This window comes from Mesorhizobium sp. (assembly GCF_004962245.1).
In the GTDB taxonomy this organism is placed as follows: Bacteria; Pseudomonadota; Alphaproteobacteria; order Rhizobiales; family Rhizobiaceae; genus Mesorhizobium.
Map to the genome: position 1 here is coordinate 7,501 of NZ_SUHQ01000023.1, position 56,025 is coordinate 63,525.

A 56,025-nucleotide genomic window follows, 5' to 3' on the forward strand; every position below is an offset into this window, starting at 1 on the left:
TGCGACGGCGCTCAAGGCGGGAACCGTGCTGCGCGTCGGGCTCGAGGTCCGTGGCGACGCTGCCAAGGTCGTCCGCACCGGCATCTACGACAGGACCCAGCATATCGTGACCATCGCGCTCGATGATCGCGGCCAATATGTGCCGGCACAGGAGCCGGAACCCAATCCCGAATTGCTGACCGCATTCGATGATTCGCCGCCAGTGGTGGTGCGCGGCAATCTGCCGAACGTCTATGACGGCATCTACCGCGCCGCCTATTCCTACGGCATGTCCAAGGCGATGACCAAACGGCTGATCAAGCTCCTGGCGTCCGGTGTCGATTTCCAGTCGCGGCTCAATCCGTCCGACCGTATCGAGGTGCTGTTCTCGCAGCCGGACGGCGACGACCAGGCATCCGACGACTCCGAGCTTCTCTACGTCTCGGCGATCTTCGGCGGCACGACCCGAAACTTCTACCGGTTCCAAATGCAGGACGGCAGCACCGACTATTTCGACGAGAACGGCCGCAGCGCTAAGCAATTCCTGCTGCGCAATCCGCTGCCCAATGGCAGGTTTACCTCTGGTTTCGGTGCCAGGCGTCACCCCATTTTGGGATATGTGAAGATGCATACCGGAACCGACTGGGCAGCTCCGGTCGGATCGCCGATCATTGCCGTCGGCAACGGCGTCGTCGAAAAGGCCGGCTGGGCCGGCGGCTATGGCAAGCAGATCATCATCCGCCATGCCAATGGCTACGAGACGTCCTACAATCACCAGAGCGCCTTTGCCAAGGGCATCGCGCCGGGCGTTCGCATTCGCCAGGGCCAGGTTATCGGCTATCTCGGCTCAACCGGCCTCTCCACCGGTCCGCATCTTCATTACGAACTGATCGTCAACGGCACCAAGGTCGACTCGATGCGCGTCCGCCTGCCGGTCGGCAAGGTGCTGAAAGGCGACGACCTCGTTGCCTTCAAGCGCGAGCGCGAGCGCATCGATGACCTGCTCAAGCAGGAAGACAGTGATTCGCTGAAGGTCGCGAGCGCCAAGATCGAAGGCTGAGCCGGCTTCGGAGCCTTCTGGCCTCAGCTCTGCGGATTCTCGGATCCACGCGACCATGGCAGTCGCTCGCCGGAAACAGTCGTCCACGCCACGATCGCCGAGAGCAGGCAAAGCAGCGCGGTGACCAAGGCGACGGCGGCGAACGCTGCATCGCTGGCGGCAAGCCTTGCTGCATCGAGATCCGGTGCCAGGCCTGCCGGCGCCGGTTCGCCGAAACCCGGAATGCCGGCGCCGCCGTTCAGCACTCCGGCATAGACCCCGGCCGCCAGCGAACCCATGGCCGCCACCGCGATCAGGCCGCCAATGCGCGAGACGGCATTGTTGATTCCCGAAGCAGCACCCGTATCTCTGTCCTCGACCGCCGTCATGATCGCCGTCGACAGCGGCGACACCACCAGCGCCATGCCGAGTCCCATCAGCGCCATCATCGGAAATACCCCCATCCAGAAATTGTGGATGCCGGCATAGGCGAGCAAGGCAAGCCCGGCGAAGGCGGCGGCGACGACGAGACTGCCGCTGGCGATCGGAAAACGCGGACCGATTCGGTCGGACCACTGCCCGACCGGCCCAGACAACAGCGCGATCAGCGCGGACAGCGGCAGGAAGATGAAGCCAACCTCTGCCGCGCTCAGTCCCCATCCGGCAATCAGCAACATTGGCAGGTAGAACAGATTGGCCGACAGCGCGAAGTATAGGAAAAAAGTCGCCACATTGGCGCCGGCGAAGGCGCCGATCCGAAACAGCGACAGATCGATCATCGGTTCGCGCTGCCGGCGCTCGAAGACGATGAAAGCGACGAGCAACACCCCGCCCGCGGCAATGCTCGGCCCCGGCATAAGCCCCTCACCCTTGTCACTCATCGAGGTCAAGCCGTAGGCGAGCGCTCCAAACGCGAGCGTCGCCAGTCCGGCGCCGCCAAGGTCGAGGCTGCGCTTCTCCGTCGGCGCATCGGCAGGGACCTTGGCAAGCAGAAGATAGATCGAGACAAGACCAAGCGGCAGGTTGATGGCGAAGATCGCCCGCCAGATGCCGTCGCCGAAGGCCGACAGCACAAGGCCGCCCAGCACCGGGCCAAGTGCCGTCGTCAGCGCCGAGGCCGCCGCCCAGATGCCGATCGCCCTGCCACGCTCCTTCTTCGGATAGGCCTTGGCGATGATGGCGAGGCTGCCGGGCACCATGATGGCAGCGCCAATGCCCTGGAGTGCACGGAACGCAATAAGCACCCCCGGGTTCGGTGCCACCGCGCAGGCCAGCGAGGCGGCAATGAACAGGACTATGCCCGCCACGAAAGCGCGCCGCAGACCGAATCGGTCACCAGCGGCACCGCCGGCGAGGATGAGCGCCGAAAGCGTCAGCGCATAGGCATTGGAAATCCATTGCGCCTCGGCGAGGCTGGCGCCGAGATCGACACGGATCGCCGGCGTGGCTATGGCCAGGACCGAACCGTCGATGAAGCCGAGCGAGGAAGCCAGAATCGCCGCGATCAGCACGAACCTGCGCCGCGACTGCGGGCAGAACGTATCGGCTGGAAGAGAGCTGGCCAGAGGGATGGCGGCGGCTTCGCTTGGAGACTTCATGGAGCCTGCTTAGACCTCCTATGTGCCGGCAACAACCGGCCAGAGGATTGCGGTCGCTGGCACCAGAACAGGATCAGGACCTCTATGCCACCGGACCCCGGCTCCTTCTCTTGCGAAAAATTATGGGCTGACCCAAGCGATGGCGTCAGTCGATGAATTCCACCGTGACGCCCGGCGACACGACCTTGGCCAGTTCGCGCGCGTCCCAGTTGGTCAGCCGCACGCAGCCATGACTCTCGCTCCTGCCGATCTTGGAGGGATCTGGCGTGCCGTGAATGCCGTAGGTCGGCTTGTCCAGCGCGATCCAGACCGAGCCGACCGGGCCGTTCGGACCCGGCGGAATGGTCAGGACCTTGTCATTTTCGCCCTGCTTGAAATTGATCTTCGGGTTGTAGGTGTAGTTCGGGTCCAAGGCGACCCGCGACACCTCATGCAGGCCTGACGGCGATGGCGTGTCAGACGAGCCGATGGTGGCCGGATAGGCCGCGACCAGCTTGCCCGACGCGTCATAGGCACGGACCTGCTTGTTGCCCTTGTCGGCGATGATGCGCGCCACCGGCTTCGCCACCAGCTTGCCGAAATTGGCGACCTTGATGATCGTGCCGGGACGGTTGAAATTGGCCTCCGGATTGAGCGCCTTCAGGTATTTCTCGTCCATGTGGAAGCGTTCGGCCAGCGCTTCGGTGACGGAGGTGTAGCTCAGCCGGTCGAGTTGCGCCTTCTGGCCGTAGTCTTCCGGCACCGAGGCCACATAGGGGCCGGCCGCATCCTCGGGCGTGATCTCGTAGGAGGCGAAGGCATCGCCGCCGGTTTGCTCAAGGGCCGCCTGGATGCCGATCGCATCGGTCGATCGTAGATTGCTGCCGGTGATCTCGTTGTAGGCGGCGAGCGCCTTGTCGACATTCGAGCCGAAGCGCCCGTCGACGACGCCGGGCGAAGCGCCGGCGCGATCGAGCAGCACTTGCAACGCTGCAACATCCTCGCGTGCACCGAGCGAGAGCGACGGATCGGCGACAGTCTTGCCGCCGATCTTTGGCGGCAGCGCCGCCTGGTCGCCCGGCACCGTCGGCTCGACCGGTTCGATCGAAGCTTCGTTGAGCGGCTGGCGCTTGACGGTGCGCGGATTTACCGGCTGTGGCGCTTCCGGATAGTCATTGCCATAGCTGCCGTCATTCCGCGGTGCTTCGGGAAAAGCTTCCACCGAATTGTCGTTATAGGAATCGTATTCGTCGACCGGCGGTACGACAACCAGGCCTTCCTCTTCCAACTGCCTGCGGCGCAAGCGCGCCGCATCTTCCGGGTCGTCGAGATAATAGCGGTCGTCCTTGACCGGTCCGAGATTACGCACGCTGTCGCGGCGGAGCGTACGGCGGTCGAACCTGGTCTGCGGCGGCTGGATGGCGAGGACCTTGCCGGTTTCCGCATCGACGATGACGCGGTTTCCCCTGGCGTCGTAGTAGACGTCTAAATCGCCGTTCTGGGCGACCAGCACACCACCGTCATCGCCTGCACGAGCTGATCGCGGCGTGATATCTTCCGTCGGCGCGGCCATTGCGCTCGAAGAAAGCAGCCCGGCGGCGAACGCCGAAAGGGTGAAGATCGTGCGGAACATGTTGGCCAAATTCTCCGGTCCGTAATTGCCGCTGCCCGGCATTGCCTCTTTGGAGCGCCGCGCGTCGTTTCGGACGCGCAAAGGACGCTCTAACGCCTTGAATCTCCGCATCGTGCCTTCCGGAAATCGACTTCGATTTTCGGACCGACGCGGTAGGCGAACCCCTTCGCCAGCAAATCAGTTACCGAGCATAAGGTTCCAACATGAACCGGGCATGAAGATGGCGGATTTCTGGCGGTCTGGAGCAAGAGCTAGAGCATTTTACAGCCTAGTGGAATCACTTGGCGCCGCAGAAATGCGGCTAGACCAAAAATAGCTAGGGCGGGATGCCGGTCCAATTCGAACGCATCCTGCTCTAGCTGGCGGAGAGTCCCAGTTCCTTGCGCGCCTGCGTCGTCAGTTTCAGCACGACAAGGCGATGGCTTTCGCGCAGATAGTCCTTCAGCGCGTCATCGTCCATGCTCTGGCTTGTCTGGCGCTGGATCCATTTCATGCCGCGTGACGCAAGATAGGGCGCGGGCCGAAGACCCGGCTGTTCCTTCAGGACGTCATAGGCGATGTCGGAGCATTTGAAGGTGACGAACGGCTCCCTGCCGTTATCCCAGCCGCCGATCGCAAAGACCTTGGCTCCGACCTTCCAGACATGGGCGCCGCCCCACTGGACGACATGGGTCGTCGAAGGCAGCGAGGCGCAGAAGCTGTTGTAATCGTCCAACGTCATCCGCGCCCCGCCGTTTGATACACAAGGCGGCCTCGAATCAGGCGGCCGCCTCGGCCGCCTCGGTCGCCACGACCGTCGGCTTCGACCGGAAGTTCAACCGGTCGGAACCGGCGGTAACCTTGACGGTCGAGCCATCAAGGATGTCGCCGAGCAGGATTTTTTCCGCCAGCGGGTCCTGCAGATCCTTCTGCATCACCCGCTTCAGCGGCCGCGCGCCATAGGCCGGATCGTAGCCCTTGGCAGCCAGCCAGTCGATCGCCTCCTGATCCAGCGAAAGCGTGATCTTGCGATCGACGAGCAGGTTTTCCAGCCGCTTGAGCTGGATCTCGACGATGCGGCCCATATCCTGCCGGCGCAGCCGATGGAACAGGATCACCTCGTCAACGCGGTTGAGGAACTCCGGCCGGAACGACGCCCTGACGACGCCCATCACCTCGTCGCGGACGACATCGACGTCCTGGCCCTCGCCCAGATTGACCAGATATTCGGCGCCAAGGTTCGACGTCATGATGATCAGCGTGTTGCGGAAGTCGACCGTGCGGCCCTGCCCATCGGTCAGGCGGCCGTCGTCGAGCACCTGCAGCAGCACGTTGAACACGTCCGGATGCGCCTTCTCGATCTCGTCGAACAGCACCACCTGATAGGGCCGGCGCCGCACCGCTTCGGTCAGCGCGCCGCCTTCCTCATAGCCGACATAGCCGGGAGGCGCGCCGATCAGCCGGGCGACCGAGTGCTTCTCCATGAACTCCGACATGTCGATGCGCACCATGGCGCTCTCGTCGTCGAACAGGAAGCTGGCCAACGCCTTGGTCAGCTCAGTCTTGCCGACGCCCGTCGGCCCGAGGAACATGAACGAGCCGATCGGCCGGTTCGGATCCTGCAGGCCCGCACGGGCACGACGGACGGCTTTCGATACCGCCTGCACCGCCTCGCCCTGGCCGACGACGCGCTTGCCGATCTCGTCTTCCATGCGCAGCAGCTTGTCACGCTCGCCCTGCAGCATCTTGTCGACCGGAATGCCGGTCCAGCGCGACACGATATGGGCGACGTGATCGGGGGTGACCACCTCTTCGACCATGCCGACCTTGCCGTCCTGGGCTTCGGCCTCCTTCAGCTTCTTTTCCAGTTCCGGAATTTTGCCATAGGCGAGTTCGCCGGCGCGCTGGAATTCACCCTGGCGCTGGGCAATGGCCAGTTCGTTGCGCGCCTCGTCGAGCTGCTTCTTCAGATCGGCGGCGAGCCCGAGCTTCTGCTTCTCGGCCTGCCACTTCGAGGTGAGTTCGGTCGATTCTTCTTCCAGACCGGAAAGATCCTTTTCGAGGCGGGCGAGCCGGTCCTTTGACGCATCGTCCTTCTCGACCTTCAGCGCCTCACGCTCGATCTTGAGCTGCATGATGCGGCGATCGATCTCGTCCAGCGCTTCGGGTTTCGAATCGACCTGCATCCGCAGCCGCGACGCGGCCTCGTCGACAAGGTCGATCGCCTTGTCCGGCAGGAACCGGTCGGCGATATAGCGGTTGGACAGCGACGCCGCAGCAACCAGCGCCGAATCCGAGATGCGCACCTTGTGGTGCTGCTCGTACTTCTCCTTCAGGCCACGCAGAATGGAGATGGTGTCCTCGACGGTCGGCTCATTGACGAAGACCGGCTGGAAGCGGCGGGCAAGGGCCGCGTCCTTCTCGACATGCTTCCGGTATTCATCGAGCGTCGTCGCGCCGACGCAGTGCAGTTCGCCGCGTGCCAGCGCCGGCTTCAACAGGTTCGATGCATCCATGGCGCCATCCGCCTTGCCGGCGCCGACCAGCGTATGCATCTCATCGATGAACAGGATGATGCCGCCAGCGGCGGCGGTAACTTCCGAAAGCACCGCCTTCAGCCGCTCCTCGAATTCGCCGCGATATTTGGCGCCGGCGATCAGCGACCCCATGTCGAGCGCCATCAACTGCTTGTCCTTGAGCGATTCCGGCACGTCGCCATTGACGATGCGCAACGCCAGCCCTTCGGCGATCGCCGTCTTGCCGACGCCGGGTTCACCGATCAGCACAGGATTGTTCTTGGTGCGGCGCGACAGCACCTGAATGGTGCGGCGGATCTCGTCGTCGCGGCCGATGACGGGGTCGAGCTTGCCGGCACGGCCGTCGGCGGTGAGATCGCGCGCGTACTTCTTCAGCGCGTCATAGCCCTGCTCGGCGCTCGCCGAATCGGCGGTGCGGCCCTTGCGAACATCGTTGATCACCTGGTTCAGCGCCTGCGCGGTCACGCCGGCCTTGGCCAGGATGTCGGCGGTCTTGGCGGATTTCTCGACCGCCAGCGCCGTCAGCAGCCGTTCGACCGTGACAAAGCTGTCCCCGGCCTTCTTGGCCAGTTCCTCGGCGGTCGAGAACACCTTGGCCAGCGGTTGCGCCAGATAAAGCTGCCCGTTGCCGCCTTCCACTTTGGGCATTGCCTCCAGGGCCGATTCGACGCCAAGCTTGACGTCGCGAAGGTTGCCGCCGGCGCGCTCGATCAACGATGCGGCCAAGCCCTCGTCGTCGTCGACGAGCACTTTCAATATATGTTCGGGGGTGAATTGCTGGTGGTTGCGCGAGAGCGCCATGGTCTGCGCGGACTGGATGAAACCGCGCACGCGCTCGGAGTATTTTTCAAGGTTCATATCTGTCTCCTTCCGTCACCAGCCCGCTTTGCGGCACCGGATCAGATTGCGGTGACGGACCCGCCCGTTCGAGCCAGGTCCTGTTCACGCGAGATATGGTGCATAGCCCACGGTCTCTCAAGACGCCTTGATGTCGGTCAACTCATTATATTCCACGGGCGCGCCAAACAAAAACGGCGGAGGTTTCTCTCCGCCGTCCAGGAATGTCTGAAGCCTTGCTCGATCAGTTGTTGACGTCGACTATGGCGGGCTCGCCACCGGCGTCTTCCGCCGGCGCTGCATCCACTTTATCGGCGCCAGCATTACCGCCATCCACCTGATCAGCACTGACACGCGGACGGCGCGGACGCCTGGGGCGGCGGGCAGCGCCGCTTTCGGCGGCTGCTTCCTTCATCTCGGCCTGGGCGGCGAGACCCGCCGGCGAAAAGTCTTCGAACTGCGGCGCGGGGTCGGCCGCAGAAACAGGCTCGACCGGAGGCACAGCTTCCACCTGCACGAGCGCCTCGTTCTGTACCGGTGTCTCGTTCTGTACCGGTGTCTCGTTGCGCTGGTTCTGACCACCGCGCTGTCCGCCCTGCTCGCCACGCGAACCATACTCGCTGCGCTGGCCGTTCTGGCCGTAGCCGCCATTGGGACGACGGTCGCGATGGCGGCCGCCATTGTTGTCGCGGCCGTTGCCGTCGCGCCCACCGTTATCACGATTGTCGCGGCTGTTGTTTTCCTGGTTGAACGCCAACTCGGCCGGCGTGCCGTCGATGACCGGCTGCGGACCGGCACCGTGGTTGACCACCGGAGTTGCAGCCTCTCCGACATTGCTGTTGCCGACATTGTCGAACTGATCGCGATCGTCGTCGCCGTCGTCGTCGAAATCGTCGCGGTTCTGCTGAGCGTTCTGGATCGGTAACTGCGCCTGCGCGGCAGCGATGATGCGATTGTAGTGCTCGGCGTGCTGAAGATAGTTTTCCGCCATCACCCGATCGCCGGAGCTTTGCGCGTCACGGGCAAGGGTTGCGTATTTTTCGGCGATCTGCTGAGCCGATCCGCGGATCTTCACATCCGGACCGTTGCTCTCGTAATTGCGCGTCAGGGGATTTGGACCCTTGCGGTTGTTGTTATTGCCACCGCCGCCATTGTTGTTGCGACCGCGCATGCGCCTGTTCTGCTGTTGTGGCCTCATTCGACTCTCTTCATTTTGAAATTTTCGAAAACTTTTCACGCACGGAGGCGCTCATGCAGCCAGCCGTTTCGTTTCTTCACCGGCGTTCGCCCGCATCGATTGCGTTGGCGCCACGTGTCATCCTGTTCCGGTTACATCACTTGTCGGACGATTCCCGCACGAAGCTTGGGCGTCGTTTGCGCAAGAAGGCAGCTATTTCCAAGGAAACCGAATCGCTAAGAGCACTGCCTGCTTCGTCTCATCCGGTTGAGGCGACCCTAGCCGCATTCCCCGGCATTGCCAAGCGTTTTTTCGCACTGCATCACGGCTTTGTCAGTTCGAAGATCAGAACCCTGTCGTTTCCGCCAAGATCACGGAACATCCCCGCCGGTATGTAGCCGGCTGCGGAGAATATGTCCGTGACTTCTTTGCGTTGCGTGTGGCCGATCTCGACCGCAATCCTGCCCTCGGCTTCCAAAAAACCTGCCGCCTCGGCGGCGATGATCCTGTAGGGACCCAGACCGTCCACGCCGCCTTCAAGGGCTTGGCGTGGATCGAAATCGCGGACTTCGTCCTGCAGATTTCCAATGTCTATGGATGCTATATAGGGAGGGTTTGCGACAATTACATGGTATCGGCCAGAAACTTTTTCGAACCAGTCGGATTTGAGCACCTGGAACCGGCCGGCTAGCCCCAATTCCCCGGCATTGCGCATGGCGGTCGCCAGCGCGCCTTGTGAAATATCGACACCGGTTGCGATCGCTGCCGGAACGGCGCTTAGCAGCGCCAGCGCGATGGCGCCGGTGCCGGTGCCGAGGTCGAGGATGCGGCATTCGCCTTGCCGCGCCGCTGTCGCCTTGGCGAAGGGCAACACCGCTTCGACCAGTGTTTCGGTATCCGGTCGCGGTTCCAGCGTTTCCGGTGAGAGCGAAAGGCGCAAGCCATAGAATTCGCGATGGCCGAGGATGCGATGCACCGGCTCGCCGGCGATGCGGCGCGTCAGGGCTGCATCGATCGCGGCAATCGCGCCGGCATCGACGTTGCGTTCGGGATCGGCGATGGCTTGCGTGCGGGTCGTGCCGGAAAGATGTTCGACGATCAGCCTTGCATCCAGCGCCGGATCGGCGACTGCGGCCGCGGCAAGGCGTGCCCGCGCCGCTTTCAGCAACTGCCCTAGCGTACCGGGCAGACTGTCAGCCATCGAGGCCGATATCGGCGAGCAGCTTCGACTGGTGATCGGCGATCAGCGCGTCGATGATCTCGTCGAGTTCGCCCATCATCACCCTGTCGAGCTTGTAGAGCGTCAGATTGATGCGATGGTCGGTGACGCGGCCCTGCGGGAAATTATAGGTGCGGATGCGCTCCGAGCGATCGCCCGACCCGACCTGCGATTTGCGCGATTCGGAGCGTTCCTCGTCGGCCTTGCCGCGCTCGAGGTCGTAAAGCCTGGCCCGCAGGATCTGCATGGCTTTCGCCCGGTTCTGGTGCTGCGACTTTTCCGCCTGCACCACCATGATGCCGGTCGGCAGATGGGTGATGCGCACCGCCGAATCGGTGGTGTTGACGTGCTGGCCGCCGGAGCCCGAGGCGCGCATCGTATCGATGCGGATGTCTTCGGCCCTGATGTCGATGTCGACCTCTTCCGCCTCGGGCAGCACGGCAACCGTCGCCGCCGAGGTGTGGATGCGCCCGCCGGCCTCGGTCGCCGGCACGCGCTGCACGCGATGCACGCCGGACTCGAATTTCAGATGGGCAAAGACCCCCTTGCCCGAAATGGTGGCGATGATTTCCTTGTAGCCGCCGACCTCGCCCTCGCTGGCCGACGCGATCTCGAAACGCCACCCGCGTGCCGCGGCGTAGCGTTCGTACATGCGAAACAGATCGCCGGCGAAGAGAGCCGCCTCGTCGCCGCCGGTGCCGGCGCGGATTTCGAGGATGGCATTCTTGTCGTCGGCGGCATCCTTGGGCAGAAGCAGGATCTGGATGTCCTTCTGCAGCGCTTCGATGCGCTCCTTGACCTCCGGCAGATCGGCCTCGGCCAACGCCCGCATTTCGGCGTCGGTGCTTCTGTCGGCGAGCATCGCTTCCAGATCGGCCTGTTCATGCTCGGCGGTGCGCAGCGCCCTGATCTTTGCTACCATCTCCTGTATGTCGGCATATTCCGACGCCATCCTGACATAGGCGTCCGGTGCCGGTCCGGCCGACATCTGCGCTTCGAGCATGTCGAAACGCTTGACGACTTGATCCATACGGTCGCGGGGCAGGTTGATCATGGCGAAAGTCTATAGCGGAATTGAGCGGTCGTCGGCAAAGGCCTGCAGCAGCGCCCGCATCGGCGACTTCTGGGACGGCGCCATGAGATTGTCGTCGAAGAACGCTTGCAGCTCGGCCAGCGGCAGTTCCGTCAGCATTGCCTTGACCGGACCGATCGAGGCCGGTGACATCGAGATCGACCGGTAGCCAAGGCCGATCAGCGCCATCGCCGAGATCGGCTTGCCGGCCAGTTCACCGCACAGGGTCACCGGGGTCTGATTGCGCACCCCGGCGTCGGCAATCTGCTTCAGAACGCGCAGGAACGGCGTCGACAGCGGATCGAAGCGGTCGGAGAGCTGCGTGTTGCCGCGATCGACCGCCATGACGAACTGGAACAGATCGTTCGAGCCGACCGAGACGAAATCGACGGCCTTCATCAGCTCGTCGAGCTGGAACAGCAGCGAAGGCACTTCCAGCATGGCCCCGAGCTTCAGGCTGGTCGGCAAATGATGGGCAAAACGCGACAGATGCCGCACCTCGCGATCGATGATTTCGCGCGCCTGTGCGATTTCGCCGAGCTCCGTGACCATCGGCAGCATCAGCTTCAGTTCACGCCCACCGCAGGCCTTCAGAAGCGCGCGGATCTGGGTGCGTAACAGGCCCGGCCGGTCGAGCGTCAGGCGGATGGCGCGCCAGCCGAGCGCCGGGTTCTCTTCCTGGGCCGCGTCCTTGAAATAGGGCAGCACCTTGTCGCCGCCGATATCGATGGTGCGGAAGGTCACCGGCTTGCCGCGCGCCGCGTCGAGCACGTCACGGTAGAGCCGTTCCTGGGCCTCCGCACGCGGAAAGGTCGAGGCGACCATGAACTGCAGCTCGGTGCGGAACAGGCCGATGCCGGCGGCGCCCGCCTCGGCAAGCTGCGGCAGATCGACGGCCAGGCCCGCATTCATCAGAAGATCGACCTGGACGCCGTCCTTGGTCACCGACGGCTTCTTGCGCAGTTCGCGATAGACCTCCTGCCGCCGAGCCCGGAAGCGGACCTTTTCGGCATAGGCGGCTTCGAGGTCGGGCTGAGGGCGCAGATGGATCGTGCCTTCTTCGCCGTCGACGATGATGGCGTCGCCGTTTTCCGCCATGGAGACGGCGCCCTTCATCTGGCCCGCGACCGGTATGCCCATGGCCCGCGCCACGATGACGACATGGCTGGTCGCCGCGCCGTCCTCCAGCACCAGCCCGCGCAGCTTGTCTCTGGGATAATCGAGCAGTTCGGCGGCCCCCATCGAGCGGGCGACGATGATGGCATCTTTCGGCAGCGAGGCTGCGACATCGTCCGGCCCGCGCCCCATCAACTGGCGCAGCAGCCGGTTGGCGAGATCGTCGAAATCGCTCATCCGCTCGCGCAGATACGGATCGGTCATGTGCAGCATGCGGGCACGCATGTCGCTCTGCACCTTTTCCACCGCCGCTTCCGCCGTCAGGCCATTGCGGATCGCCTCTTCCAGCCGGCGCACCCAGCCGCTGTCATTTGCGAACATGCGATAGGCTTCGAGCACCTGGCGATGCTCGCCCTCGAAGGCGACTTCGCGGCGTTCCAGCATGTCGTCGATGGAGAGCCTGAGCGAACCGAGGGAGGTATCGAGGCGCCTGATCTCCTCCTCGCTGTCCTCGTTGAACAGATTGGTGACGACGATGCGCGGCTCGTGCAGCACGACATGGCCGAGCCCGACGCCCTCGTTGAAGGACAGGCCGGTAAAGCTCACCGGGCGGCGCAGGTCGAGTTCGAGCCCGGGCCGGGTCAGCCGGGCGAGGTCGCCGGTGGCGATCATCTCGGCGATCACCATCGCCGTTGTTTCCAGCGCCTCGACCTCGTCGTCGCGGTAGTGGCGCATGGTCTTGTTCTGGACGACCAGCACGCCGAGCGTGCGCCCCGCCCTGAGCACCGGCACGCCGAGGAAGGAATTGTAGATCTCTTCCCCCGTCTCGGGCAGGTAGGCGAAGGCGGGATGTTCCTGCGCGTTGGAGAGATTGAGCGGCCGTGCCGAGGCCGCGATCGTGCCGACGAGGCCTTCCCCCAGCCGGAGCTGCGCCAAATGGACGGCGTTCGGGTTCAGGCCCTCGGTGGCATAGAGTTCGAGCACCGAATCAGCGCGCAGCACGTAGAGCGAGCACACTTCGGCGACCATGTTGGAGGCGATGTCGCGCACGATGCGGTCGAGCCGCTCCTGCGGCTCCAGCGGCTCCTGCATGAGCTCGCGGAGCCGTTTCAGCAAAACGCGCGGGCCGCTGGCCGTATCACGCATCGCGGCTTGTTCTCCAATGGACATTTTGCCCGCCGCAGTTTCTCCCGCGGCCGGCGCTCACGCAACAACTCAATTAGGGCGCCGTGCGTCCAATTGGACGCACAAAGGACGCTCTAAGACTTTCGATCTGCTGCATCGTACTTTCCGAACCGAAGGTCAGCGCAGCAAAAATCGACTTCGATTCTCGGGCCGATGCAGTCTGCTACTGCTTATCCAGACCGTAGACGGAATGCAAAGTACGAACTGCAAGTTCGGTGTAGGGACCGTCGATCAGGATCGAAATCTTGATCTCGGAGGTCGTGATCGCACGGATGTTGATCGCCTTGTCGGCCAGCGCCTTGAAGGCGGTGGCGGCAACGCCCGCATGGCTGCGCATGCCGATGCCGATCACCGAGACCTTCGACATGCCGGCTTCCGATTGCACCACGTCGTAACCGATCGTGGCCTTTAGCCGCTCAAGCACGGCAAGCGCCTTGTCGACATCGCCGGACGGCACGGTGAAGGTCATGTCGGTGAACTTGCCGTCCTCGGAAATGTTCTGGACGATCATGTCGACATTGATGTTGGCCTCGGCCAGCGGCCCGAAAATGCCGGCGGCAACGCCCGGCCGGTCGCCGACACGGCGCAACGAAATCTGCGCTTCGTCCTTGGCGTAGGCAATTCCAGTGACGACCTGCTGTTCCACGATCTCTTCCTCGTCGCAAATAAGCGTTCCGGGCGGATTGAGCAAATCCCCCATTCCGGGCGCGTCGGGATCGTCGAAGGACGACCGCACGAAAGTACGCACCCTGTGCACCATGGCAAGCTCGACCGAGCGCACCTGCAGGACCTTGGCGCCGAGTGAGGCCATTTCAAGCATTTCCTCGAAGGAAATCTTGGCCAGCCGCCGCGCCTTCGGTTCGATGCGCGGATCGGTGGTGTAGACCCCGTCGACATCGGTGTAGATGTCGCATCGGTCGGCCTTGACCGCCGCCGCGATGGCGACAGCGCTGGTGTCGGAGCCGCCGCGGCCGAGCGTCGCGATGCGGTTGTCCGGTCCGATGCCCTGGAAGCCGGCGACCACCGCCACCTGGCCCTCACCGAAGCGCTTGATCAGGAAAGCGCCGTCGATGTCGAGAATGCGCGCCGCGCCATGCGCATTGTCGGTCTTGATCGGGATTTGCCAGCCTTGCCAGGAGCGGGCATGGACACCCATGTTCTGCAGCGCGATCGCCAGCAGGCCGGCAGTGACTTGCTCGCCGGAGGCGACGACGGCGTCATATTCGCGCGCATCGTGCATCGGTGAGGCTTCGCGCGTCCATTGCACGAGTTCGTTGGTCTTGCCGGCCATCGCCGAGACGACCACCGCGACCTCATGGCCGGCATCGACCTCGCGTTTGACATGGCGCGCCACATTGCGGATGCGGGCGATGTCGGCGACGGAGGTTCCGCCGAATTTCATCACGATGCGCGCCATGGAAGCGAAATGCCTTTGACTGGGTGCCGTGCCGACGGCCGAAAAAACGGAAAAGAGAGCGTCCGGCTGGGCCGGCCGCTGAATGCGCGGCCTCCTTAGCCAAATGCTCCGGGTTTCGCAAGGCATGCCGCCGGTTGCGGCTGGCGAAGAAGGCAGCACTCGAGCGGAGCAGCGCGCGCCCGCACCGCCTGTCGGGGAAATGGTGGTGGCTTCAGCCCAGGCGCGCCGCGCCTCTCCACAGGCCCGGATAGTCGACAACGAAGCCGGCCGGCGAGACTTCAAGGATCTCGTCGTAGCCGAACATGGGCGCAGCATAGGCGTAACGGGTCCCGTCGAGACGCCGGTAGGTCTGTTCGAGGCGCACCAGCCTTAGTTCGGGAAATGTCAGATACGCGGCCGGAGCGGGTGTCGCCATGCCGACCTCCAGGTCGAAACGGCGGATCGCCAGCAGATTGGTGGCGGGCGTGAAGCCGAGATCGATATCGATGAGGCCAGCGACGTCTCCTTGGCGTTCGCCGTTCAGCGTCCATCCATCGTCGGCACGTCGTTCAATCGCATAATGCAGGTCTTGCGTGCCGAGAAAGCCGTCGACGCGCGCCGATCGCGCGCGCCAGCCGGCATCGCAGGTCACCTCGTAGGCAAGGTTGCACGGCTTGCCGTCCTGGACGAAAAGGGCCTGCCCCTTGAGGCTGTGCCCGCCATCCGATTGCGAAAGCCGGCCAGATTCGGACAACAGGCACGCGTCATGGCCCTCCAGGTCAAGCCGACGCCAAAGGATCGAAGCTACGATTCGCATTTTGGTCCACTCCCTTTGAAGCGATGCCTTTCCTTCGTTCGCCCGGGTAATTTGTTTCCTTATGGGGCTTAACAAAGCTGACATGTGCTGACGGAACGCAAGCGGCAACACCCGACATTCGCGGACATCGTGAGCATCGCCCTGTCAGCAGCCGAAAATGCTGTCTTGACATTCGCTGCCTCGCGCCCGACTTCCTAAACGCACCAGAGCGCGATCAGCAAAAGTGGTATCCGGTTTTGCGTCCGATCGCGCTCTGAACTTTTGAGCCTTCGGGAGACCAATCGATGCCAGAGCCCCGACGTTCGACGATCGATGCCGGAGAAGTGGAGCGCTTTTCTGCACTTGCCGCCGAATGGTGGAATCCGAACGGCAAGTTCCGCCCGCTGCACAAGTTCAATCCGATCCGGCTCGCCTATATACGCGATCAGGTGGCGGCGCGCTTCGGCCGCGACCCGCGTGCGGCGCGGCCGTTCGAGGGCCTGCGGTTCCTCGACATCGGCTGCGGCGGCGGGCTGTTGTGCGAGCCGATGGCGCGGCTTGGTGCCGAAGTGGTCGGCGCCGACGCATCCACCACCAACATCGAAGTGGCCAAGCTGCATGCGGCGGAGGTCGGCGTGACGGTGGATTACCGCGCGACGACGGCGGAGGACCTGGCCGACACCGGCGAGAAATTCGACGTCATCCTCAACATGGAAGTGGTCGAGCATGTCGCCGACATCGACCTGTTCGTGGCCAAATGCGGCGAGATGCTCAAGCCGGACGGCATCATGTTCGTCGCCACCATCAACCGCACGCTGAAGGCGCTGGGTCTGGCCATCATCGGCGCCGAATATGTGCTGCGCTGGTTGCCGCGCGGCACCCACCAGTTCGGCAAGCTGGTGCGGCCGGACGAGCTGGAAAAGGCGCTTGCCGGCGCTGGCCTGGTCATCATCGACCGCACCGGCGTCACCTACAACCCGCTCGCCGACCGCTGGCAGCGGTCGAAGGACATGGACGTCAACTATATGGTGCTGGCGGAGAAGGCACCCGTCTGAAACAGCCACAGCGCACGCTCAGAGAGCGTTTCGAAACTCGCTCTGGCGAGTCATATGGTGGTGGTTTCGAGAACCGGAGCGCAGCGGACATTTGGGTCCGTGAGCACCGGAAGCGCAGAAAACGCCATCAGATGGCCGCCAGAGTAGAGTTTCCAAACGGTCTCTCAGGCGTCGAGCGGCCGATAGCCGCCGCGCCAGTAGACGAGCGCCTGACCGGCATCGCAAGTCCGGACCGCCTCGACCGAACCGATGATGATCGAATGGGCGCCGCGATCGATCATCTCGTCGAGGCTGCAGTCGAAGGCGGCCACCGCATCCGAAAGCAGCGCGGCTCCGGTCTTCAGCGTCGTCCATTCGGCGCCTTCGTAACGATCCTTTCCCTTGATGCCGCCGAAACCCGAAAACCGCTCCGCCACGCGCTGGTGCCGGGGGCCAAGCGAATTGACGCCGAAATGCCTGAAACGCTCGATCAGCGGCCAGGTCGACGAGGATCGGTTGACGCTGGCAATCACTTTCGGCGGTTCGGCCGACAGCAAAACGACCGAAATGACGACAAGACCGGAGCGATCCTCGCCAATGCCGGCCGTGATGACGCTGACATTGCCGACGATCAGCCGCATCGCTGCCCGAAAATCAGCTATGCTGACCGGAAGCTCCTCCGGAGACCTGGATTCAGTCATGCTGGCCTCCTCCTAGGCGGCCGACTGCATCGCCGCCGGCGCTATGCGGATCCCTCTCTGCTCGAGAATGGGCAGGACGGTGTCACGGAAATACGGGAACTCCTCGGCATAATCGACGAAGGACAGCGTCGATCCTCGAAACCCGGCCTCATGCAGTGCCGTGATCCCATCGGCGACCTGTTCCGGCGTGCCGGTGAGCGGGAAGCCGCCATGGCCGGCCGCCATGCGGTCGCGAATGAGCGCCAGCAGATCGTGCGGAAACGACTGCGCATGAGCAAATTGCAGCCGCACCAGATTGTCGACGGCCGCCCAGTCGGCATTGGTGCGGCCGAAATGCTCGAGATAGTCCTTCGCTTCCTTTTCCGTCGGCCGGCAGACGACATGCGCAAAGGTCAGCACGTCGACACTGCTGCCGGCCGCCACGGCCTGTTCCTTCAATGCCGCGATCTCGTCCCTCGAGCGCGCGAGGTCGATTGCCGGCGTGAACAGGAAATCGGCGTTGCGGACGGCGAATTTGCGGCCTCTTCGGAACCCGCCGCGTTGAGGATCGGCAGCGGTGACGACGGGCGCGGATCGCCGAGAACATTCTTCAGCTTGAACCAGGTTCCGTCCCAGTCGAACGCTTCGGTTCGGCTCCACAACGCCCTCACGATGTCGAACCATTCCTGCGCATAGCCGTAGCGCGTGACATGATCGTCGGGCAGCGTCAGCCCAAGCGCTTCGTATTCGGGCTTGTTCCAACCGGCAACGATGTTGAGGCCGATACGGCCACGGCTGATCTGGTCGATGGTCGCCAGTTGCTTGGCAACGACGACCGGATGGTTTGCCGCCGTGTGGGTGGTGGCGAAAACCGTGATATTGCGGGTAAGCGCCAGCAGCCCGGCCGCCCAGGTGATCGTCTCCAGCACGTTGCCGTGGAAGTTGGTTTCCCCGCCATAGCCGATCCAGCGGGCGATCGGCAGCATGAAGTCGATGCCGGCCTCGTCGAGGAGGCGGGCGAGGCGCAGATTGTTGTCCCAGGAACTGACCCAGCGCTCGGGAACCTTGGTGACGGTCATGCCGCCGGAGCAGTTGGACGCGAATGTGCCGAGAAAGAAGGGCTGCGCATTGGGCGCGGTCTTGTCGAGCATGCTCACGGTGGTTCCCCCTCCATCTTTGATTATAATTTATGATAGAAAGTCTATCATAAACTTTTGTAGACGCAATCGTTTGGATCGGCGCATGCTGCGCGGCGAGGAACAGAGTGATGAACGACCGGCGCAAACTTTCGGAGACGCAAGCGAAATTGCTGGATCGCGGCTGGCATCTCGCGCGCACGCCGCTCGAAATCGACGTGGCGGAAGTCGAGTACGCGCTGATGCGCTGCTACGAGGCGTTCGGCCACTGGCAGGCCGAGTGCCTTGCCACGGTGATCGAGTTTTCCGCCAGCGGGCCTGAGAACGCACTGCTCCACATCATCAGGATGAATGACCGGCCAAAGAGCGTCCGCGATCTGGCCCAGATGACCAATCGTGATGACATTCCCAACATCCAGTACAGTTTGCGCAAGCTGCTGAAGGGCGGCCTCGTCAAGCGCATGGGCAGCGGCAGGGCCGGTGTCACCTACGAAGTCACGCCGCTCGGTTATCGCGTCACCGAACGCTATGCCGATATCCGTTCTGTCCTGCTCATCGAAACCGTGATGCGCGTTCCGGACATGGCAAGCAAGCTCGAAGAAGCGGCGCGCACGCTCGAACTGATGACGGGCATTTACGAGCAGGCGGCCCGCGCCGCCGCCACCCACCGCCGTCGACACCCGCAGCCGGAACCTGGGGGCGATCAGAACGACAGCGATATAGACTAAAGGGCCTCTTGGGTCACGCCGCCTGGCTTTGCGCCTTTGTGGCGATCTGGCTTTGCGCTTTCGTGGTGATGAAGACGCCGGCGGTGATGATGACGGCACCCGCCCAGGTCAGCAATTGATAGTGCTCGCCGAGAAAGACCGTTCCGGCAAACAGCCCGACCGCAGCCGCGACATAGCCGATCTGGCTGAGATAGACCGGGCCGCCGACTGCCTGCAGCCGGAAGAAGAAGGCGAACATCGCCGCGGCTGACGCGACCTGCCCGACGACCACCAGCGGCACGCCGCCGAGCAGGGCGAACGAACCGCCGCCCTGCAGCGTGAGGATGCCGCAAAGAAGCAGCGCGGCCGATGCCAGGTGGCTGCCGACGGCAAGCTCGATCGGTCCGGTCCCTTCGGGCCAGTCGACCGTACGGTAGATGTTGCCGGCGGCAAGGCTGACCGGGATGAGCAGCCCTACCGCCACCCAGAAGAATTCGGCCGGCTGGCCGGCCTCACCGCGCGTCACCGCCACCATCACCGCGCCAGCGAAGCCAACGGCAATGCCGACGACGCCAAGCAGATTGGGGCGCCGGACGCCGAGCAGGATCGAAAATACCAGCGTGACCACCGGCGACAGCGTGAACATGATGCCGGTGTAGCCGGCGCCAAGATGCGGAATGGCCGAGAACATCAGGAGATTGGGGAAGGCGTAGGACACCGCCGCGGTGACGAAGAAATAGCGCAGCCTGTGCGGAGTGAGCCGGATGCGCTGCCCGCGCAGCAGCAAGGCGCAGAAAAGCACGCCGCCGGCGCCGAGCGAGATGACGAGCGCCCAGACCATGGCGGAAACGCCGGCCACTGTCGCGATCTTGCCGAACGGCAGCGTCAGGCCGAGCAGGCCGCCTGTGACGACCAAAAGGCCGAGCGCCGAATCCCAGATTAATTTCATTTCGTAACCCTGTCGCCTATTTTGCGGCTCTTGGCCGGCATCGCAACTTGAGATAAGATAATATAAAGATTCTTAACGTCAAGATATTTAACGGTGAGATAGATGGATCGCGCGGCGAAGGCCATCGAGCAGTGGAACAGGGAACGGCCGGATCTGGATGTTTCTCCGATGGCCGTACTGGGACGGTTGAGCGAAGCCTCGTCGCTGATAGCACGAGAACGCCTCGCGCCGCTGTTTGCGCGTTTCGGACTGCAATCCGGGGAATTCGACGTGCTGGCGACGCTGCGCCGTTCGGGCGCCCCTTACGCGCTGACGCCGACGGCTCTCTATGAAGCGACGATGGTGACGTCGGGTGCTATGACCAACCGGCTCGACCGACTGGAAAAGTCAGGATTGATCATGCGCGGGCCGCATCCCAACGATCGGCGCGGCGTTGTCGTTCAGCTGACCGGCAAAGGTCTCGCATTGATCGAAGAAGCGCTGGCCGCTCACGTCGCCAACGAGCACGAAATACTCTCAGGCCTAACGCGCCAGGAGCAAGAGACCTTTGCTCACCTCCTTGAGAAATTGATAGGGAGCGTAAGCCAGGGGTGAAAATCAGTGATTTTGACAGATCGGGGCCGATCGGCAGCGACCGTCAATCATTCCGTTCAGTGGCAAATCGCAACCCTTGGAGATTGGCTGAGACATCCCTTCCTTCGTCATCCCAGGGCGGAGCAAGGAGCGAAGCGACGCGGCGCAGACCCTGGGATCCATGCCGTTACCTCAGCCGAAGAATGCAGCGGCCCAGAAAAAAGCTGTTCTGTCGCGATCCTTCCCACCCCCTTCTGCTCTGGCGGGCAGAGGGGGGCTGTCTCTCCGGCTTCCAAAGTCCTGCACCGTCGCGATACTTTGATGTCACGGCATGGATCCCAGGGTCTGCGCCGCGTCGCTTCGCTCCTTGCTCCGCCCTGGGATGACGAAGGCATGGTGGCTGATGGCTAATCGCCAGCGTTGAAGATTGGCAGTTGAGGCCGGTTGGCAAAACCCATCCCGATCTGTCAGGATGGCTCCAGCAGTCAGTTGCGGTCCTCCGGGAACACCGGCACCGGCATGAACTCGACGCCGTCCTCGGCCAGGCTCTTCGCCTCCTCCAGCGTCGCCTCGCCATAGATGCCGCGCGGATCGCTTTCGCCGAAGTGGATCTTGCGCGCTTCCTCGGCAAACTTGTCGCCGACATAGTCGGCGTTCTCGCGCACCTTTTCGGCCATGGCTTTCAGTTGCGCCAACGCCCGCTTCTGGGCCTCGCCCATGGCGAGCGCGATCTTTTCCTGGCTGCGGCCGGTGGAGACCGCCGGCGCCATCAATGCCTTCTCTATCCTGTGCGAGCCGCAGGTCGGGCAATCGACGAAACCGCGCTTCTTCTGGGTATCGAAATCGTCGTTGCTGCGAAACCAGCCTTCGAATTCGTGCTCGTGCTCGCAGATCAGGGAAAAGCGGATCAAGACGCCGCCCCCCTGAGAGGCAATGCCTCGGCCGATCCGGCATTCACAGCGAAATCCCGCGCATTTTTCAGGTTCGGGATCTTCTTGCGCGCCGCGGCCGACTGCGCCGGGTCGATCTCGGCGACGATCACCGCGGGCTCGTCATGCGCTGCCTCGGCGACGATGCGGCCCCATGGATCGACGATCAGCGAATGGCCATAGGTCTCGCGGCCGTCCTCGTGCAGTCCGCCCTGCGCCGCGGCGACGACATAGGCGCCGTTCTCGATGGCGCGCGCCCGCAGCAGCACATGCCAGTGCGCCTCGCCGGTCTGGCGGGTGAAGGCGGCGGGCACGGAAAGCAGGTCGGCGCCGGCCAGCGCCTCGGCGCGGAAGAGCTGCGGAAAGCGCAGATCGTAGCAGACGGCGAAACCCAGCCTCGCACCGTCGATCCCAGGGCCACTGATCTCGGTGACGACGGCCGCGGTGCCTGGCTCGTAGGCGGCGGATTCGCGCCAGCTCTCGCCATTGTCGAGATCGACGTCGAACATGTGGATCTTGTCGTAGGTGGCAATCGTGGCGCCATCCGGCCCGAACAGCAGCGCGCGGTTGGCGAGCTTGCCGTCGGCGCGCAGGATGGCGGTCGAACCGATATGCAGGAAGATGCCAAGTTCCTTCGCCAGCCTCCGCGACGTCGAGACGATGATATCCTTGTCCTCGGACGTGAAGGAGGCGGCCCGCGCTCGGCTGTCGCGGACCAGCGCTCCGGTCATTTCCGGGGTCTGGACATAGGCCGCGCCCTGGCCGGCCGCCTCGCGCACCAGCCGCTCCAGATCGACCGCGTTGCGCTCCGGGCTCGTGCCCGAACGCATCTGGATCGCCGCCGCCTTGAAAGCACCCATCGTCATGTCCTCAATTCGTCGAGCCATTGGCGAGCAAGCGGTCCAGCCGGCCCTCCGCCTCCAGCTCATGGAGATCGTCGGAGCCGCCGACATGCGTGTCGCCGATGAATATCTGCGGAAAGGTCGAGCGGCCATTCGCACGGGAAATCATTTCCCGGCGCAGTTCCGGCGAGAAGGAGGCGTCGTGCTCGGTGTAGGCGACACCCTTGCGTTCGAGCAGCCGCTTGGCCGCCGTGCAATAGCCGCACATCATCCGTGTATAAATCGTCACGTCGACCATCGGTCAGCAATCCTGCCTTTCCTCAACCTATATAGTCGCGGACTCGTCGGCCCGAAAGTCCCCCGGCAGCACGCGCGCGAAGGTCAGCACGTCGACCGCCCCGGCACCGCCCCTCTTCAGCGCCTTGGTGACCGCGCGGACAGTGGCGCCGGTGGTATAGACATCGTCGATCAAGAGCACCCGGCGGCCGGCGACCTCGATCTCGGCCTCCTCGGGCACGCGAAAGGCGGCGCGCACATTCTCCTCACGTTCCCGCCGCTCCAGCCCGACCTGCTGGCGGGTGAGTTTGACACGCCTGACCGCGGAGGGCGCGAAAGGCAGGCCGCCAAGCTGCGAAACCGCCCTTGCCAGTTCCGCCGACTGGTTGAACTGGCGCCTGAAAAAACGCCGCCAGTGCAGCGGCACCGGCACGACCACATCGGCCTCCGCGATCAGTTCGGCGCCGGCGCGCAGCATCCAGCGCGCCATCCAAGGCGCCAGGTCGGTGCGATCCTGGTATTTCAACCCTTGCACCATCTGGCGGGCGACGCCGGAGTAAGCGACCGCGGCCCGCGCGCGCTCGAAGGGCGGCGGGTCGGCGATCGCCTCGGCCGACAGGAAGCCCTCGCCCATGTGGTGGATGAACGGCGTGCCCATCACCGGGCACCATGGCCGTTCCAGAAGCCTGAGCTTCGGCCAGCAGGCGCCACACAGCACGCCGGGCTGCGAGACATGCCGCCGGCAGCCGGCGCAAACCGGCGGAAACAGGATGCGCGCCGGCCAGCCCAATGCCGTTCGGACAATACTCCTGATCTCAATACGCTTGATCTCTGGCATCGGATCGGCCACGTGGTTGGTCCTCCGCCACCCTATATCAGAGAGCGGAAACCAGGAACCAGCCGTTGCAGCCTATAGTCGATACATCTCTCTGGCTGGCGCACAAGCGCCGGGCGCTTGCCTATCCGACTGCCGGCGCGGATTTCCTGATGCGGCGGGCGGCCGAGGATCTTGCCGAGCGGCTGGGCGCCGTCGAGCGCAAATTCGACAGAGCGGCCGTGCTGTTTTGCCAGACGCCGGCGGCGTCCGACGTGCTCGCGACAAGCGGCAAGGTGGCGGACATCGTGCGCGTGGAGGCGGACGCTGCGTTCCTGGACGATGGAGCGGGGCGCGGTGCCGCGGGATTGGTGGCGCCGCTGGAAACCGTGCCGTTCGAGCCGGAAAGCCTCGACCTCGCCGTCTCTCTTTTGTCCCTTCAGGCAATGAACGACATTCCCGGCATGCTGGTGCAGATCCGCCGTGCGCTGAAGCCCGATGGTCTTTTCCTTGGCGCTTTTGCCGGCGCCGGTACGCTTTCCGAGCTGCGCGAAAGCCTGCTCGCCGCCGAGACCGAGCTTTATGGCGGCGCCAGCCCGCGCGTCATCCCGTTCACCGACGTGCGCGACGCCGGCGCGCTTTTGCAGCGCGCCGGCCTGGCCCTGCCGGTCGCCGATGTCGAGACGGTAACGGTGCGGTACGATTCCCTGTTCGGCCTGATGGCGGATCTGCGAGCCATGGGCGAGACCAGCGCGCTCGTCGACCGCAGCAGGCGACCGGGCACACGCAAGCTGTTTGCCCGCGTCGCCGAAATCTACGCCGAGCGGTTTTCCGACGCCGATGGTCGCGTCAGGGCGAGTTTTCCGATCGTCTGGATGTCAGGCTGGGCGCCCGACGCCTCGCAGCAAAAGCCACTGAAGCCGGGCTCGGCGAAAATATCGCTGAAGACAATACTGGAAAATCCCGGCGGGCGTTAACCGGATTGCTATGGTTGGGGGGTGGTCGCGAAAGCGTTCACCAGCCTGCTGTTGTTGTCGCTGAACAGCCACTTGATGGCATCGAACGCCTGGCTGGCGCCGCCTACGATGGTAAGCGACAGCACGGCCACGATCAGCCCATATTCGATGGCCGTCGCGCCGGTCTCATCTTCCAGAAATCGTTGCAGCAATGTCTTCATGACCGTCGATCCCGCTTGCCGAAACCCTAGCGCCGACCCGTTAAGAAAGGTTAATGGCACAGGCTTAACAGGCGATGAAACGACGGCTTCAAATCATATGTCAGCAGTCGCCACTGCGCTTGCCATTGTCGCGTATCACGCAGACCGAACTGGGCAACGGCTGCAGCACGCTTCTGCGCAGCGTGTAGGTGTCACGGCGGCCGATCGACCCTGTGCTCATCCTATCGAGGCCGCCGGCAAAATCGGCGCGGCCGGACTGCGACCGCATCCGGCTGTCGAGGAAAGGCGTCGCGATCAAGGCCAGTGCCACCGCGGCCGACCCGAACAGCAACGTGATACGCAATATGCCCATGCCGGTATTGGCGGCGCTATAATTGCGATCGGGTCGGATCGAATCCCAGTCCCTGTCGAGGCTCATGCAACCGCTCTCCGGCAAAGGCCCGGACAGGGCCTTCCTTGATTTCCACGCCCCTCAATTTTTCACGGCAAGATAAATCTTCGATTAACGCTGTCTTAAACGCGGGCAGTGAAGGCGCAAATCACAGAAGATCGATGAGGAACTGGATCAGCGGCGCATCGGCCGGCGGCATCGGAAAATCGCGCATCTGGCGTGGCCGCACCCATTTCAGCACCTGGCCCTCCTTCGGCTGCGCGATGCCGCGGAAGCGACGACAGACGAACAGTGGCATCAGCAGGTGAAAATCATCGTAGGAGTGGCTGGCGAAGGTGAACGGCGCCAGGCAGGGAATATCGGTTTCGATGCCGATCTCCTCGTACAACTCCCGGATGAGGCATTCTTCCGGTGTCTCGCCGGGCTCGACCTTGCCGCCAGGAAATTCCCACAGGCCGGCGAGCTGCTTGCCTTCGGGCCGCTGCGCCAGAAGCACGCGGCCGTCGGTATCGACCAGCGCACAGGCCGCGACCAGGAGCAGGCGCTTGCCGACAGGGTTCGCGCCGGTCATGCGCCGGGCGGCCGGCGATAGTGGTAACGATAGACTTCGTCGAACCCGAGCGAGCGATACAGCGCCAGCGCCGGTGCATTGTCGGCCTCGACCTGCAGCCAGGCTTCCCGGGCGCCGCGCAGCCGCGCCCATTTCAGCGCCGACAGGATGAGGTGGCGGCCATGGCCCTGGTTGCGCACCGATCTGTCGGTGGCGATCTCGAACAGCCCTGCGAGATCGCCGTCATGGACGCAGATCAGCGTCGCCAGCGGCTCGGTGCCCTCTTCGAGCGCGAACAGCCCGGCTTCCGGCTGGATGGCGCCGATAATCTCCGACAGGCCCGGCCGCAGCGACACATCCGAGTCGCTCACCTTGAGCGCCGCGCCGATGAAGCGGCTGATGTCCTTCAGCGGAATCTGGTCCATGGCGGCGTCGAGCTGGGCGTCCGCCAGCGGCAGCCGCATGACCAGCGACTCGGCGAAGCTGCTCCAGCCCTCGCTGTCGAGATGCTTGGAGAGAACGGAGCCCGACAGTGGCGATATGCGGAAGGTCAGCGGCCGGCCATAGGCGTCGAAACGACGGCTGGCGCGGCCGATGCGCTCGGCAATGTGCTGGATGTCGCCGGGATCAAGCGGATTGACCGAATTCAATCGCTTGGCCGGATGGCCTGCCGTCAGCCGCACCACCCAGGTGCCGTCATAATGGACGGCGGCCGCCGGCCAGGCACGAAAACCGGCCGCCTCGTATCGGCGCACGATGGCAAGCACGCTTGCCGGATGTCTGGAAACCAACGCCATCAGCTCCGATAATCGCCGTTGATGGCGACATACTCCTTGGTGAGGTCGCAAGTCCACACCGTCGCCTTGCCGCGGCCGATGCCGATATCGGCACGGATACGGATCTCGTCGCGCTTCATATACGCCGACGTCGCCTCTTCGGAGTAGCCTGGATCGCGCTCGCCCTCATGCGCCAGCCTGATGTCGCCGAACCAGATCGACAGGAGGTCGCGGTCGGCCGGTTCGCCGGCCTTGCCGACAGCCATGACGACGCGGCCCCAGTTGGCGTCCTCGCCGGCGACCGCCGTCTTGACCAGCGGCGAATTGGCAATCGACAGCGCGATGCGCTTGGCCGAGCGGGCCGATTTCGCGCCGGTGACGGTGACCTCGACCTGCTTGCGGGCGCCCTCGCCGTCGCGCACCACTTGCAGCGCCAGCGATTTCAGCACCTTGCCGAGTGCGCGGCGGAAGGCGCCGAGGCGCGGATCCCCGGCATCGGTGATATCGGGCGCGCCGCGCCTGGCGGCCGCGCCGGTGGCGAAGATCAGCAGCGTGTCGCTGGTCGAGGTGTCGCTGTCGACGGTGACCGCGTTGAAGGTCTTGGCGGTGCCGCGCGACAAAAGATCCTGCAGCACGGGCGCCGCGATCGGTGCGTCGGTGGCGATGAAGGAGAGCATCGTCGCCATGTCGGGCGCGATCATGCCGGCGCCCTTGGCAATGCCGTTGATGGTGACGTCGGCGTCGCCGAGCTTCACCGTCGCGGTCGCCAGTTTCGGATAGGTGTCCGTGGTCATGATCGCCTTGGCGGCTTCGGTCCACAGATCCGGCCGGCCGTCCTTGACCAGTCCGGCCAGCAAATGGCTGAACTTGCCGGCGTCCAGCGGCTCGCCGATGACGCCGGTCGAGGCCAGAAACACCTCGCCCGGCGTGCAGCCCGCAGCCTTGGCTGCCGCCTCGCCGGTCATTGCCGTGGAGGTACGGCCCTTCTGGCCGGTAAAGGCATTGGCGTTGCCGGAGTTGACGACCAGGACGCGCGCCTTGCCGGCCCCAAGATTCTGCCGGCAGAAATCGACCGGCGCCGACGGGCATTTCGACTTGGTGAACACGCCGGCGACCGTGGTGCCGGCGTCGAAGACTATGGTGAGCAGGTCGGTGCGGTTCTTGTACTTTATCCCGGCCTCGGCGGTGGCGATGCGGACGCCCTCGATAGCAGGCATTTTGGGATACTTCTTCGGCGCGAGCGGCGAAATCGTGGCTGACATGAAGACCTCGGGCGGGAAAACGCAAGGGGAACGCCGGTTTGCCCGATAGCGGGCGCCGGCGCAAGGGCGTTTTCCCAACGGTTGCGGGCGGCACCGGGAGCTTCGCCCTAAAGCCCGTTTCCGGAAACGAAACTGCAGATCATGATCGAGACCATCAACGGGGCCATGACCAGCGTGCGCTGCCGGATCTCCCGATCTTCGGTCAGCGGGAACACTGCAGAGAGGATGGCTGTGATCAGCGGATAGACGCCGGCAAGCACCAGCAGGGCAAAGCGGGACGTGAACCGAGGGGTGCGCAGCGGTTTGGGATAACGACCCGCATAAAAACAAGAACCTAAAGCGCATCGCGAAAGCGATGCGCTTTAGGTCTGGGCAGGCCTACTTGGTGTTCTCCAGCGCGTCGACCGTCTTCTTCAGATTCTCGTCCGGGATCTCGACCTTGGCGTCGGCGCGCAGCGACTTGACCAGCGCGATATACTTGTCGCGGATGACCGCCTGACGGGCCTGGTCCTTGACCTGCTCGAAGGCCGGCGGCTGCTTGGCGCGCTTGTCCTCGACCTGGATGACGTGCCAGCCGAACTGCGACTGTACCGGCTGTTCGGTGTATTTGCCGACCGCCAGTGCGAAGACCGCCTTGTCGAATTCCGGCACCATCTGGCCGGGCCCGAACCAGCCGAGATCGCCGCCGCTGGTCTTGCCGCTCGGATCGCTGGTGTGCTCGTTGGCGAGCTTCTGGAAATCGCCGCCGCCGTCGAGCTGCTTGATGATCGCGTCGGCCTCTTCCTTCGTCTTCACGAGGATGTGACGAGCATGCACCTCGTTGGTCGGCGGCGTGTTGGCGATTTCCTGGTCGTAGCGGGCGCGAACCTCGGCATCCGTGACCTTGTCGACGACATCCTTCTCGACCATTTCGCCATGCAGGGCGCGCTGCTGCAGGAACGCCATGCGGCGCTGGAAGTCGGGATCCTTGTCGAGGCCGGTGGTGACCGCCTGGGCGGCCATGACCTTGATTTCGATCGCCGCCGAAAGCGCCGCGGCGCGGCGCTGTTCGGGCGGCATCTGCGCGAACTGCTGCGACAGCTCGCCTTCGGCAAGCGCAAGGTCTGCCTCGGTCAGCTTCTGGCCGTTGATCGTGGCGACCACGGCGTTCGGATCGACTGGCGCAGCTGCCGGCGCGGGTGCGGCCGGCTGGGCGGGGGCGGTATCCTGCGCCATCAGTGGTGACAGCGACAGAGCCGACAACCCGAATGCCAGGCCGAAGCTGGCGAGCGACGCGCGGCGGAACAATAAGGACATACGATTAACTCCAATGGGAACAAGCTAGAGCGGGATGGCTTCCAGATCAGCCGGATTGTGGCCGAATTTGGCGCGGTCGACAGGGCGAGCGCGGCGTTGACATCGATTGAGCCCCCTCTTATCTGTCCAACGACTTTGCGTCCAGAACCGTTTTCCGGGCGCTATTTGCGTTCGTCCGCGTTTCACGTGGATTTGATGGGGCCAACCGGCGGCCATCGCAACGACTTGGAATGCTATCGAAAGGACCATTGAATGGTCAGTTTTGGCGGTCTCGCCCGTAAGGTTTTCGGCTCCTCCAACGATCGCCGGGTCAAGTCGACCCGACCGCGCGTCGAGGCGATCAACGCCATGGAAAACGAGATGCGGGCGCTCTCCGACGCCGATCTGGCGGCCCGCACGGAAAAATTCCGCCAGGACGTCGCCAACGGCGCCAGCCTCGATGACCTCCTGGTGCCGGCTTTCGCCACCGTGCGCGAGGCGGCGCGTCGCGTGCTCGGCATGCGCCCGTTCGACGTGCAGCTGATCGGCGGCATGGTGCTGCACAATGGCGGCATCGCCGAGATGCGCACCGGCGAGGGCAAGACGCTGGTCGCCACGCTGCCCGTCTATCTCAACGCGCTCGCCGGCAAAGGCGTCCATGTCGTCACCGTCAACGACTATCTTGCCACACGCGACTCCGAATGGATGGGCCGCGTCTACAAATTCCTCGGCCTTACCGTCGGCGTCATCGTCCATGGCCTGACCGACGAGGAACGCAAGGCCGCCTACGCCGCCGACGTCACCTACGCGACCAACAACGAGCTCGGCTTCGACTATCTGCGCGACAACATGAAATACGAGCGCAGCCAGATGGTGCAGCGCGGCCATAGCTACGCGATCGTCGACGAGGTCGATTCGATCCTGGTCGACGAGGCGCGCACGCCGCTGATCATTTCCGGTCCGCTCGAGGACCGTTCGGAAATGTACAACACCATCGATGCTTTCATGCTGAAGCTCGAGCCGGCCGACTACGAGATCGACGAGAAGCAGAAGACCTCGATCTTCACCGAGGAGGGCACCGAGAAGCTGGAAAACCTTTTGCGCGACGCCGGCCTGCTCAAGGGCGAGTCGCTCTACGACGTCGAGAACGTCGCTATTGTCCACCACGTCAACAATGCGCTGAAGGCGCATCAGCTGTTCCAGAAGGACAAGGACTACATCGTGCGCAACGGCGAGATCGTCATCATCGACGAATTCACCGGCCGCATGATGCCCGGCCGCCGCTATTCGGAAGGCCTGCACCAGGCGCTGGAGGCCAAGGAGCATGTGGCGATCCAGCCGGAGAACCAGACGCTCGCCTCCGTCACCTTCCAGAACTATTTCCGCCTCTACAAGAAGCTCGCCGGCATGACCGGCACGGCGCTGACCGAGGCCGAGGAATTCGGCAACATCTACAATCTCGAGGTCACCGAGATCCCGACCAATCTGCCGGTCATCCGTATTGACGAGGACGACGAGGTCTACCGGACCGTCGAGGAGAAATACAAGGCGATCGTCAAGGAGATCAGGGAAGCGAGCGCCAAGGGCCAGCCGACGCTGGTCGGCACGACCTCGATCGAGAAATCCGAGCAGCTGGCCGAACGCCTGCGCAAGGACGGCTTCAAGGAATTCGAAGTGCTGAACGCGCGCCACCACGAGCGCGAGGCGGCGATCGTCGCCCAGGCCGGCAAGCCGGGCGCCATCACCATCGCCACCAACATGGCCGGCCGCGGCACCGACATCCAGCTCGGCGGCAATGCCGATATGCGCATCGCCGAGGAGCTGGCCGACATGCCGGCCGGTCCCGAGCGCGACGCCAAGGAAAAGGCAATCCGCGAGGACGTGCAGCGGCTGAAGGAGAAGGCGCTTGCCGCCGGCGGCCTCTACGTGCTGGCTACCGAGCGCCACGAGTCGCGCCGCATCGATAACCAGTTGCGCGGCCGCTCAGGCCGCCAGGGCGATCCCGGGCGCTCGAAATTCTTCCTGTCGCTGCAGGACGACCTGATGCGCATCTTCGGTTCCGAGCGCATGGACGGCATGCTGCAGAAGCTCGGCCTCAAGGAAGACGAGGCAATCATCCATCCCTGGATCAACAAGGCGCTGGAAAAGGCGCAGAAGAAGGTCGAGGCCCGCAACTTCGACATCCGCAAGAACCTTCTGAAGTATGACGACGTCTCGAACGACCAGCGCAAGGTGGTGTTCGAGCAGCGCCTCGAGCTGATGGACGGTGAAGGCCTGTCCGAGACCATCGCCGAGATGCGCGAGGGCGTCATCGAGGAGATCGTCGCCAAGAACATTCCCGAAAACGCCTATGCCGAGCAGTGGAACGTCGCCGGCCTCAAGGCCGAGGTCGCCGAATTCCTTAACCTCGACCTGCCCATCGAGGACTGGGTTCAGGAGGAGGGCATTGCCGAGGACGACATCCGCGAGCGCATCACCGAGGCTGCGGACGCCGCCGCGAAAGACCGCGCCGAGCGTTTCGGCCCCGATGTGATGACCTATGTCGAGCGCTCCGTGGTGCTGCAGACGCTCGACCATCTGTGGCGCGAGCACATCGTCAACCTCGACCATCTGCGCTCGGTCGTCGGCTTCCGCGGCTACGCCCAGCGCGATCCGCTGCAGGAATACAAAGGCGAGGCGTTCGAGCTGTTCCAGGCGATGCTGGGCAATCTGCGCCAGGCGGTCACCGCGCAGCTGATGCGCGTCGAGCTGGTCCGCCAGGCGGCGGAAGCCCCGCCGCCCGAGGCGCCCGACATGTTCGGCAGCCATCTCGACGGCACCACCGGCGAGGACGATTTCAACGGCGGCGAGACCGGGCTTCTGGTCCGCCAGGAAACCAACGCCATCGTCGCCCCCGAAAACCGCGACCCGAAGAACCCCGCCACCTGGGGCAAGATCGGCCGCAACGAGGCCTGCCCGTGCGGGTCGGGGAAAAAGTACAAGCACTGCCACGGGGCGTTTGCGTAAGGCGCTGCGTTCCGCCGACGCCGCCCCTCATCCGCCTGCCGGCACCTTCTCCCCGTGAACGGGGAGAAGGGAGCACTCCACCACCCCACCCAACCGTTTCTTAATGTGTTCTCGTTAGACGCATACGCAGAAAAGAGGCGGAAAACGGAGAGTATTGGGTGCGCTTTTCCGCGGCGACGACAGCCGGGCGGTTCCTGCCGCAGCGCCTTGCGCTGCGTGTAAAGCCGCTGCTTGGCCGCATCGATGCCGTGCTGTTCACCGCCGACGAGCGCGGCGAGGCCGGCCGCATGTCGCTGATCGCCTTTTCCATCCGCATCGTCAGCGCCGTCATCGCATTCGTCAGCCAGGTGCTGATGGCGCGCTGGATGGGCTCGTTCGAATACGGCATCTTCGTCCTCGTCTGGGTGACGATGGTCATCGTCGGCAATCTCGCCTGCCTCGGCTTCCACACCTCGGTCATCCGCTTCATTCCCGAATACCGCGAGCGCAATATGCTGGCCGAGCTGCGCGGCATCGTGCTGACCAGCCGCCTGTTCGTGCTGGTTGCCTCCACGGTGATCGCCGCCCTCGGCGCGCTCGGCGTCTGGCTGCTCTCGCCCTTTATCGAAAACTACTATGTCGTGCCGTTCATCCTCGGCGTCATCTGCCTGCCGATGATCGCGATGTCCGACCTGCTGCAGGGGATGTCGCGAGCCAACTCATGGGCGCTGTTTGCGCTGGCGCCGACCTATCTGGTGCGGCCGGTGCTGATCCTGGCCTGCATGGCGCTGATGCTTCTGGTCGGCTTCGCGCCTGACGCCAGGACCGCGATTTTCGCCTCGATCGCCGCCACCTATGCCACCACGATCGGTCAACTCATCGGCGTCACGGCGCGCATGGACAGGAATATCCCGGCCGGGCCGATGAAGGTGCATTTCGCGCAGTGGTTCGTGGTGTCGCTGCCGATCTTCCTGGTCGAAGGTTTCTTCTTCCTGCTCACCAATGCCGACGTGCTGATGGTCGGCGCCTATATGGAGCCCAACGACGTCGCCGTCTATTTCGCCACGGTCAAGACGCTGGCGCTGGTGCATTTCGTCTATTTCGCGGTCAAGGCAGGCGTTGCCCAGCGCTACGCGCAATTCACCCATGGCGAGCCGGAAAAACTCGCCGCCTTCGCCCGCGAAACGGTATCGTGGACCTTCTGGCCGTCGCTGGCGATGGCGCTGCTGCTGCTGGCGCTGGGCCAGCCGATGCTGGCCTTGTTCGGCGCCGAATTCGTTGCCGGCTATCCGCTGTTGTTCCTGCTGGTCTTCGGCGTCGTCGCCCGTGCCGCCGTCGGCCCTTGCGAAAGCCTGCTCACGATGAGCGGCAACCAGAACATCTGCGCCGCCGTCTACGCCATCACGCTGGCCTTCAACATCGGCCTCAATCTGGTGCTGATTCCGCTTTTCGGCCTGTGGGGCGCGGCGATGGCCACCGCCTTCGCGATGATCTTCGAGGCCGGCGCGCTGTCCTTCACGGTCTGGCGCAAGCTCGGCATCGTCATGGCCATTTTCGTAGCCGCCAAAGGAGCCGCGTGATGGCCGCTGTCCCGTTGCTCGAGGAAACCAGCGGCGGCCCGGCCGGCGCCATGGTGTCCGGCCTCGCCGGGTTCGCCCGCGACGCCGATCCCGCCCATATCGAACTGCTGGCCAACAACCGGCCCGAGCGCAAACTGGCCATTTACCCGGCCTCCGCCGGCTTCGATCTGGTCGAGGAACTCGACTACCTCTGCACCCGCACGATCGAGCCCAACGTCTTCTTCAACCCGCGCTTCCTGGCGCCCGCCATGCCGAGGCTGGAAGACCGCGAGGTGCGGCTGGCAGTCATCCGCGACGGCGACGAATACCGCAACCGGCTGCGCTTGCTGGTGCCGTTCTCGGTGGAGCGGCCGGCGGTGCCGCTCGGCGTGCGGGTCATGCGCACTTGGTCGAGCCCGTTCGGCCCGATCGGCACGCCGCTGGTCGACCGTGACGATCCCGTCGGCGTCCTCGAGGATTTCTTCTCGATGCTGTCGCGGCCGCATCTCAAGCTGCCGAAGGTCTTTGTCCTGCCCGACATCCGGCTCGACGGCCCGGTGGCCAGCTTGGCCGCCACCGTCGCCGAGACGCGTGGCCTGACGCTGGTCACCACCGGCAAGGCCGAACGCCCGGTGCTCGAAAGCGAGCTCGACGGCGAGGACTACCTGAAGGCCTCGCTGCGATCGCACCACTATCGCGAGTTCCGCCGCCTGAAGCGCCGCCTCGCTGATCTGGGCCGGCTGGAGCATCTCGTGGCGCGCGGACCGGACGAGATCCGCCATGCCATCGAACGTTTCCTGACGCTCGAGGTTGCCGGCTGGAAGGGCCGCGAGCGCACCGCCATGGCCATCGACCGCTACCGCGCCGCCTTTGCCCGCGAAGCCGTGCACCGGCTGGCCGAGCAGGATCTGTGCCGCATCCATTCGCTGACGCTCGACGGCCGCACCATCGCTTGCCTGGTCGTCTTCGTCGAGGCCGGCGTCGCCTACACCTGGAAGACGGCCTATGACGAGACGCTCGCCGCCTATTCGCCGGGCACGCTCTTGATGATCGAGGTGACCAGGCAGCATCTCGACGATCCCAACATCATGATGACCGATTCCTGCGCCGTGCCCGACCATCCGGTGATGAGCCGGCTATGGATGGAGCGCCGGCCGATCGGCACGCTGGTCATCGGCCTGACACCGGACGCCGACCGCCTCGCCCGCCAGGCGGCGTCGCAGCTTCACCTCTACCGCGAAACCCGCAACATGGCGCGCCTCCTGCGCAACCGGATGAAGAGCTTGCTGGGGCGGCGGTAGCGCACCTTTGCAGAGATGGGCGCTCTTTGGGGATTTGGCTGAGCGGCTGTCGGGCGCGCCCGGCGTCGTGTGACGATACGCCTTAACTTTCGATATATCCGGGTTCGAACCCAGCAGACCTCGCCAGACCCGGTTGATCGAGCACGCGAACATGGCCCTGACGGAATTCGAGTAACTTGCGCTCGCGCAGGTTCCGCAGCACTCGGTTGACATGAAGCGGAGTGAGGCCGAGGGCGTCCGCGAGATCGTACTGGGTGAGGGGGCATTCATAGCTGTCGCGGGTGACTGCGCCGACTCGCTCCAGCCGCGCCCTCAGTTCGAGGAACAGATGCGACGTCCGCACCAAGGCGCTGCGTCGTCCGACATTGGTGAGATGTTGAGCGACAAGCGCTCCCCGATGCACAAGGGTTTCGAGGATGATGGAGAAGAGATGGGGCGACTTCATCGCAGCAAGGGTGAATGTCTTGGCCGAGGCCACCAGCACCGAAAGTTCGGTTTGAGCCACAAACGTTTCAAGAGCGCTGCCCGCGTATGCCTGAGGCAGGACGATATCGCCTCTCAAGGCAAAATCCAATATTTGGCGCTGCCCGCCCGCGAGTTCATGGGAAATGCAACCCCAGCCCGACTCGACTATGAATACGCGATCACTGTCTTCGCCCTGACTGACGATGACCGTCTCCGCCGGATAGCACTTCGGCGTGAATCCCAGCGTCTTGATAAGCGCCGTATCGTCGTCGTTAAGTCCGACATACGACGGGCGATTTTCATTTCCGCGCAAAAGATGTGACGCGTAGGTCATCTACAAGCACGCCCGTCTTCGCTTTGAACTCCCTCTCTTGGACAGAATGTACATCAAAATTGATGCGGTGAGTATCCTCCAATGACCACCATCGGATGGTGCCGCAACGGCCCTTTGGTTGATTGTACAGGCTCCGCTGGCTTGCCGAAGCCACGATTTTGAAATCGCTATGGGATGGCGATCAGGTTTTGTTTCTCCTGAAGTTTTCCCGCATGGAATCGACTATTTCGCTGGCAATGAGACAACTTCGGTTGTCTGTCTGGTCAGCGGCATTCCGCAACGTCATTGATGCGTCCTTGAGCAATCCTCTGATCTCTGCTGCTGACAACAGTTCGGACGCTTCGAGTTCCAGCAGCACGGATTCACTCACATGCAGCGCAGCAAGCGCAACCGCTCTTGGCCTGGTGGCAAGCAGCTTCAGAAGGTCGCTGCTTGGCCTGGTACGCGATTTTTTTTTTGCCATAGTTGCGTCTCGACCGGACAAAAGGTTCCTAGGCTCAAATTTACATCGCCTCGACGAGTTGACCGCAGTTCCAAGATTGGAAGAGGTCGATCATATTTTGTGAGGCATACTATCCCGGTTTGCAGCCGCGACACAGAGGCAAGGGATACCGAATTCGTCTTAGCTACTATCCTCCCTATCACCTTGACATCACCGTGGTCACAGGCGCGCGAACGGCCGTACCGAGCCAGGGAACTCCGATCGATGTAGGCCCGTCAGGCCCACTCGGTCGCCGGTAGCGCAATTGTGAGAAATTGGTGCCCCTAGCCGGGATCGAACCAGCACTCCTTGCGGAACTCGATTTTGAGTCGAGCGCGTCTACCAATTCCGCCATAGGGGCTCAGGCCGGGCGGCCTGGATGGGCGCGGACTATACGGTCGGAGGCCTGTTCGTCAACTGGCCAATTCCCGACATCCGACCTTCGCTCGACCCCAGCCTTCGATTTCGTGCCCAGCTCTTCAATTTCGTGAAGCTACGGCCATTGTGCGGCGCGGAAAATCTTTCTAGACAGGCTGCGCATTAAAGCGCGTCGCGTCTGCAGAGATTCATGTCGCGCGCTTTTGGTCTTTGTTCGTGCATGTCGTGATCCCAAAACCACTGCGCATTTTTGGGCGACATACATTAGGGGTGCCCAATGCTTCGCGGACTTTACGACTGGACCTTGTCGCTGGCGGCAAGGAAATCCGCCGAATGGTGGTTGGCCTTCATCGCTTTCGTCGAAAGCTCGGTGTTTCTGGTGCCGGCCGACGTGCTGTATCTGCCGATGGCGCTGTCGCGGCCGGATCGCGCCTATCGCTACGCGCTGGTCGCCACCCTCGCGTCGGTGCTGGGCGGCATCGCCGGCTGGTTCATCGGCCACTATGCCTATGACGCGGTGGCGAAGCCGATCCTCGAATTCTATGGCAAGTATGACGACTTCGAGGCGCTGCGCGTCTCGTCGGGCATCGGCTTCATCATCCTGATGCTGGTCACCTCCGGCCTCGCCCATCTGCCGCCGATCAAGGTGGTGACGATCCTGTCCGGTGTCATCGGCGTCAATCTCCTGTTGTTCATCGTGCTGGCGATCGTGGCGCGCGGCGCCCGCTTCCTGTTCCTCGCCTGGCTGCTGCGCCGCTATGGCGAACCGATCCGCGAATTCATCGAAAAGCGCCTTGGCATGATCGCGGGCACCGCCGCAGCCGCCCTGATTTTGCTCTATATAACAGTCAAATACGCCTTCTGAGCATGATCCCGAACCGAAGGTCCGCGTTAGCGAAAAGTGGGAACCGGTTTTTCGAAAAAAGATAATGCTCAACAAGCAGGTCGAACGAAACGGACGGTAGATCGATGACAGCGACCGTAAATGCCGACACTGGACGCCAGCGCACCCAGACGGCCTTGTTTCTGGCCATCGCCATGGCCGCAACCGTCGGCTCGGCATTGGCCTTCCAGCACCTCGGCGGCTACATCCCCTGCAAGCTCTGCTTCGAGCAACGCACCCCCTATTATGTTGGCGTCCCGCTGATGCTGCTGGCGGCGCTGTCGTCGGCGCTGCGCTGGCCGGCCTGGCTGACACGCGGCCTGCTGGCCGTCGGCGGCCTGCTGATGGTGTACGGCCTCTATCTCGGCGTCTATCACTCCGGCGTCGAATGGGCGTGGTGGACGGGACCGACCGATTGTGCCGCGGCGGCGGGACCGGTGGACACCGGCGGCAAGGGCGTGCTCGACGCGCTCGACAAATTCGTGCCGCCCTCCTGCGACAAGGCGGCGCTGCGCATCCTCGGCCTGTCGCTGGCCGGCTGGAACGCCATCGCCAGCTTTATCCTGGCAGTCGTCGCCTTCCGCGGTGCGTTTGTGCGCGATTGAGCGGCACAGCGCCGAGTTCGTCCAGAAATTCGTCAGGCCGGAGCGCATGACGTGGCTCTCGAGAACCGGAGCGGAGCGTACTAAAGTACGTGAGCACCGGAAGCGCAGAAAGCTGCGTCAGGCGACCGGCATGGCGGATTTCTGCCGAACTCTATGGTTCGAGTTCGACATCCCAGTATAGATAATCCATCCAGCTTTCATGCAGGTGGTTGGGTGGGAACAGGCGGCCATTGTTGTGCAGATCATGCACCGTCGGCTGGTAAGGCTTCTGCAGCGGCCACATCTTGGCGTGCGCCGGCATCATGCCGCCCTTCCTCAGATTGCAGGGCGAGCAGGCGGCGACAACGTTCTCCCACGTCGTCGCGCCGCCGCGATGGCGGGGAATGACATGGTCGAAGGTCAGATCCTCCGGCGTGCCGCAATACTGGCACTGGAAACGGTCGCGCAGGAAGACGTTGAAGCGGGTGAAGGCCGGATGCCGCGAGGGCTTCACATAGGCCTTCAGGCTGACGACGCTCGGCAGTTTCATCGAGAAGGTCGGCGACGACACGGCGTGCTCGTATTCGGCGACGATATTCACCCGCTCGAGGAACACAGCCTTGATGGCATCCTGCCACGACCAGAGCGACAGGGGGTAATAGCTGAGCGGACGATAATCCGCATTCAGCACCAGCGCTGGAAGCCCATCCGGAGATACGGCAACCGTCACGTCATTGACCTCCTTGGTTCTAGAACCGATCGGCGCGGATACTGTAAGCCCGACATGACAGGGATGTGAAGCGGCTTGTCGATCAAACGACGCGCCAAAAATGCATGATTTCAATGGTTTTTTGCGAATTCAGGCCGGGGGCGCGGCGTCCCTGCCCTTCAATTCGCGATAATACGCCCAGAAAAGCCGCGATGCGACACCTCGCCATGGGCTCCATGATTCGGCGAGTTGGATCAGTATTTTCTCGGGCGGACGCGGGTCGATGCCGAGCGCGTGGCCGACCGCGCTCTGCAGGGCAACGTCGCGAGCCGGGAAGACATCGGGGTGGCCGGCGGCGAACAAAAGATAGACTTCCGCCGTCCACGGGCCGATGCCGGACACCTTGGTCATGGCCGTGATCGCCTCGGCGGCATCGAGCAGGCAGAGATGATCGAGGTCGAGCCCGTCGACCACCGCCTGGGCCACGGCGATCAGGCCGCGCTGCTTCGGTCGCGACAGTCCGGCCTCGCGAAAAATCGCCTCATCGGCGGCAAGGATGGCTTGCGGCGTCAGCGGATCGACGAGTTTTGTCAGCCGCCCGAAGATGGCGTCGGCGCTGGCGCGGGAAACCTGCTGCGAGACGATGATCGAGGCAAGGCTTCTGAACCCCGGCTCCGACAGCCTCAGCGGCACCTCGCCGGCCATGCCGCGCACCTTTGTGAGGCGCGGGTCGAGCAGGCAAAGCGCGTCGAGCCCTTGCGAGATGTCGTCGAGCGTGGCGATGCGTTGCATGTCTGCTAGTTCCCTGGACCGCGCAAAATCAGGTTCCACAGCGTCCCTTGTGCGTACCGATGGACGCGCGGCGCTGTAGGTGCAAAGTAGCAATTGGCGAAAGTTCTGCACAACCCGATTGCCGCCGAAGGATGACACTCCTGACATTCCGCTTCGCGCCAAGCCCGAATGGCGAACTGCATCTCGGCCACGCCTATTCGGCGCTGCTCAATCAGAAATTGGCGACGGCGACGGGCGGGCGCCTGCTGCTGCGAATCGAGGATATCGACACGACGCGCTGCACGCCGGAATTCGAAGCCGGCATATTTCGCGATCTGAGATGGCTCGGGCTTGCCTGGGAAGAACCGGTGCGCCGCCAGTCCGAGCATTTCACGGACTATCGGGCAGTGCTCGATCGGCTGATCAGGGAAGACCTCGTCTACCCGGCCTTCATGAGCCGTGGCGAAATCCGCGCCTTCATTGCCGACAGCGAAAGGCGCGGGCGCGACTGGCCGCGCGACCCCGACGGCGTGCCGCTCTATCCCGCCGCCGACAAGGCGTTGCCGACCAGGGAACGCAAGCGACGGATTGCCGAGAATGCGCCATTCGCCTGGCGGCTGGACGTCGATGCAGCAATGGCGCGCGTCAGCACGGAGCTGTCGTGGGTGGAATTTTCGGACGAGAGGCTTTCCGCGACGCACACCGTAGAAGCCCGCCCGCAGGACTGGGGCGACGTGATCGTCGCGCGCCGCGATATCCCGACGAGCTATCATCTCGCCGTCGTCGTCGACGACGCGCTGCAAGACGTCAGCCACGTGGTGCGCGGCCAGGACCTCTATTCCGCCACCAGCGTGCAGCGCCTGCTTCAGGCGGTGCTTGGCCTGCCACAACCAAGCTACTTCCACCATCGTCTCATCCTCGGCCCCGACGGACGAAAACTGTCGAAGAGCGCCAGGGATACCGGCCTTGCCGCCTTGCGCGAGGCCGGCGCATCACCCGAAGACGTCCAGCGGCTGATTGGGTTCTAGATCACGTTTGGTCTTGAACTCTCACTGATCCGGCGCGCCTCTTCAATTCGGATGAGCCTATGGATCAACCGTTTCGTTTTGCTTGCCAGGTTGAACCACATTACAGCAGGCGCGACAGTCGACCTTCACCGGATTCACGGGCAGCCTCCTGAAAATGCACAGCGTCAAGCGGTTCATCCCCGCCTCCTTTGTCGTCCTGTGGGCGACCGGCTTCATTGGCGCTCGCTATGCCATGCCGTGGGCCGAGCCTTTCACCTTCCTGGCCGTGCGCTTCGTTCTGGCGGCCGTCCTCTTGACCGTCTTGATGATGGCGCTTGGCTCCAAGCGGGCGACGCGCACGGAAGCGCTCCACGCGACCGGCGCCGGCATCCTGATGCATGGCGTCTATCTCGGCGGCGTGTTCTGGGCCATCCACAGGGGCATGCCGGCCGGGCTTTCGGCGTTGATCGTCGGGCTGCAGCCGCTGATCACGGCGGTGATGGCCGGCAGGTTTCTCGGCGAGGCCATCCTGCCGCGCCATTGGGCCGGCCTCACTGTCGGACTTGCCGGCGTGGTCATCGTGCTTTGGCCGAAGCTCGGAGCGCTTGGCGGCGGCGTGACGGCCGAGACGCTGATCGCCTCGCTTGTCTCGGTGCTTGGAATGAGCGCCGGCACGATCTGGCAGAAGCGCTTCGCCTCTGGCGGCGATCTCGTGGCGGCCACCATGTGGCAATATGTCGGCGGCGCGTCGCTGATGGTCCTGGCCTCGCTCGCCTTCGAGACGCGAACGGTCGTCGTCAACGGCGAGCTGATCTTTGCCATGGCATGGCTGGTGCTGGTGCTGTCGATCGGCGCCATCTTCCTCTTGATGGTGATGATCCGCGACGGCGAGATGTCGAAAGTCGCATCGCTGTTCTATCTGGTACCGGCCGTCACCGCGATCATCGCCTGGGTATTGTTCGGCGAACAGTTGAACCTGGTCCAGATCGTCGGCATGGCGATCGCGACGCTCGGCGTCGGGCTGGCAACCGCTCAGCCGACCAAAGCATGATCCCTAAAAGTGGGAACCGGTTTTCGGAAAAGATCATGCTCAACAGGAATCAGCCAACTCGGGCGCGTGCCTCCAGATAGCGGCTGATGGCGGCGTTGAGCTCGCCGCCGAGGATGAAGATCGCCGAGACGATGTAGAGGAAGACGACCGCGACCATGATCGAGGCAAGGCCGGCATAGGTCGTCACATAGGACGAGAAACGGTCGAGATAGGCGGCGAAGATGGTCGACCCGATGAGCCAGGCAATCAGCGTGAAGATGATGCCAGGTATGATCGAGACGAAACGGCGCTTGCCCGCCGGCAGCCAGAAATGCACCGCGAACAGCCCACCGACGATGACGGCGGAGGCGATGATGTAACGCCACAGCGTGATCGTGCCCATATAGGGTTCTATCCATTCGAAATTGGCTTCGGCCAGCCGGCCCAGCAATGGCGCGAAGACCAGCAGCACGCTGATCGCCAGGAAGCCTGCGGTGGCGATCAGCACGAAAGCGATGCTCTGCACCCGGCGGTAGATGATGCCCCGCGTTTCGGAAACGCGGTAGGCGCGGTTGAGTGAGGTGCGCAGCGCCTCGATGCCGTTTGAGGCGAAAAAAGCGGCGAGCAGCACGCCATAGGTCAAGAGGTCGGTGCGCTGGACGGTGAGCACATTGAGCACTTCGCGCGCGATCGGCTTGGCGATCTGCTCGGGCCAGGTGTCGAAGACGAGATGCACGGCCGTGTCCGCAAAAGCCTGTGCGCCGAGGAAGCTGGCCAGTGTCGTGGCAAAAATCAGAAAGGGGAAAAGTGCCATCAGCGCTGTGATCGCCAGATGACTGGCCATCGCCCAGCCATCGTCCGCGTTGAAATGGCCGAGCGCATCATAGAGCACGCGTTTGACGGCTACGATCGTCCGCAACAAGAACCGCGTTCCCTTCGATTGTCTCGACGCCGCGAATATGGGAAGGGATTGCGGCAAATGACAAGCCTAAGTCAAACCGCTTCTGCTCCGCCGAAGGAATTGCGCACCATCATTGTCACCGGTGCCTCCTCCGGGATAGGCGCCTATTGTGCCCGGGCGCTGAAGGCGGAAGGCTGGCGGGTGTTCGCGACGGCGCGCCAGCCCGCGGATATCGCTGCCCTCGAAGCCGATGGCATCGAGGCCTTCTATCTGGACTACCGCGAGGCCGGTTCCATCGAGACGCTGGTGGCGTCGGTGCTGGAGCGGACGGGCGGACGGCTCGATGCCCTGTTCAACAACGGCGCCTACGCACAGCCCGGCGCCGTCGAGGACCTGCCGGTCGCAGCACTCAGGGAGCAGTTCGAGGCGAATGTCTTCGGCTGGCATGACCTCACCCGCCGTATCGTGCCGGTGATGCGCCGTCAGGGCCATGGCCGTCTCGTCCATTGCTCGTCGATCCTCGGCCTGGCGCCGCTGCGCTTTCGCGGCGCCTATTCGGCGTCGAAGCACGCTATCGAAGGGCTGATGCTGTGCATGCATCAGGAACTCGAAGGCAGCAGCATCCATGTCTCGCTGATCGAGCCGGGGCCGGTGAGATCGAAGATCGCCAGCAACGGTCTTGCGTGGTTCCTGAAGAACATCGACCATGAGAAGTCCGTCCATCGCCTCGCCTACGAAGCGCAGCTGGAACGGCTTCGGGCCGGCGGCAGCACGTCACGGCTGAAGCCCGGGCCGGAGGTGGTTCATGCGGCCTTGCGCCATGCGCTTCTGTCGCGGCGCCCGCGCCCGCATTATGTGGTAACCGTGCCGGCCAGGATCGGCGTGATCCTCAAACGGATCCTGCCGGCATCGATGCTCTACCGCCTGCTTGCCAAACGCGCCTGAACGCAATCGAACCTGGAAACACACCATGGCAACCGTCTTCAACGTCCTCGCTGTCCTCGTCATGGTCGCCGTGGTGATCGTGCTGATCCGCGGCCTCATCAACATGATGCGCGGTGGCTCCGGCATAACCTCCAACAAGTTGATGCAGACGCGCGTGCTGCTGCAGTTCGTGGCATTGGTGCTGATCCTGCTGGCGGTGTATGTCACCCGCAAGTGACGAGAGTGGCGATTTCGGGAGGCAGAGCGTGGTCAAGCTCAACAAGATCTACACCCGCACCGGCGACGATGGTACCACCGGCCTTGGCACCGGCGAACGACGGCTGAAATCCGATCTGCGCATCGATGCCTATGGCACGGTTGACGAAGCCAATGCCTGCATCGGCATGGCCCGCGTCCACACAGCGGCAACACATCCGGCGATCGACGCGATGCTTGGCCGGATCCAGAACGATCTTTTCGACCTCGGCGCCGATCTGGCCGTGCCGGACGACGGCAAGCCGCTCGGCTATGAGCCGCTGCGCATCACAGCTGTGCAGACCGACCGCGTCGAAAAGGACATCGACCTGCTCAACAAGGATTTGCAGCCGCTCAAATCCTTCGTGCTCAACGGCGGCACGCCGGCGGCCGCCGCCCTGCACCTCGCCCGCACGGTGGCACGGCGGGCCGAGCGCGTCATGGTGGCGCTGGCGCAAGACCCAAACGAGCACATCAACCGCGATGCGATAAGATACATCAACCGCGTATCGGACTTTCTGTTCGTCGCCGCACGCGCCGTCAATGACAATGGAAACGCCGACGTGCTATGGGTTCCCGGCAAGAACCGCTGAATCTGCCGAGGCGGGAGGGGGTCTGATGTTCATCCCGCTTTACGACACCAACCGGCTGCGCCACATCAAGCAGCAATATGTGACGATCGGCCTGATCGCGTTCAACACGCTCATCTACTTCGCCACCGCGCTTGGCGGCGAGCAGTTCTCCAACGCCGCTGTGCTGGGCCTCGGCTTCATCCCGTCGGTCGTCCACGACAGCGTGGAACTGGCTCCGCAGTTTGTCGTGATCCCGGAGAGCCTGAGCTACATCACCTATTCCTTCCTGCATGCGGATATCTTCCATCTCGGCGGCAACATGCTGTTCCTCTGGGTGTTCGGCGACAATGTCGAGGACGCGCTCGGCCATATCCGCTTTCTCGTCTTCTACCTGCTTTGCGCCGTCGCCGGTGCCTTCTTCCAGGGTCTGGTCGCGTGGGATTCGCAGGTTCCGCTGATCGGCGCCTCGGGCGCCATCGCCGGTGTGGTCGCCGCCTATCTGATCCTCTATCCCAGGGTAAAGGTATGGGTGCTGGCCTTTGCCCGCATTCCGCTGCGCATCCCCGCCTTCATCCCGCTCATCCTGTGGATCCTGTTCCAGGTCGTGATGTTCGCCGCAGGTGGCGAGGATCAGGTTTCCTGGGCCTGCCATGTCGGCGGCATCATCGCCGGCGCCGTGCTGGTGCTCATCTTGCGCAACCGCGGCGTACCGCTGCTTGCCGGCGCTGACGAGGAGCCCACGGTGGCAGCCGGCCAGACGCCGGTTCCTGCCGGCCCGGTTGCGAGCAGTGAAGCACCGGCGCAGCCGGCACCACGCTGGGGACGGGGAAGCGCGTCCAGTTCGGACTGAACCGATTTGAGTGCTTTACGGATATTGACGAGCAAGGTTACCGCAACTACGGAAGCTTTCCACCACATTGGGCGGTCGGAGACTAGAATTCCGTCCGGAATGTCGGCTTTCGACAATTCTGAAGAGGCGCACACTGCTATAGCGCGCCCAATTATCTTGAAAGAGGTGGCTTTCGTGAAAGAGGTGACAGGCAAATGAAGATCCTTGTGCCCGTGAAGCGGGTGGTCGATGCGAACGTCAAGGTTCGTGTGAAGGCTGACGGTTCGGCGGTGGAACTCGCCAACGTCAAGATGGCGATGAACCCGTTCGACGAGATCGCGGTCGAAGAAGCGATCCGGTTGAAGGAGGCCGGCAAGGCCGAAGAGATCATCGTTGTTTCGATCGGGCCGCAGCAGGCGCAGGAGACGCTGCGCACGGCGCTTGCCATGGGCGCCGACCGCGCCATCCTGGTCAAGACCGACGAGCAGACCGAGCCGCTCGGCGTCGCCAAGGTGCTGAAGGGCGTCGTCGAGGCTGAGAAGCCCGGCCTCGTCATCCTCGGCAAGCAGGCGATCGACGACGATTCCAACCAGACCGGCCAGATGCTGGCCGCACTTCTGGGCTGGGCGCAGGGCACCTTCGCCTCCAAGGTGGTTATCGACGGCGACAAGGCCAAGGTGACGCGCGAGGTCGATGGCGGTCTGCAGACGGTGGAATTGACGATGCCGGCGATCGTGACCGCCGATCTTCGCCTCAACCAGCCGCGCTATGCATCTCTGCCCAACATCATGAAGGCCAAGAAGAAGCCGCTCGACGAAAAGAGCCCTGCAGACTACGGCGCCGACGTCAAGCCGCGGCTGAAGGTGATCAAGACCGAAGAGCCGAGCGGCCGCAAGGCAGGCGTCAAGGTCACGAGCGTCGCCGAACTGGTCGACAAGCTCAAGAACGAAGCCGGCGTGTTGTAAGCGATCGGGAAAGGAACAAGAAAATGGCTATTCTTCTGATTGCTGAACACGACAACGCCACCCTTTCCGACCAGACCGCCAAGGCGCTTTCGGCTGCCCTGCAGATCGGCTCGGACGTGCATGTGCTGGTTGCCGGCAAGGGCGCCAAGCCGGCTGCGGATGCCGCCGCCAAGCTCAAGGGCGTAAGCAAGGTGCTGCTCGCCGACGCCGACGAACTCACCGAGCGTCTCGCCGAACCGATGGCCGCGCTCGTCGTGTCATTGGCCGGCGCCTATGACACCATCATCGCGCCGGCGACCTCGTCGGGCAAGAACGTCGCGCCACGCGTGGCGGCCCTGCTCGATGTGGCGCAGGTGTCCGAAATCATCGAGGTGGTCTCGCCTGACACGTTCAAGCGGCCGATCTATGCCGGCAACGCCATCCAGACGGTGCAGTCAACCGACGCCAAGAAGGTGATCACGGTCCGCACCGCCTCCTTCCAGGCAGGCCCCGAGGGTGGTTCGGCCACGGTCGAAACCATCAAGGCGGCTGCCAATCCCGGCCTGTCCTCCTTCGTCGAGAACAAGCTCTCGGAGACCGATCGGCCGGAACTGACGTCGGCCAAGATCATCATCTCGGGCGGCCGCGCGCTGGGCTCCTCGGAGAAATTCCAGGAGGTTATCCTGCCGGTCGCCGACAAGCTTGGTGCCGCGGTCGGCGCATCGCGCGCCGCGGTCGATGCCGGCTATGCGCCGAACGACTGGCAGGTCGGCCAGACCGGCAAGGTCGTCGCGCCCGATCTCTACATCGCCGTCGGTATCTCCGGCGCCATCCAGCACCTTGCCGGCATGAAGGATTCGAAGGTCATCGTCGCCATCAACAAGGACGAGGAAGCACCGATCTTCCAGGTCGCCGACTACGGCCTCGTCGGCGATCTGTTCGTCATCCTGCCGGAACTGCAAAAGGCGCTTTGACGCTTTCCGCTGAAGCGTATTAAATTGTGAAGGGTGGGGTAGACGAAGTCGCCCCGCCCTTTTAGTTTGCACCGCACAAAAAGCAGGCTGCAAAAGCCTTTTGACGGGATCGGTGTAATGAGCAAGATCGAGACGATCGGCATCATCGGCGCGGGCCAGATGGGCGGCGGTATCGCCCATGTTTCCGCGCTTTCAGGTTACAAGGTGCTGGTCTACGATATCTCACCCGACCGCATCGAAAAGGGCATCGCCACCATCAGCGGCAACATGGCCCGCCAGGTCGGCTCCGGCAAACTCGAGGAAAAGCTGCGCAACGAGGCGATGGCGCGCATTTCGGCAGCGCCCACCATGGCCGATCTCGCAGGTGCCGATCTGGTGATCGAAGCAGCGACCGAGGACGAGACGGTCAAGCGCAAGATCTACGCCCAGCTATGCCCGCAGCTCAATCCCGAAGCCATCCTGGCGACGAACACCTCGTCGATCTCGATCACGCGTCTCGCCGCGCAGACCGACAGGCCGGAGCGTTTCATCGGCATCCACTTCATGAATCCGGTTCCAGTGATGAAGCTGGTCGAACTGGTGCGCGGCATCGCCACCGAGGACCAGACCTTCGAAGCGGCAAAGGCCTATGTGAACCACCTCGACAAGACGATCACGGTCTCGGAGGATTTTCCGGCCTTCATCGTCAACCGCATCCTGCTGCCGATGATCAACGAGGCGATCTACACGCTGTATGAAGGTGTCGGCTCGGTTGACGCGATCGACACCGCCATGAGGCTCGGCGCCAACCATCCCATGGGACCGCTGCAGCTTGCCGATTTCATCGGGCTGGACACCTGCCTGTCGATCATGCAGGTGCTGCATGACGGCCTGTCGGATTCGAAATACCGCCCCTGCCCGCTGCTGGTGAAATATGTCGAGGCCGGCTGGCTCGGTCGCAAGACCGGACGCGGCTTCTACGATTATCGCGGCGAGCATCCCGTTCCGACGCGTTAGAACATTGCGCGTCCAATTGGACGCGCAAAACACGCTCCAACTCTTTACCAGCGCACGAAAAGCCGCCCGCCGAGCGCTCCGAGCGCGGCGAGGATGGCAATCGCGATCGTATACCAGGCGGCGACGAAAAGCGGCGAGTCGTCGAAGCAGTGTGCGGCATAGAAGGTTGCTGCCAGCCCGCCGGCGAGCAGACCCGCCACCATTCCGGCAAGCACCGGCCGCGTCGGTGCGCCATAGCGCAGCACCGCGAGAAAGACCGCCAGCGGCCCGATGCCGATTAGCGGAATGAACGTCAGGCAGATAGCTATGTTGCTGCCGACCAGTCGCGTGCCCCAGTCCGCCGCAGGCACGGAAAGAAGTTCCAGAACCACCGCAATGACCACCAGCAGCGGTGCGGCGATCATCCAGGTCGCCGCCCTGCTCGTCGATGCACCGGGTGTCGACAGGGCGCGGATCAAGGCGAAGGCGCTGACGGCAAGGACAGCCGTGAAGACGAATTTGGCGAGGAAACGCATCGTGTGCATGGCGGTCGCGATGTCGGCGCGAGGGCCGATCGCCAGCCAGAAGACCACCGCCGCGATCACGGTAGCCGCCCCGGCGGCCACCCACCAGGCCAACCCCAGCGGCATCGCCCTGCTGCGGACATCGGCGTCAAGCGCTTTGATGAGATCGTCGGTCCTCATGTCATTCCTGCCCGAATCGTTTGGCCCCGAACCGCTTGGCAATGGCGGCAAGCCCGCGATGAAGCGACACGCGCACCGCCGTCTCGCTGATGCCGAATTTCGCCGCCGTCTCGCCGATGGAGCGGCCTTCGACCGATATGGCCGACACCACGGAACGCTGCGCAGGCGGCAGGCCGTCCAGGGCCCGGTTGATGTCGCGCTCGCTGACGGTCTCCGCTTCCGGTTCGGCGAGGGTCTCGGCGATGCCGTCGATCTCGATCTCGATGCGCCGCCCACGCCGCCGGAAGGCGTCGATCAGCTTGAAGCGCGCGATGGCGTAGATCCAGGGCAACACAGCCAGGTCTTGGCGCCAGGTATGCCGTTTCACATGAATGGCCAGCAAGGTTTCCTGCACGACATCCTCGGGGTCGACCCCGCCCTGCACGATCTTGCGCCTGGCGAAGCCGCGAACGAGAGCAGCCGTCCGGTGCAGAAAGTCGGCGTAAGCCCTTTCATCTCCCGCGATCGCGGCCCGCATCAGCCGGGAAAGCTCGGCCTCGTCCTTGCCGGTCACAAGAGTTCACTCCCGATATTCGCACTCGGCGCTGGTTTGTTACGTGGCCGACAAAATAATGTCCAAGCCAAACTACGGGAATACGAAAGTTTGCACCCCTTGGCGACCGATTGAAGCAGCTCACGAATGTTGACTATGACGATCATGTATTGATAGGTGCAGCCGTGCTAAACCAAAGACCATCGAGATCGAGAGGGATGACGTCCATGAAATATGCTCTTTCCGCCCTTGCCGGTGCCACGGCGCTTGCAATCAGCCTGATCGCCGGTCCGGCAATGGCCCAGGACGGCGGCATAGTCGTCTACAACGCCCAGCACGAGAGCCTGACCAATGCCTGGGTTGAAGGTTTCACCAAGGAAACCGGCATCAAGGTCACCGTTCGCCATGGCGGCGACAGCGATTTCTCCAACCAGATCGTCGCCGAAGGCGCCGCCTCGCCTGCCGACGTGTTCCTGACGGAAAACTCACCCGCCATGGTGCTGGTCGAGTCCGCTGGGCTGTTCGCGCCGGTCGACGCCGACACGCAGACGCAGGTTCCGCAGGATTACCAGCCGGTCAGCGGCAAATGGGTGGGCATCGCCGCGCGCAGCACCGTCTTTGTTTACGACAAGACCAAGCTGACCGCCGAGCAATTGCCCAAGTCGCTGCTCGATCTCGCCGATCCGAGCTGGAAGGGACGCTGGGCCGCTTCGCCCTCCGGCGCCGATTTCCAGGCGATCGTCAGCGCGCTTTTGCAGCTCAAGGGTGAGGCCGCAACGGCCGACTGGCTGAAGGCGATGAAGGAGAACTTCACAGCCTACAAGGGCAACAGCACGGTGATGAAGGCAGTCAATGCCGGCGAAGTCGAAGGCGGCGTGATCTATCACTATTACTACTACGGCGACCAGGCCAAGACCGGCGAGAACAGCAAGAACATCGGGCTCCACTATTTCAAGAACCAGGATCCGGGCGCGTTCGTCTCGGTTTCCGGCGGCGGCGTGCTGGCTTCCAGCAAGCACCCGAAGGAAGCCCAGGCCTTCTTGAAATGGGTGACCGGCAAGGGTGGGCAGGATGTGCTGAAAACCGGTGATTCCTTCGAATACGCGGTCGGCAAGGGCGCGGAGTCCAATCCGGCGCTCGTGCCGCTGGCCGATCTGCAGGCGCCGAAAGTCGACGCGACGACGCTGAACTCCAAGAAGGTGACCGATCTGATGACGGCAGCCGGCTTGCTTTAGTCCACGTTCGTCCTAAAAGGGCAACCGACTGCGCTCCTGCGGGAATTCGCTTTCCGCAGGAGCGCTCTGTTTTTCGAGGTGGCATTCGTCCATGACGACAAGCTGCGTTATTGGCCGTGTTTGCGGCCCTTCGATCGTTTCCGCCACCAAGCGGCAGCGGCGTGGCGCCTGAGCCGATGCAGTCTGCGGCCGACCTTGCACGTTCGGGCTTGCCATCGGCGACGGCCTTGGGCCGGCGCTCGGTCTCGTGGATTTCGCTCGCTGCCATCCTCATCTCGCTTTTTTCCCTGCTGCCGCTTGCCTTCATCATCTGGATTGCCGTGCAGACCGGCTGGGAAACGGTATCGGCACTGGTCTTCCGGCCGCGTGTCGGCGAGTTGCTGACCAACACGCTCCTTCTGGTGGTGCTGGCAGTACCGACCTGCATCGTGCTCTCGGTGGCGCTGGCCTGGCTCACCGAACGCAGCAATCTCCCCGGTGCCCGCCTGTGGGCCTGGCTGTCGGTGGCGCCGCTCGCCATCCCCGCCTTCGTGCACAGCTACGCCTGGATCAGCCTGGTGCCGGGACTGCACGGCCTGGGGGCCGGCGTTCTGATTTCCGTCATCGCCTATTTCCCGTTCCTCTATCTGCCGGTGGCGGCAGCTTTGCGCCGGCTCGATCCCGCTCTCGAAGACGCCGCTGCAGCCCTCGGCCTCGGACCGTGGCGCGTTTTCCTGCGGGTGGTTCTGCCGCAACTCAGGCTCGCCATCTGCGGCGGTTCGCTGCTGATCGGCCTGCATCTCCTGGCCGAGTACGGCCTCTACGTGTTCATCCGCTTCGACACCTTCACCACGGCGATCGTCGACCAGTTCCAATCGACCTTCAACGGACCGGCCGCCAACATGCTGGCCGCCGTGCTGGTGACATGCTGCTTCGTGCTGCTCGGGATCGAAGTGCTCGTGCGCGGCGAGGAGCGCTATGCCCGCGTCGGCTCGGGCGCGGCGCGCCAGCAGCAACGCACAAGGCTCGGCCGCGCCACGATCCCATGCCTGCTGCTTCCAGTCGTCACCACGTTGCTGGCGCTTGGCGTGCCATTCGTCACCATCAGCCGCTGGCTTGTCGCCGGCGGTGTCGATGTCTGGCGGTTCGCCGAGATCGGCCTGGCGCTCGGCCAGACCCTGTTCCTGGCGCTCGCCGGCGCCCTGCTCGCCACCGTCGCCGCCATGCCGATGGCCTGGATATCGATCCGCGCGCCGGGACCGCTGCAGCGCCTTCTGGAAGGTTGCAACTACATCGCCGGCTCGCTGCCCGGCGTCGTCGTGGCGCTGGCGCTGGTCACCATCACCGTGCGCGTCGCCTTGCCGCTCTACCAGACGCTGTTCACGATTCTGATTGCCTATGCGCTGATGTTCCTGCCACGCGCCCTGATCAGCCTGCGGGCGTCGATCGCGCAGGCGCCGGTCGAACTCGAACGCGCCGCCGCCAGCCTCGGCCGATCACCGCTCAACGCGCTGTGGTCGACGACGATCCGCCTGTCGGCGCCGGGTGCCGCGGCGGGCATGGCGCTGGTGGCGCTCGGCATCATGAACGAACTGACCGCCACGCAAATGCTTGCGCCCAACGGCACCCGCACGCTGGCGATGGCGTTCTGGTCCCACAGCGGCGAGATCGATTATGCATCCGCCGCACCTTACGCCCTGATCATGGTGGCGATGTCGCTGCCCCTGACCTGGCTGCTGTATGTCCAGTCGAAGCGGATGGCCGGGCGATGAGCTTCCTCGAACTCACCGATGTGCACAAGCATTACGGCCCGGTGGCCGCACTGGACGGGGTCGACCTCAGCGTGGCCAGCGGCAGCCGCACCGCGATCGTCGGGCCGTCCGGCTGTGGCAAGACGACCTTGCTGCGCCTGATCGCCGGCTTCGAGGCGCCGGATCAGGGCCGCATCGTGCTCGACGGCGAGGTGCTGGCCAATGGCGGCAGCGCCGTGCCCGCATATCGGCGTGGCATCGGCGTGGTGGCGCAGGACGGCGCCCTGTTCCCGCATCTGAGCATCGCCGACAATATCGGCTTCGGCATGGCGCGCGACGAGGACAAGCGCACCGAGCGCATCGTCGAGCTCGCCTATATCGTCGGGCTGGACAAGGCGATCCTGAAACGCCGGCCGCACGAGCTTTCCGGCGGCCAGCAGCAGCGTGTGGCGCTGGCCCGCGCCATGGCCATGAAGCCACGGCTGATGCTGCTCGACGAGCCGTTCTCGGCGCTCGACACGGGTCTGCGCGCCTCGATGCGCAAGGCGGTGGCCGAGCTTCTGGAAACCGCCGGCATCACCACGATCCTGGTCACGCACGACCAGGCCGAGGCGCTGTCCTTTGCCGGCCAGGTCGCAGTGATGCGCGACGGCAAATTCTCGCAGGTCGGCACGCCGCGCGAGCTCTATCTCAAGCCGAAAGACAGGATGGTCGCCGAATTCCTCGGCGACGCCATCATCCTGCCGGCCAAGATATCAGGCGGCTTCGCCAGTTCGCCGCTCGGGCGCATCGCCGTCGACAGCACCGAGCGGCGCGATATCGTCCGCATCATGCTGCGGCCGGAACAGGTGCTGCTGAAACGGACGTCGCGTGAAGGCATGTCGGGGACGCCGGACATGCTGTTCGGCGAGGTGACGGAGTCCGAATTCGCCGGCTCGATGTGCACCATCGCGGTGCGGCTCTTGAACAGTCCCGATCCGCCGGACGCAGCCGCGATCGGCAACACGCCACTGATCCTGCGCAAGCCGGGCATGGACACACCGGTGGTCGGCGAGATCGTGCGGCTGACCGTTTCCGGCAAGGCGCATGTGTTTGCCTGAACGCTCTTGTGTCTCTCGCCGCTCGCTGATCAGGACAATAGGCTGGCTTCAATCGACCCGCTTACCAGCCTGATCGAACCAATGCAGCTTTTCGGCCTTGGCCACGACGCGCAACTGGTCGCCGGGCTTGGCGTTGGCGCGACCAGAGACGCGCACGACGATACGGCTGCCGCCTGCCGCGCAGTGAAGAAAGCTTTCGGCACCGACCGGTTCGACCGCCTCGACTGTCGCCGGCAGGACGAGCGCACCGGGCAGCGCCTCCGCATTGAAGGTGACGTCGGCATCTTCCGGGCGAAAACCCAGTGTCGCGGCTTGTGTTTCGGGAGCCGCGAAGTCGATCGCCGTGCCGTCGGCCAGTATCGGGCCTGAGGAACTTCCGGTCAGCGCCAGAAGATTCATCGGCGGCGCGCCGATGAAGGAAGCGACGAAGGTCGAGGCCGGCTTCTCGTAGATGTCGAGCGGCGCGCCCGTTTGCTCGACCAGTCCGGCGTTCATGACAACAAGGATGTCGGCCAGCGTCATCGCCTCGAGCTGGTCGTGGGTGACATAGACCGAGGTAACGCCAAGTTTGCGCTGCAAATTCTTGATCTCGACCCGCATCTGGCCGCGCAGTTTGGCATCGAGATTGCTGAGCGGCTCGTCGAACAGGAAGACTTTCGGATTGCGCACGATGGCGCGGCCCATGGCGACACGCTGGCGCTGGCCGCCGGAAAGCTCGCGCGGGCGCCGGTCGAGCAGCGCCGAGAGTTCCAGCACCTTGGCTGTCGAGCGCACCCTGCTGTCGATCTCGTCCTTCGGCGTGCCGCGATTGCGCAGGCCATAGGCCATGTTGTCGTAGACCTTCATATGCGGGTAAAGCGCGTAGTTCTGGAACACCATGGCGATGTCGCGCTCGGTCGGGCCGATGGCGTTGACCACCTTGCCGTCGATGGCGACCGTACCGGCAGAAATGGTCTCCAATCCGGCGATCATTCTGAGAAGGGTGGACTTGCCGCAGCCGGACGGGCCGACCAGAACGCAAAGCTCCTTGTCGGGAATGGCGATGGACACGCCCTTCACGGCTTCGATGCCGCTGGGATAGACCTTCTTCACGTCCTTCAGATCGACGGTCGCCATCGGCTTCTCACTTTTCGGATTCGACCAGGCCGCGCACGAACCAGCGTTGCATCAGCACGACCACCAGGATCGGCGGCACGATCGCCAGCATCGCTGTGACCATGACCAGGTGCCATTCGGTGTCGGCATCGGCGAAGGAAACCATCTTTCTCAGCGCGATGACGATGGTGTTCATATCGTTGCTGTTGGTGACGAGCAGCGGCCAAAGATACTGCGTCCAGCCATAGATGAAGAGGATCACGAACAGCGCCGCGATGTTGGTGCGCGACAGTGGCAAGAGGATATCGAAGAAGAAGCGCCATGGCCCGGCACCGTCGACACGCGCCGCCTCGACCAATTCGCCCGGTATGGTCATGAAGAACTGGCGGAACAGCAGCGTCGCGGTGGCCGAGGCGATCAGCGGGACGATCAGGCCGGCATAGGTGTCGATCATGCCGAGATCGACCATCACCTTGTAGGTCGGCAGGATGCGCACCTCCACGGGAAGCATTAAGGTGATGAAGATCAGCCAGAAGAAGGTCATGCGCAGGGGAAAGCGGAAGAACACGATCGCGTAGGCCGAGAGGATCGAGATGAAGATCTTTCCCACCGCAACGCCGAGCGCCATGATCGTGGTGTTGAGGAGCAGTCTGCCGACACTGACGCCGCCGATGCGACCAATGCCGCCGAACAGCGCCTCGCTGTAATTGTTCCAGAGCTGGCCGCCGGGCAAGAGCGGCAGCGGCGGCCTGAGGATCGTTTGCAGCGTGTGTGTCGAGGCAACGAACGTGTAGTAGATCGGAAAAGCCACGATCAATATGCCAAGGATGAGCACGGCATGGGCGATGAAGGTGCGGAGTGGGGACTGGCCGATCATCGCTGCCCTCAACCGTAGTGGACTTTGCGTTCCACGTAGCGGAACTGGATAGCCGTGAGCGCAATGACGATGACCATCAGGATGACCGACTGCGCCGCCGAATCGCCCAGGATCAGATTGACGAAGCCGTCATTGTAGACCTTGTAGACCAGCGTCTCGGTCGTCTTGCCCGGCCCGCCGCCGGTGACGGCATGAACGATGCCGAACGTGTCGAACAGGGCATAGACGGTGTTGACGACCAGCAGGAAAAAGGTCGTCGGCGCCAGCAGCGGGAAGACGATGGTCCAGAAGCGCTTGGTCTCGCCGGCGCCATCCATGGCCGCCGCCTCGATCAGCGTTTTCGGCACCGCCTGCAGGCCGGCGACGAAGAACAGGAAATTGTAGCTGATCTGCTTCCAGGCAGCCGCCGACACCAGCAGGATCATGGCGTGGGTGCCGTTGAGCAGCGGGTCCCATGCGATGCCGAGGCTTCTCAGCAAATAGGCCAACGAGCCGATCGAAGGATTGAACAGAAACAGCCACAGCATGCCGGCAATCGCCGGCGCCACGGCATAAGGCCATATCAACAGTGTGCGGTAGAGGCCTTTGCCGCGCATCGCCTTCTCGGCCATGACCGCAAGCAGCAGCGCCACGCCCATGGCGACGATCGCAGTCGCAAGCGAGAACACCACGGTGACCTTGATCGAATTGAGGTAGGCCGGATCAGCCAGCACCTTCCGGAAGTTGGCGAACCAGACGAACTTGGTCCTCAGCCCGAACGGGTCTTGCCTGAGCATCGACTGGTAAAGCGCCTGGCCGGCCGGCCAGTAGAAGAAAACCAGTGTTATGGCGAGTTGTGGCGCCACCAGCAGGTAAGGCAGGATCTTGTTGGGAAAGACGACGCGTGGAGACAGGCTGATTTCCTCGCTATCTCAGGAATCGCCCACGCGAGCTTGCGTGGGCGATATTCAAACCGACACTAACCGAGATAATCCCCGT

56 protein-coding genes, 1 tRNA gene and 1 pseudogene (2 of these 58 cut by a window edge) are annotated in these 56,025 nt (G+C 63.5%); 22 read left to right on the forward strand and 36 right to left on the reverse strand.

What is annotated here, in order from left to right; genetic code table 11:
- A protein-coding gene (locus E5X88_RS22745) for a M23 family metallopeptidase (RefSeq protein ID WP_292165320.1) crosses the window boundary here: on the forward strand, positions 1–1,039 show its 3' portion. It extends 929 nt beyond the left edge of the window; only the last 1,039 of its 1,968 coding nucleotides appear in the window; its start codon lies beyond the left edge, outside the window; its stop codon occupies positions 1,037–1,039.
- A gap of 23 nt (positions 1,040–1,062) precedes the next feature.
- Here E5X88_RS22745 and E5X88_RS22750 read toward each other — a convergent pair whose 3' ends face one another.
- From E5X88_RS22750 to E5X88_RS22795, 10 genes are all read right to left on the reverse strand, one after another.
- Positions 1,063–2,616, reverse strand: a complete 1,554-nt coding sequence (locus E5X88_RS22750; RefSeq protein ID WP_292165322.1) for an MFS transporter — start codon at positions 2,614–2,616, stop codon at positions 1,063–1,065.
- A gap of 145 nt (positions 2,617–2,761) precedes the next feature.
- The gene (locus E5X88_RS22755; RefSeq protein WP_292165510.1) at positions 2,762–4,228 is read right to left on the reverse strand and encodes a L,D-transpeptidase family protein; all 1,467 of its coding nucleotides are present in this window, start codon (positions 4,226–4,228) and stop codon (positions 2,762–2,764) included.
- A 355-nt stretch (positions 4,229–4,583) separates the two neighbouring features.
- On the reverse strand, positions 4,584–4,949 hold the full coding sequence (locus tag E5X88_RS22760; RefSeq protein WP_292165325.1) for an MmcQ/YjbR family DNA-binding protein: 366 nt from the start codon (positions 4,947–4,949) through the stop codon (positions 4,584–4,586).
- 37 nt (positions 4,950–4,986) lie between these two features.
- On the reverse strand, positions 4,987–7,602 hold the full coding sequence (gene clpB, locus E5X88_RS22765) for an ATP-dependent chaperone ClpB (protein WP_292165326.1): 2,616 nt from the start codon (positions 7,600–7,602) through the stop codon (positions 4,987–4,989).
- A gap of 223 nt (positions 7,603–7,825) precedes the next feature.
- A complete protein-coding gene (locus tag E5X88_RS22770; RefSeq protein ID WP_292165327.1) occupies positions 7,826–8,779 on the reverse strand; it encodes a DUF4167 domain-containing protein in 954 nt (317 codons plus the stop codon).
- 301 nt (positions 8,780–9,080) lie between these two features.
- Positions 9,081–9,959, reverse strand: a complete 879-nt coding sequence (gene prmC, locus E5X88_RS22775) for a peptide chain release factor N(5)-glutamine methyltransferase (protein ID WP_292165330.1) — start codon at positions 9,957–9,959, stop codon at positions 9,081–9,083.
- Positions 9,952–11,031, reverse strand: a complete 1,080-nt coding sequence (gene prfA, locus E5X88_RS22780) for a peptide chain release factor 1 (protein ID WP_292165332.1) — start codon at positions 11,029–11,031, stop codon at positions 9,952–9,954. Before prfA ends, prmC begins: the two co-directional genes overlap by 8 nt.
- Before the next feature lie 9 nt (positions 11,032–11,040).
- The gene (gene ptsP / locus E5X88_RS22785) at positions 11,041–13,311 is read right to left on the reverse strand and encodes a phosphoenolpyruvate--protein phosphotransferase (protein WP_292165334.1); all 2,271 of its coding nucleotides are present in this window, start codon (positions 13,309–13,311) and stop codon (positions 11,041–11,043) included.
- A gap of 202 nt (positions 13,312–13,513) precedes the next feature.
- On the reverse strand, positions 13,514–14,767 hold the full coding sequence (locus E5X88_RS22790) for an aspartate kinase (RefSeq protein WP_095486022.1): 1,254 nt from the start codon (positions 14,765–14,767) through the stop codon (positions 13,514–13,516).
- A gap of 211 nt (positions 14,768–14,978) precedes the next feature.
- Positions 14,979–15,563 carry a putative glycolipid-binding domain-containing protein gene (locus E5X88_RS22795; RefSeq protein ID WP_292165337.1) on the reverse strand — a complete coding sequence of 195 codons (585 nt, stop codon included), beginning with the start codon at positions 15,561–15,563 and terminating at the stop codon, positions 14,979–14,981.
- A 284-nt stretch (positions 15,564–15,847) separates the two neighbouring features.
- Here E5X88_RS22795 and ubiG point away from each other — a divergent pair, with 284 nt between their 5' ends.
- Entirely contained in the window at positions 15,848–16,597 is a 750-nt protein-coding gene (gene ubiG / locus E5X88_RS22800) for a bifunctional 2-polyprenyl-6-hydroxyphenol methylase/3-demethylubiquinol 3-O-methyltransferase UbiG (protein WP_292165339.1), read from the forward strand.
- 164 nt (positions 16,598–16,761) lie between these two features.
- Here the strand turns inward: ubiG and E5X88_RS22805 are convergent, their stop codons facing one another.
- Both E5X88_RS22805 and E5X88_RS33680 read right to left on the reverse strand, forming a co-directional pair.
- On the reverse strand, positions 16,762–17,277 hold the full coding sequence (locus E5X88_RS22805; RefSeq protein WP_292165340.1) for a flavin reductase family protein: 516 nt from the start codon (positions 17,275–17,277) through the stop codon (positions 16,762–16,764).
- A gap of 12 nt (positions 17,278–17,289) precedes the next feature.
- Positions 17,290–18,407: pseudogene (locus E5X88_RS33680) on the reverse strand (LLM class flavin-dependent oxidoreductase).
- Between the two features lie 116 nt (positions 18,408–18,523).
- Here E5X88_RS33680 and E5X88_RS22820 point away from each other — a divergent pair.
- Positions 18,524–19,120, forward strand: a complete 597-nt coding sequence (locus E5X88_RS22820; RefSeq protein ID WP_292165341.1) for a winged helix DNA-binding protein — start codon at positions 18,524–18,526, stop codon at positions 19,118–19,120.
- Positions 19,121–19,133: 13 nt separating this feature from the next.
- Here E5X88_RS22820 and E5X88_RS22825 read toward each other — a convergent pair whose 3' ends face one another.
- On the reverse strand, positions 19,134–20,048 hold the full coding sequence (locus E5X88_RS22825; protein WP_292165342.1) for a DMT family transporter: 915 nt from the start codon (positions 20,046–20,048) through the stop codon (positions 19,134–19,136).
- Between the two features lie 102 nt (positions 20,049–20,150).
- On the opposite strand from E5X88_RS22825, the gene E5X88_RS22830 reads away from it, so the two are divergent.
- Entirely contained in the window at positions 20,151–20,642 is a 492-nt protein-coding gene (locus E5X88_RS22830; protein WP_292165343.1) for a MarR family transcriptional regulator, read from the forward strand.
- Between the two features lie 464 nt (positions 20,643–21,106).
- Here E5X88_RS22830 and E5X88_RS22835 read toward each other — a convergent pair whose 3' ends face one another.
- From E5X88_RS22835 to E5X88_RS22850, 4 genes are read right to left on the reverse strand one after another with little or no spacing between them, the layout of a single operon-like run.
- On the reverse strand, positions 21,107–21,532 hold the full coding sequence (locus tag E5X88_RS22835; RefSeq protein WP_292165344.1) for a DUF1178 family protein: 426 nt from the start codon (positions 21,530–21,532) through the stop codon (positions 21,107–21,109).
- The gene (locus E5X88_RS22840) at positions 21,529–22,410 is read right to left on the reverse strand and encodes a carbon-nitrogen hydrolase family protein (RefSeq protein ID WP_292165349.1); all 882 of its coding nucleotides are present in this window, start codon (positions 22,408–22,410) and stop codon (positions 21,529–21,531) included. Before E5X88_RS22840 ends, E5X88_RS22835 begins: the two co-directional genes overlap by 4 nt.
- Positions 22,411–22,420: 10 nt before the next feature.
- The gene (grxC, locus tag E5X88_RS22845) at positions 22,421–22,690 is read right to left on the reverse strand and encodes a glutaredoxin 3 (protein ID WP_292165351.1); all 270 of its coding nucleotides are present in this window, start codon (positions 22,688–22,690) and stop codon (positions 22,421–22,423) included.
- 27 nt (positions 22,691–22,717) lie between these two features.
- On the reverse strand, positions 22,718–23,518 hold the full coding sequence (locus tag E5X88_RS22850) for a ComF family protein (RefSeq protein ID WP_292165353.1): 801 nt from the start codon (positions 23,516–23,518) through the stop codon (positions 22,718–22,720).
- Positions 23,519–23,571: 53 nt separating this feature from the next.
- Here E5X88_RS22850 and E5X88_RS22855 point away from each other — a divergent pair, with 53 nt between their 5' ends.
- Positions 23,572–24,459, forward strand: coding sequence for a methyltransferase domain-containing protein (locus E5X88_RS22855; protein ID WP_292165354.1), 888 nt, complete (start codon positions 23,572–23,574; stop codon positions 24,457–24,459).
- Between the two features lie 8 nt (positions 24,460–24,467).
- Here E5X88_RS22855 and E5X88_RS22860 read toward each other — a convergent pair whose 3' ends face one another.
- The 7 genes from E5X88_RS22860 to E5X88_RS22890 form a co-directional block, all read right to left on the reverse strand.
- Complete coding sequence (locus tag E5X88_RS22860; RefSeq protein WP_145720058.1) at positions 24,468–24,659, reverse strand: Flp family type IVb pilin; 192 nt, start codon at positions 24,657–24,659, stop codon at positions 24,468–24,470.
- Positions 24,660–24,759: 100 nt separating this feature from the next.
- On the reverse strand, positions 24,760–25,077 hold the full coding sequence (locus E5X88_RS22865) for a hypothetical protein (RefSeq protein WP_292165356.1): 318 nt from the start codon (positions 25,075–25,077) through the stop codon (positions 24,760–24,762).
- 121 nt (positions 25,078–25,198) lie between these two features.
- Positions 25,199–25,621, reverse strand: coding sequence for a (deoxy)nucleoside triphosphate pyrophosphohydrolase (locus E5X88_RS22870; protein ID WP_292165358.1), 423 nt, complete (start codon positions 25,619–25,621; stop codon positions 25,199–25,201).
- On the reverse strand, positions 25,618–26,397 hold the full coding sequence (locus E5X88_RS22875) for an N-acetyltransferase (protein WP_292165360.1): 780 nt from the start codon (positions 26,395–26,397) through the stop codon (positions 25,618–25,620). The genes E5X88_RS22870 and E5X88_RS22875 overlap by 4 nt, the downstream gene beginning before the upstream one ends.
- Positions 26,397–27,638, reverse strand: coding sequence for a bifunctional glutamate N-acetyltransferase/amino-acid acetyltransferase ArgJ (argJ, locus tag E5X88_RS22880; RefSeq protein ID WP_292165362.1), 1,242 nt, complete (start codon positions 27,636–27,638; stop codon positions 26,397–26,399). Before argJ ends, E5X88_RS22875 begins: the two co-directional genes overlap by 1 nt.
- A gap of 107 nt (positions 27,639–27,745) precedes the next feature.
- Complete coding sequence (locus E5X88_RS22885) at positions 27,746–27,898, reverse strand: hypothetical protein (RefSeq protein ID WP_292165364.1); 153 nt, start codon at positions 27,896–27,898, stop codon at positions 27,746–27,748.
- 118 nt (positions 27,899–28,016) lie between these two features.
- Complete coding sequence (locus E5X88_RS22890) at positions 28,017–28,934, reverse strand: peptidylprolyl isomerase (protein WP_292165366.1); 918 nt, start codon at positions 28,932–28,934, stop codon at positions 28,017–28,019.
- A 252-nt stretch (positions 28,935–29,186) separates the two neighbouring features.
- Between E5X88_RS22890 and secA the strand changes: the two genes are divergently transcribed.
- From secA to E5X88_RS22905, 3 genes are all read left to right on the forward strand, one after another.
- Positions 29,187–31,919, forward strand: coding sequence for a preprotein translocase subunit SecA (gene secA, locus E5X88_RS22895; protein ID WP_292165367.1), 2,733 nt, complete (start codon positions 29,187–29,189; stop codon positions 31,917–31,919).
- 158 nt (positions 31,920–32,077) lie between these two features.
- Positions 32,078–33,478 (forward strand): lipopolysaccharide biosynthesis protein, encoded by a 1,401-nt coding sequence (locus tag E5X88_RS22900; protein ID WP_292165368.1) that lies wholly within the window; start codon positions 32,078–32,080, stop codon positions 33,476–33,478.
- Positions 33,478–34,758, forward strand: coding sequence for a GNAT family N-acetyltransferase (locus E5X88_RS22905; RefSeq protein ID WP_292165370.1), 1,281 nt, complete (start codon positions 33,478–33,480; stop codon positions 34,756–34,758). The genes E5X88_RS22900 and E5X88_RS22905 overlap by 1 nt, the downstream gene beginning before the upstream one ends.
- 82 nt (positions 34,759–34,840) lie before the next feature.
- Here the strand turns inward: E5X88_RS22905 and E5X88_RS22910 are convergent, their stop codons facing one another.
- From E5X88_RS22910 to E5X88_RS22920, 3 genes are all read right to left on the reverse strand, one after another.
- Complete coding sequence (locus E5X88_RS22910; protein WP_292165371.1) at positions 34,841–35,557, reverse strand: Crp/Fnr family transcriptional regulator; 717 nt, start codon at positions 35,555–35,557, stop codon at positions 34,841–34,843.
- 181 nt (positions 35,558–35,738) lie between these two features.
- Positions 35,739–36,020, reverse strand: a complete 282-nt coding sequence (locus E5X88_RS22915) for a hypothetical protein (protein WP_292165373.1) — start codon at positions 36,018–36,020, stop codon at positions 35,739–35,741.
- A 294-nt stretch (positions 36,021–36,314) separates the two neighbouring features.
- Positions 36,315–36,399: transfer RNA gene (locus tag E5X88_RS22920), tRNA-Leu, on the reverse strand.
- A 294-nt stretch (positions 36,400–36,693) separates the two neighbouring features.
- On the opposite strand from E5X88_RS22920, the gene E5X88_RS22925 reads away from it, so the two are divergent.
- Positions 36,694–37,281, forward strand: a complete 588-nt coding sequence (locus tag E5X88_RS22925) for a YqaA family protein (protein ID WP_292165375.1) — start codon at positions 36,694–36,696, stop codon at positions 37,279–37,281.
- Between the two features lie 104 nt (positions 37,282–37,385).
- On the forward strand, positions 37,386–37,904 hold the full coding sequence (locus tag E5X88_RS22930; protein ID WP_292165377.1) for a disulfide bond formation protein B: 519 nt from the start codon (positions 37,386–37,388) through the stop codon (positions 37,902–37,904).
- A 151-nt stretch (positions 37,905–38,055) separates the two neighbouring features.
- On the opposite strand, the gene E5X88_RS22935 is transcribed toward E5X88_RS22930, so the two are convergent.
- Together E5X88_RS22935 and E5X88_RS22940 are read right to left on the reverse strand one after the other, a co-directional pair.
- Positions 38,056–38,613, reverse strand: coding sequence for an HNH endonuclease (locus tag E5X88_RS22935; RefSeq protein ID WP_126034943.1), 558 nt, complete (start codon positions 38,611–38,613; stop codon positions 38,056–38,058).
- Between the two features lie 129 nt (positions 38,614–38,742).
- A complete protein-coding gene (locus E5X88_RS22940; protein WP_292165381.1) occupies positions 38,743–39,384 on the reverse strand; it encodes a DNA-3-methyladenine glycosylase in 642 nt (213 codons plus the stop codon).
- A 131-nt stretch (positions 39,385–39,515) separates the two neighbouring features.
- On the opposite strand from E5X88_RS22940, the gene gluQRS reads away from it, so the two are divergent.
- Together gluQRS and E5X88_RS22950 are read left to right on the forward strand one after the other, a co-directional pair.
- The gene (gluQRS, locus tag E5X88_RS22945; RefSeq protein ID WP_292165383.1) at positions 39,516–40,391 is read left to right on the forward strand and encodes a tRNA glutamyl-Q(34) synthetase GluQRS; all 876 of its coding nucleotides are present in this window, start codon (positions 39,516–39,518) and stop codon (positions 40,389–40,391) included.
- A gap of 154 nt (positions 40,392–40,545) precedes the next feature.
- Positions 40,546–41,421, forward strand: coding sequence for an EamA family transporter (locus tag E5X88_RS22950; protein WP_292165385.1), 876 nt, complete (start codon positions 40,546–40,548; stop codon positions 41,419–41,421).
- A 49-nt stretch (positions 41,422–41,470) separates the two neighbouring features.
- Here E5X88_RS22950 and E5X88_RS22955 read toward each other — a convergent pair whose 3' ends face one another.
- Complete coding sequence (locus E5X88_RS22955) at positions 41,471–42,322, reverse strand: YihY/virulence factor BrkB family protein (protein WP_292165387.1); 852 nt, start codon at positions 42,320–42,322, stop codon at positions 41,471–41,473.
- Positions 42,323–42,379: 57 nt separating this feature from the next.
- Between E5X88_RS22955 and E5X88_RS22960 the strand changes: the two genes are divergently transcribed.
- The 7 genes from E5X88_RS22960 (at position 42,380) to E5X88_RS22990 (ending at position 47,795) form a co-directional block, all read left to right on the forward strand.
- Positions 42,380–43,246 carry an SDR family oxidoreductase gene (locus E5X88_RS22960; RefSeq protein WP_292165389.1) on the forward strand — a complete coding sequence of 289 codons (867 nt, stop codon included), beginning with the start codon at positions 42,380–42,382 and terminating at the stop codon, positions 43,244–43,246.
- A 25-nt stretch (positions 43,247–43,271) separates the two neighbouring features.
- Positions 43,272–43,463, forward strand: coding sequence for a twin transmembrane helix small protein (locus tag E5X88_RS22965; protein WP_292165391.1), 192 nt, complete (start codon positions 43,272–43,274; stop codon positions 43,461–43,463).
- A gap of 28 nt (positions 43,464–43,491) precedes the next feature.
- Positions 43,492–44,073, forward strand: a complete 582-nt coding sequence (locus tag E5X88_RS22970) for a cob(I)yrinic acid a,c-diamide adenosyltransferase (protein WP_292165392.1) — start codon at positions 43,492–43,494, stop codon at positions 44,071–44,073.
- A gap of 25 nt (positions 44,074–44,098) precedes the next feature.
- Positions 44,099–44,902, forward strand: a complete 804-nt coding sequence (locus E5X88_RS22975; protein WP_292165393.1) for a rhomboid family intramembrane serine protease — start codon at positions 44,099–44,101, stop codon at positions 44,900–44,902.
- Between the two features lie 194 nt (positions 44,903–45,096).
- The gene (locus tag E5X88_RS22980) at positions 45,097–45,846 is read left to right on the forward strand and encodes an electron transfer flavoprotein subunit beta/FixA family protein (protein ID WP_292165395.1); all 750 of its coding nucleotides are present in this window, start codon (positions 45,097–45,099) and stop codon (positions 45,844–45,846) included.
- Positions 45,847–45,869: 23 nt separating this feature from the next.
- Positions 45,870–46,799 carry an electron transfer flavoprotein subunit alpha/FixB family protein gene (locus E5X88_RS22985; RefSeq protein WP_292165396.1) on the forward strand — a complete coding sequence of 310 codons (930 nt, stop codon included), beginning with the start codon at positions 45,870–45,872 and terminating at the stop codon, positions 46,797–46,799.
- Between the two features lie 117 nt (positions 46,800–46,916).
- The gene (locus E5X88_RS22990) at positions 46,917–47,795 is read left to right on the forward strand and encodes a 3-hydroxybutyryl-CoA dehydrogenase (protein ID WP_145720080.1); all 879 of its coding nucleotides are present in this window, start codon (positions 46,917–46,919) and stop codon (positions 47,793–47,795) included.
- 44 nt (positions 47,796–47,839) lie between these two features.
- Here the strand turns inward: E5X88_RS22990 and E5X88_RS22995 are convergent, their stop codons facing one another.
- Both E5X88_RS22995 and E5X88_RS23000 read right to left on the reverse strand, forming a co-directional pair.
- Positions 47,840–48,478 (reverse strand): NrsF family protein, encoded by a 639-nt coding sequence (locus E5X88_RS22995; RefSeq protein ID WP_292165399.1) that lies wholly within the window; start codon positions 48,476–48,478, stop codon positions 47,840–47,842.
- A gap of 1 nt (position 48,479) precedes the next feature.
- Entirely contained in the window at positions 48,480–49,031 is a 552-nt protein-coding gene (locus E5X88_RS23000) for a sigma-70 family RNA polymerase sigma factor (protein WP_292165401.1), read from the reverse strand.
- Between the two features lie 206 nt (positions 49,032–49,237).
- Between E5X88_RS23000 and E5X88_RS23005 the strand changes: the two genes are divergently transcribed.
- The 3 genes from E5X88_RS23005 (at position 49,238) to E5X88_RS23015 (ending at position 53,075) form a co-directional block, all read left to right on the forward strand.
- On the forward strand, positions 49,238–50,245 hold the full coding sequence (locus tag E5X88_RS23005) for an iron ABC transporter substrate-binding protein (protein WP_292165403.1): 1,008 nt from the start codon (positions 49,238–49,240) through the stop codon (positions 50,243–50,245).
- Positions 50,246–50,421: 176 nt separating this feature from the next.
- The gene (locus E5X88_RS23010; RefSeq protein WP_292165405.1) at positions 50,422–51,996 is read left to right on the forward strand and encodes an iron ABC transporter permease; all 1,575 of its coding nucleotides are present in this window, start codon (positions 50,422–50,424) and stop codon (positions 51,994–51,996) included.
- On the forward strand, positions 51,993–53,075 hold the full coding sequence (locus E5X88_RS23015) for an ABC transporter ATP-binding protein (RefSeq protein ID WP_292165407.1): 1,083 nt from the start codon (positions 51,993–51,995) through the stop codon (positions 53,073–53,075). The genes E5X88_RS23010 and E5X88_RS23015 overlap by 4 nt, the downstream gene beginning before the upstream one ends.
- 48 nt (positions 53,076–53,123) lie before the next feature.
- Here E5X88_RS23015 and E5X88_RS23020 read toward each other — a convergent pair whose 3' ends face one another.
- The 4 genes from E5X88_RS23020 to ugpB form a co-directional block, all read right to left on the reverse strand.
- On the reverse strand, positions 53,124–54,191 hold the full coding sequence (locus E5X88_RS23020) for a sn-glycerol-3-phosphate import ATP-binding protein UgpC (RefSeq protein WP_292165409.1): 1,068 nt from the start codon (positions 54,189–54,191) through the stop codon (positions 53,124–53,126).
- A 7-nt stretch (positions 54,192–54,198) separates the two neighbouring features.
- Positions 54,199–55,047, reverse strand: coding sequence for a sn-glycerol-3-phosphate ABC transporter permease UgpE (gene ugpE, locus E5X88_RS23025; RefSeq protein ID WP_292165410.1), 849 nt, complete (start codon positions 55,045–55,047; stop codon positions 54,199–54,201).
- A gap of 8 nt (positions 55,048–55,055) precedes the next feature.
- A complete protein-coding gene (ugpA, locus tag E5X88_RS23030) occupies positions 55,056–55,940 on the reverse strand; it encodes a sn-glycerol-3-phosphate ABC transporter permease UgpA (RefSeq protein ID WP_292165516.1) in 885 nt (294 codons plus the stop codon).
- A gap of 84 nt (positions 55,941–56,024) precedes the next feature.
- Position 56,025, reverse strand: a 1-nt sliver of a protein-coding gene (ugpB, locus tag E5X88_RS23035; protein ID WP_292165411.1) for a sn-glycerol-3-phosphate ABC transporter substrate-binding protein UgpB. 1,310 nt of this gene lie beyond the right edge of the window; only 1 of the gene's 1,311 nt is visible here; its start codon lies beyond the right edge, outside the window; the stop codon is cut by the window's right edge — 1 of its three bases falls inside, at position 56,025.

Bases quoted from the DNA above. Each gene is read 5' to 3' on its own strand.
- E5X88_RS22750 (WP_292165322.1), bottom strand. From the start codon at position 2,616: ATGAAGTCTCCAAGCGAAGCCGCCGCCATCCCTCTGGCCAGCTCTCTT.
- E5X88_RS22755 (WP_292165510.1), bottom strand. From the start codon at position 4,228: ATGTTCCGCACGATCTTCACCCTTTCGGCGTTCGCCGCCGGGCTGCTT.
- E5X88_RS22760 (WP_292165325.1), bottom strand. From the start codon at position 4,949: ATGACGTTGGACGATTACAACAGCTTCTGCGCCTCGCTGCCTTCGACG.
- clpB (WP_292165326.1), bottom strand. From the start codon at position 7,602: ATGAACCTTGAAAAATACTCCGAGCGCGTGCGCGGTTTCATCCAGTCC.
- E5X88_RS22770 (WP_292165327.1), bottom strand. From the start codon at position 8,779: ATGAGGCCACAACAGCAGAACAGGCGCATGCGCGGTCGCAACAACAAT.
- prmC (WP_292165330.1), bottom strand. From the start codon at position 9,959: ATGGCTGACAGTCTGCCCGGTACGCTAGGGCAGTTGCTGAAAGCGGCG.
- prfA (WP_292165332.1), bottom strand. From the start codon at position 11,031: ATGATCAACCTGCCCCGCGACCGTATGGATCAAGTCGTCAAGCGTTTC.
- ptsP (WP_292165334.1), bottom strand. From the start codon at position 13,311: ATGCGTGATACGGCCAGCGGCCCGCGCGTTTTGCTGAAACGGCTCCGC.
- E5X88_RS22790 (WP_095486022.1), bottom strand. From the start codon at position 14,767: ATGGCGCGCATCGTGATGAAATTCGGCGGAACCTCCGTCGCCGACATC.
- E5X88_RS22795 (WP_292165337.1), bottom strand. From the start codon at position 15,563: ATGCGAATCGTAGCTTCGATCCTTTGGCGTCGGCTTGACCTGGAGGGC.
- ubiG (WP_292165339.1), top strand. From the start codon at position 15,848: ATGCCAGAGCCCCGACGTTCGACGATCGATGCCGGAGAAGTGGAGCGC.
- E5X88_RS22805 (WP_292165340.1), bottom strand. From the start codon at position 17,277: ATGACTGAATCCAGGTCTCCGGAGGAGCTTCCGGTCAGCATAGCTGAT.
- E5X88_RS22820 (WP_292165341.1), top strand. From the start codon at position 18,524: ATGAACGACCGGCGCAAACTTTCGGAGACGCAAGCGAAATTGCTGGAT.
- E5X88_RS22825 (WP_292165342.1), bottom strand. From the start codon at position 20,048: ATGAAATTAATCTGGGATTCGGCGCTCGGCCTTTTGGTCGTCACAGGC.
- E5X88_RS22830 (WP_292165343.1), top strand. From the start codon at position 20,151: ATGGATCGCGCGGCGAAGGCCATCGAGCAGTGGAACAGGGAACGGCCG.
- E5X88_RS22840 (WP_292165349.1), bottom strand. From the start codon at position 22,410: ATGGGTGCTTTCAAGGCGGCGGCGATCCAGATGCGTTCGGGCACGAGC.
- grxC (WP_292165351.1), bottom strand. From the start codon at position 22,690: ATGGTCGACGTGACGATTTATACACGGATGATGTGCGGCTATTGCACG.
- E5X88_RS22860 (WP_145720058.1), bottom strand. From the start codon at position 24,659: ATGAAGACATTGCTGCAACGATTTCTGGAAGATGAGACCGGCGCGACG.
- E5X88_RS22865 (WP_292165356.1), bottom strand. From the start codon at position 25,077: ATGAGCCTCGACAGGGACTGGGATTCGATCCGACCCGATCGCAATTAT.
- E5X88_RS22870 (WP_292165358.1), bottom strand. From the start codon at position 25,621: ATGACCGGCGCGAACCCTGTCGGCAAGCGCCTGCTCCTGGTCGCGGCC.
- E5X88_RS22875 (WP_292165360.1), bottom strand. From the start codon at position 26,397: ATGGCGTTGGTTTCCAGACATCCGGCAAGCGTGCTTGCCATCGTGCGC.
- argJ (WP_292165362.1), bottom strand. From the start codon at position 27,638: ATGTCAGCCACGATTTCGCCGCTCGCGCCGAAGAAGTATCCCAAAATG.
- E5X88_RS22890 (WP_292165366.1), bottom strand. From the start codon at position 28,934: ATGTCCTTATTGTTCCGCCGCGCGTCGCTCGCCAGCTTCGGCCTGGCA.
- secA (WP_292165367.1), top strand. From the start codon at position 29,187: ATGGTCAGTTTTGGCGGTCTCGCCCGTAAGGTTTTCGGCTCCTCCAAC.
- E5X88_RS22905 (WP_292165370.1), top strand. From the start codon at position 33,478: ATGGCCGCTGTCCCGTTGCTCGAGGAAACCAGCGGCGGCCCGGCCGGC.
- E5X88_RS22910 (WP_292165371.1), bottom strand. From the start codon at position 35,557: ATGACCTACGCGTCACATCTTTTGCGCGGAAATGAAAATCGCCCGTCG.
- E5X88_RS22915 (WP_292165373.1), bottom strand. From the start codon at position 36,020: ATGGCAAAAAAAAAATCGCGTACCAGGCCAAGCAGCGACCTTCTGAAG.
- E5X88_RS22925 (WP_292165375.1), top strand. From the start codon at position 36,694: ATGCTTCGCGGACTTTACGACTGGACCTTGTCGCTGGCGGCAAGGAAA.
- E5X88_RS22930 (WP_292165377.1), top strand. From the start codon at position 37,386: ATGACAGCGACCGTAAATGCCGACACTGGACGCCAGCGCACCCAGACG.
- E5X88_RS22940 (WP_292165381.1), bottom strand. From the start codon at position 39,384: ATGCAACGCATCGCCACGCTCGACGACATCTCGCAAGGGCTCGACGCG.
- gluQRS (WP_292165383.1), top strand. From the start codon at position 39,516: ATGACACTCCTGACATTCCGCTTCGCGCCAAGCCCGAATGGCGAACTG.
- E5X88_RS22950 (WP_292165385.1), top strand. From the start codon at position 40,546: ATGCACAGCGTCAAGCGGTTCATCCCCGCCTCCTTTGTCGTCCTGTGG.
- E5X88_RS22960 (WP_292165389.1), top strand. From the start codon at position 42,380: ATGACAAGCCTAAGTCAAACCGCTTCTGCTCCGCCGAAGGAATTGCGC.
- E5X88_RS22965 (WP_292165391.1), top strand. From the start codon at position 43,272: ATGGCAACCGTCTTCAACGTCCTCGCTGTCCTCGTCATGGTCGCCGTG.
- E5X88_RS22975 (WP_292165393.1), top strand. From the start codon at position 44,099: ATGTTCATCCCGCTTTACGACACCAACCGGCTGCGCCACATCAAGCAG.
- E5X88_RS22980 (WP_292165395.1), top strand. From the start codon at position 45,097: ATGAAGATCCTTGTGCCCGTGAAGCGGGTGGTCGATGCGAACGTCAAG.
- E5X88_RS22985 (WP_292165396.1), top strand. From the start codon at position 45,870: ATGGCTATTCTTCTGATTGCTGAACACGACAACGCCACCCTTTCCGAC.
- E5X88_RS22990 (WP_145720080.1), top strand. From the start codon at position 46,917: ATGAGCAAGATCGAGACGATCGGCATCATCGGCGCGGGCCAGATGGGC.
- E5X88_RS22995 (WP_292165399.1), bottom strand. From the start codon at position 48,478: ATGAGGACCGACGATCTCATCAAAGCGCTTGACGCCGATGTCCGCAGC.
- E5X88_RS23005 (WP_292165403.1), top strand. From the start codon at position 49,238: ATGAAATATGCTCTTTCCGCCCTTGCCGGTGCCACGGCGCTTGCAATC.
- E5X88_RS23010 (WP_292165405.1), top strand. From the start codon at position 50,422: ATGCAGTCTGCGGCCGACCTTGCACGTTCGGGCTTGCCATCGGCGACG.
- E5X88_RS23015 (WP_292165407.1), top strand. From the start codon at position 51,993: ATGAGCTTCCTCGAACTCACCGATGTGCACAAGCATTACGGCCCGGTG.
- E5X88_RS23020 (WP_292165409.1), bottom strand. From the start codon at position 54,191: ATGGCGACCGTCGATCTGAAGGACGTGAAGAAGGTCTATCCCAGCGGC.
- ugpE (WP_292165410.1), bottom strand. From the start codon at position 55,047: ATGATCGGCCAGTCCCCACTCCGCACCTTCATCGCCCATGCCGTGCTC.